At 41.0% G+C, this 57671-nt stretch carries 53 protein-coding genes and 5 tRNA genes (1 of these 58 running past the window's edge); 47 read left to right on the forward strand and 11 right to left on the reverse strand.

The genetic code is table 11. The features are described from left to right. Positions 1–107: 107 nt before the first annotated feature. The gene (locus ACFQ3S_RS15485) at positions 108–608 is read right to left on the reverse strand and encodes a hypothetical protein (RefSeq protein WP_377166082.1); all 501 of its coding nucleotides are present in this window, start codon (positions 606–608) and stop codon (positions 108–110) included. Between the two features lie 178 nt (positions 609–786). On the opposite strand from ACFQ3S_RS15485, the gene ggt reads away from it, so the two are divergent. The 4 genes from ggt (at position 787) to ACFQ3S_RS15505 (ending at position 4599) form a co-directional block, all read left to right on the forward strand. Next, a complete protein-coding gene (gene ggt, locus ACFQ3S_RS15490; RefSeq protein WP_377166084.1) occupies positions 787–2484 on the forward strand; it encodes a gamma-glutamyltransferase in 1698 nt (565 codons plus the stop codon). Positions 2485–2628: 144 nt separating this feature from the next. After that, positions 2629–3012, forward strand: coding sequence for a MarR family winged helix-turn-helix transcriptional regulator (locus tag ACFQ3S_RS15495; protein WP_377166186.1), 384 nt, complete (start codon positions 2629–2631; stop codon positions 3010–3012). Between the two features lie 130 nt (positions 3013–3142). Next, entirely contained in the window at positions 3143–3649 is a 507-nt protein-coding gene (locus ACFQ3S_RS15500) for an FKBP-type peptidyl-prolyl cis-trans isomerase (protein ID WP_377166086.1), read from the forward strand. A gap of 5 nt (positions 3650–3654) precedes the next feature. Then, a complete protein-coding gene (locus ACFQ3S_RS15505; protein ID WP_377166088.1) occupies positions 3655–4599 on the forward strand; it encodes an FKBP-type peptidyl-prolyl cis-trans isomerase in 945 nt (314 codons plus the stop codon). 2 nt (positions 4600–4601) lie between these two features. Here ACFQ3S_RS15505 and ACFQ3S_RS15510 read toward each other — a convergent pair whose 3' ends face one another. From ACFQ3S_RS15510 to ACFQ3S_RS15545, 8 genes are all read right to left on the reverse strand, one after another. After that, the gene (locus ACFQ3S_RS15510) at positions 4602–5909 is read right to left on the reverse strand and encodes a cryptochrome/photolyase family protein (RefSeq protein ID WP_377166090.1); all 1308 of its coding nucleotides are present in this window, start codon (positions 5907–5909) and stop codon (positions 4602–4604) included. Then, positions 5902–6816, reverse strand: a complete 915-nt coding sequence (locus tag ACFQ3S_RS15515) for a TIGR01777 family oxidoreductase (RefSeq protein WP_377166092.1) — start codon at positions 6814–6816, stop codon at positions 5902–5904. Before ACFQ3S_RS15515 ends, ACFQ3S_RS15510 begins: the two co-directional genes overlap by 8 nt. A 33-nt stretch (positions 6817–6849) precedes the next feature. Next, complete coding sequence (locus ACFQ3S_RS15520) at positions 6850–7746, reverse strand: NAD(P)H-binding protein (protein WP_377166094.1); 897 nt, start codon at positions 7744–7746, stop codon at positions 6850–6852. 130 nt (positions 7747–7876) lie between these two features. After that, positions 7877–8443 carry a PH domain-containing protein gene (locus ACFQ3S_RS15525; protein WP_377166096.1) on the reverse strand — a complete coding sequence of 189 codons (567 nt, stop codon included), beginning with the start codon at positions 8441–8443 and terminating at the stop codon, positions 7877–7879. A 68-nt stretch (positions 8444–8511) separates the two neighbouring features. Then, positions 8512–9837, reverse strand: coding sequence for an ABC1 kinase family protein (locus tag ACFQ3S_RS15530; RefSeq protein ID WP_377166098.1), 1326 nt, complete (start codon positions 9835–9837; stop codon positions 8512–8514). Between the two features lie 2 nt (positions 9838–9839). After that, on the reverse strand, positions 9840–10526 hold the full coding sequence (locus tag ACFQ3S_RS15535; protein WP_377166100.1) for an HAD family hydrolase: 687 nt from the start codon (positions 10524–10526) through the stop codon (positions 9840–9842). A 69-nt stretch (positions 10527–10595) separates the two neighbouring features. Next, positions 10596–11249, reverse strand: a complete 654-nt coding sequence (locus tag ACFQ3S_RS15540; RefSeq protein WP_377166102.1) for a TetR family transcriptional regulator C-terminal domain-containing protein — start codon at positions 11247–11249, stop codon at positions 10596–10598. A 245-nt stretch (positions 11250–11494) separates the two neighbouring features. Beyond that, entirely contained in the window at positions 11495–12205 is a 711-nt protein-coding gene (locus ACFQ3S_RS15545; protein WP_377166104.1) for an SDR family NAD(P)-dependent oxidoreductase, read from the reverse strand. 63 nt (positions 12206–12268) lie between these two features. On the opposite strand from ACFQ3S_RS15545, the gene ACFQ3S_RS15550 reads away from it, so the two are divergent. The 6 genes from ACFQ3S_RS15550 to ACFQ3S_RS15575 all read left to right on the forward strand — a co-directional run bounded on the left by ACFQ3S_RS15550 (position 12269) and on the right by ACFQ3S_RS15575 (position 18099). Then, positions 12269–12415, forward strand: coding sequence for a DUF2256 domain-containing protein (locus ACFQ3S_RS15550; protein ID WP_377166106.1), 147 nt, complete (start codon positions 12269–12271; stop codon positions 12413–12415). Between the two features lie 39 nt (positions 12416–12454). Beyond that, entirely contained in the window at positions 12455–13741 is a 1287-nt protein-coding gene (locus ACFQ3S_RS15555; RefSeq protein ID WP_377166108.1) for a DASH family cryptochrome, read from the forward strand. A 261-nt stretch (positions 13742–14002) separates the two neighbouring features. Then, the gene (locus tag ACFQ3S_RS15560; protein ID WP_377166110.1) at positions 14003–15538 is read left to right on the forward strand and encodes a cryptochrome/photolyase family protein; all 1536 of its coding nucleotides are present in this window, start codon (positions 14003–14005) and stop codon (positions 15536–15538) included. Positions 15539–15766: 228 nt separating this feature from the next. Further along, on the forward strand, positions 15767–16840 hold the full coding sequence (locus ACFQ3S_RS15565; RefSeq protein WP_377166112.1) for an NADH:flavin oxidoreductase/NADH oxidase: 1074 nt from the start codon (positions 15767–15769) through the stop codon (positions 16838–16840). A gap of 47 nt (positions 16841–16887) precedes the next feature. Next, positions 16888–17316 (forward strand): OsmC family peroxiredoxin, encoded by a 429-nt coding sequence (locus ACFQ3S_RS15570; protein WP_377166114.1) that lies wholly within the window; start codon positions 16888–16890, stop codon positions 17314–17316. Positions 17317–17502: 186 nt separating this feature from the next. Next, a complete protein-coding gene (locus tag ACFQ3S_RS15575) occupies positions 17503–18099 on the forward strand; it encodes a DUF4230 domain-containing protein (protein WP_377166116.1) in 597 nt (198 codons plus the stop codon). Positions 18100–18280: 181 nt separating this feature from the next. On the opposite strand, the gene ACFQ3S_RS15580 is transcribed toward ACFQ3S_RS15575, so the two are convergent. Next, positions 18281–19378 carry an AI-2E family transporter gene (locus tag ACFQ3S_RS15580; protein WP_377166118.1) on the reverse strand — a complete coding sequence of 366 codons (1098 nt, stop codon included), beginning with the start codon at positions 19376–19378 and terminating at the stop codon, positions 18281–18283. A 171-nt stretch (positions 19379–19549) separates the two neighbouring features. Then, complete coding sequence (locus ACFQ3S_RS15585; protein ID WP_377166120.1) at positions 19550–21031, reverse strand: glycine--tRNA ligase; 1482 nt, start codon at positions 21029–21031, stop codon at positions 19550–19552. 155 nt (positions 21032–21186) lie between these two features. On the opposite strand from ACFQ3S_RS15585, the gene ACFQ3S_RS15590 reads away from it, so the two are divergent. From ACFQ3S_RS15590 to ACFQ3S_RS15770, 37 genes are all read left to right on the forward strand, one after another. Continuing rightward, positions 21187–21714, forward strand: coding sequence for an adenine phosphoribosyltransferase (locus tag ACFQ3S_RS15590; protein ID WP_377166122.1), 528 nt, complete (start codon positions 21187–21189; stop codon positions 21712–21714). A 192-nt stretch (positions 21715–21906) separates the two neighbouring features. After that, complete coding sequence (gene rpsU, locus ACFQ3S_RS15595) at positions 21907–22101, forward strand: 30S ribosomal protein S21 (protein WP_377166124.1); 195 nt, start codon at positions 21907–21909, stop codon at positions 22099–22101. Positions 22102–22158: 57 nt separating this feature from the next. Further along, positions 22159–23067 carry a tyrosine-type recombinase/integrase gene (locus ACFQ3S_RS15600; RefSeq protein WP_377166126.1) on the forward strand — a complete coding sequence of 303 codons (909 nt, stop codon included), beginning with the start codon at positions 22159–22161 and terminating at the stop codon, positions 23065–23067. Positions 23068–23081: 14 nt separating this feature from the next. Then, on the forward strand, positions 23082–23432 hold the full coding sequence (gene hpf, locus ACFQ3S_RS15605; RefSeq protein WP_377166128.1) for a ribosome hibernation-promoting factor, HPF/YfiA family: 351 nt from the start codon (positions 23082–23084) through the stop codon (positions 23430–23432). A 310-nt stretch (positions 23433–23742) separates the two neighbouring features. Continuing rightward, positions 23743–23815: transfer RNA gene (locus ACFQ3S_RS15610), tRNA-Thr, on the forward strand. A 33-nt stretch (positions 23816–23848) separates the two neighbouring features. Further along, positions 23849–23929, forward strand: a tRNA-Tyr gene (locus ACFQ3S_RS15615). Between the two features lie 75 nt (positions 23930–24004). Further along, positions 24005–24077: transfer RNA gene (locus ACFQ3S_RS15620), tRNA-Gly, on the forward strand. Positions 24078–24177: 100 nt separating this feature from the next. Further along, a tRNA-Thr gene (locus ACFQ3S_RS15625) sits at positions 24178–24249 on the forward strand. Positions 24250–24357: 108 nt separating this feature from the next. After that, the gene (gene tuf, locus ACFQ3S_RS15630; RefSeq protein ID WP_377166130.1) at positions 24358–25545 is read left to right on the forward strand and encodes an elongation factor Tu; all 1188 of its coding nucleotides are present in this window, start codon (positions 24358–24360) and stop codon (positions 25543–25545) included. Positions 25546–25650: 105 nt separating this feature from the next. Then, positions 25651–25721: transfer RNA gene (locus tag ACFQ3S_RS15635), tRNA-Trp, on the forward strand. 20 nt (positions 25722–25741) lie between these two features. Further along, complete coding sequence (gene secE / locus ACFQ3S_RS15640) at positions 25742–25936, forward strand: preprotein translocase subunit SecE (protein WP_377166132.1); 195 nt, start codon at positions 25742–25744, stop codon at positions 25934–25936. A 13-nt stretch (positions 25937–25949) separates the two neighbouring features. Next, on the forward strand, positions 25950–26492 hold the full coding sequence (nusG, locus tag ACFQ3S_RS15645) for a transcription termination/antitermination protein NusG (RefSeq protein ID WP_377166134.1): 543 nt from the start codon (positions 25950–25952) through the stop codon (positions 26490–26492). Between the two features lie 128 nt (positions 26493–26620). Then, positions 26621–27061, forward strand: coding sequence for a 50S ribosomal protein L11 (gene rplK, locus ACFQ3S_RS15650; protein ID WP_377166136.1), 441 nt, complete (start codon positions 26621–26623; stop codon positions 27059–27061). 88 nt (positions 27062–27149) lie between these two features. After that, positions 27150–27848, forward strand: a complete 699-nt coding sequence (rplA, locus tag ACFQ3S_RS15655; protein ID WP_377166138.1) for a 50S ribosomal protein L1 — start codon at positions 27150–27152, stop codon at positions 27846–27848. 2 nt (positions 27849–27850) lie between these two features. Next, positions 27851–28372 (forward strand): 50S ribosomal protein L10, encoded by a 522-nt coding sequence (gene rplJ, locus ACFQ3S_RS15660; RefSeq protein ID WP_377166140.1) that lies wholly within the window; start codon positions 27851–27853, stop codon positions 28370–28372. 60 nt (positions 28373–28432) lie between these two features. Beyond that, entirely contained in the window at positions 28433–28813 is a 381-nt protein-coding gene (gene rplL, locus ACFQ3S_RS15665; protein ID WP_377166142.1) for a 50S ribosomal protein L7/L12, read from the forward strand. A gap of 151 nt (positions 28814–28964) precedes the next feature. Next, positions 28965–32768 (forward strand): DNA-directed RNA polymerase subunit beta, encoded by a 3804-nt coding sequence (rpoB, locus tag ACFQ3S_RS15670; protein WP_377166144.1) that lies wholly within the window; start codon positions 28965–28967, stop codon positions 32766–32768. A 117-nt stretch (positions 32769–32885) separates the two neighbouring features. Next, the gene (rpoC, locus tag ACFQ3S_RS15675; protein WP_377166146.1) at positions 32886–37175 is read left to right on the forward strand and encodes a DNA-directed RNA polymerase subunit beta'; all 4290 of its coding nucleotides are present in this window, start codon (positions 32886–32888) and stop codon (positions 37173–37175) included. A gap of 106 nt (positions 37176–37281) precedes the next feature. Continuing rightward, positions 37282–38190 carry a hypothetical protein gene (locus ACFQ3S_RS15680; protein ID WP_377166148.1) on the forward strand — a complete coding sequence of 303 codons (909 nt, stop codon included), beginning with the start codon at positions 37282–37284 and terminating at the stop codon, positions 38188–38190. Positions 38191–38227: 37 nt separating this feature from the next. Beyond that, positions 38228–38539 carry a DUF3467 domain-containing protein gene (locus ACFQ3S_RS15685; RefSeq protein ID WP_377166150.1) on the forward strand — a complete coding sequence of 104 codons (312 nt, stop codon included), beginning with the start codon at positions 38228–38230 and terminating at the stop codon, positions 38537–38539. Positions 38540–38756: 217 nt separating this feature from the next. Continuing rightward, entirely contained in the window at positions 38757–39554 is a 798-nt protein-coding gene (locus tag ACFQ3S_RS15690) for a polysaccharide biosynthesis/export family protein (protein WP_377166152.1), read from the forward strand. A 29-nt stretch (positions 39555–39583) separates the two neighbouring features. Next, entirely contained in the window at positions 39584–41926 is a 2343-nt protein-coding gene (locus ACFQ3S_RS15695) for a GumC family protein (RefSeq protein ID WP_377166154.1), read from the forward strand. A gap of 51 nt (positions 41927–41977) precedes the next feature. Next, a complete protein-coding gene (locus ACFQ3S_RS15700; RefSeq protein WP_377166156.1) occupies positions 41978–43060 on the forward strand; it encodes a polysaccharide pyruvyl transferase family protein in 1083 nt (360 codons plus the stop codon). A 63-nt stretch (positions 43061–43123) separates the two neighbouring features. After that, positions 43124–44098, forward strand: coding sequence for a hypothetical protein (locus tag ACFQ3S_RS15705; protein WP_377166158.1), 975 nt, complete (start codon positions 43124–43126; stop codon positions 44096–44098). Positions 44099–44117: 19 nt separating this feature from the next. Then, complete coding sequence (locus tag ACFQ3S_RS15710) at positions 44118–44690, forward strand: acyltransferase (RefSeq protein WP_377166160.1); 573 nt, start codon at positions 44118–44120, stop codon at positions 44688–44690. Between the two features lies 1 nt (position 44691). Continuing rightward, the gene (locus ACFQ3S_RS15715) at positions 44692–45795 is read left to right on the forward strand and encodes a glycosyltransferase (RefSeq protein WP_377166162.1); all 1104 of its coding nucleotides are present in this window, start codon (positions 44692–44694) and stop codon (positions 45793–45795) included. A 4-nt stretch (positions 45796–45799) separates the two neighbouring features. Next, positions 45800–46645 (forward strand): hypothetical protein, encoded by an 846-nt coding sequence (locus tag ACFQ3S_RS15720; protein ID WP_377166164.1) that lies wholly within the window; start codon positions 45800–45802, stop codon positions 46643–46645. Beyond that, positions 46645–47670, forward strand: a complete 1026-nt coding sequence (locus tag ACFQ3S_RS15725) for a glycosyltransferase family 4 protein (protein ID WP_377166166.1) — start codon at positions 46645–46647, stop codon at positions 47668–47670. Before ACFQ3S_RS15720 ends, ACFQ3S_RS15725 begins: the two co-directional genes overlap by 1 nt. Before the next feature lie 3 nt (positions 47671–47673). Then, the gene (locus tag ACFQ3S_RS15730) at positions 47674–48915 is read left to right on the forward strand and encodes a glycosyltransferase family 4 protein (RefSeq protein WP_377166168.1); all 1242 of its coding nucleotides are present in this window, start codon (positions 47674–47676) and stop codon (positions 48913–48915) included. Between the two features lie 22 nt (positions 48916–48937). Continuing rightward, positions 48938–50002 (forward strand): acyltransferase family protein, encoded by a 1065-nt coding sequence (locus ACFQ3S_RS15735; RefSeq protein ID WP_377166170.1) that lies wholly within the window; start codon positions 48938–48940, stop codon positions 50000–50002. A 20-nt stretch (positions 50003–50022) separates the two neighbouring features. After that, entirely contained in the window at positions 50023–51189 is a 1167-nt protein-coding gene (locus ACFQ3S_RS15740) for a glycosyltransferase (protein ID WP_377166172.1), read from the forward strand. Between the two features lie 77 nt (positions 51190–51266). Further along, positions 51267–52640 (forward strand): hypothetical protein, encoded by a 1374-nt coding sequence (locus tag ACFQ3S_RS15745; RefSeq protein ID WP_377166174.1) that lies wholly within the window; start codon positions 51267–51269, stop codon positions 52638–52640. 6 nt (positions 52641–52646) lie between these two features. After that, complete coding sequence (locus ACFQ3S_RS15750) at positions 52647–53813, forward strand: glycosyltransferase (RefSeq protein ID WP_377166176.1); 1167 nt, start codon at positions 52647–52649, stop codon at positions 53811–53813. A gap of 16 nt (positions 53814–53829) precedes the next feature. Next, a complete protein-coding gene (locus tag ACFQ3S_RS15755) occupies positions 53830–54963 on the forward strand; it encodes an XrtY-associated glycosyltransferase XYAG1 (protein WP_377166178.1) in 1134 nt (377 codons plus the stop codon). 65 nt (positions 54964–55028) lie between these two features. Then, on the forward strand, positions 55029–55817 hold the full coding sequence (locus tag ACFQ3S_RS15760; protein WP_377166180.1) for a glycosyltransferase family 2 protein: 789 nt from the start codon (positions 55029–55031) through the stop codon (positions 55815–55817). Next, on the forward strand, positions 55818–56390 hold the full coding sequence (locus tag ACFQ3S_RS15765; protein ID WP_377166182.1) for a WcaF family extracellular polysaccharide biosynthesis acetyltransferase: 573 nt from the start codon (positions 55818–55820) through the stop codon (positions 56388–56390). Positions 56391–56546: 156 nt separating this feature from the next. Next, positions 56547–57671, forward strand: partial view of a WcaI family glycosyltransferase gene (locus ACFQ3S_RS15770; protein ID WP_377166184.1) — the 5' portion only. Its footprint extends 156 nt past the window's final position; only the first 1125 of its 1281 coding nucleotides appear in the window; its start codon is at positions 56547–56549; its stop codon lies off the right edge, out of view.

A 57671-nucleotide genomic window follows, 5' to 3' on the forward strand; every position in this document is an offset into this window, starting at 1 on the left:
CCTTTTTAGACTTACTAAAATCTATGCCTAAGCTTTCGTTCCCCCAACTTTTCGGACTGATCCCTTTTTTGGTAAAAGCGGGTTTATGCTATTAAAATATCAGATCCTTATTTAAAAATGTATTTTAAACCCAGGCCAGGTGCAAGGTCGAAAAATGGTCCGCGGGCAAGTTCCAAACGGGGGTTAAGGTCGAGGCTAATAGCTATCGGGCTTTCGGGTATGAGGTACTCTAACCCTACCACGCCATCGGCACCTAACAGGATGCTGCCGCTGTTATAAAACTCATCATCACCGCCATAACGTCTGTAATTGCCTTTTCCAACCGCACCTAAGTGAGCACCTGCGCCGTAATAAAACTTTAGTTCGGGTACGTTAAAGGCGGTTTGATGCAGTTCGTACAAACCGGTTAGCACCAGGCCATGGTTGCGGATGCCCAATACGCCTTCAAGGGCTGCACTTTCGTTTAAAAAGTACTTACCTGAGATGCCGTTTTCGTATCCGCCAAACTTTAAACCGAGAGCAGATTTATATAATTGTGCGTTAGCTTTTTGCTGAAACAGCATTAAAAATACGGTTGTAACGAGGAGTAGAGCTGTTTTTTTCATCATGTAGTTTTTTTGTAAATAACGGCAGTTTTAACATTTTATGCCGTTGTTAAGGTTAAAAATAAAGGTCGAACACTTTATACAACTGATTATCAATTGATAAATTTTAGGCTTTGACTGTGGTAAATCTCTGTAGTTTAACCGCTTTAAACTATTTTAGTAAATTATTACCGCTATATCCATGAACCATATCTTACTTAAAATGCTTATACCGGTTGCTGCGTTGGTAGCAGTTACCAATAACTCGTTTGCACAAAACACACACCAAAAATATTCAAAAGGCATGGTGGTATGTGCTTACCCCGATGCGGCACAAGCAGGTTTGTTTATCTTAAAAAAAGGCGGTAACGCCGTTGATGCCGCGGTTGCCGTGCAGTTTGCTTTGGCGGTTACCCTACCGCAGGCGGGTAACATTGGCGGTGGTGGCTTTATGGTGTACCGCACGGCGGGCGGCTTAACTAATACATTGGATTACAGGGAAAAAGCACCAGCCGCAGCTAGCGCCAATATGTATTTAGATGCCGGCGGAAATGTTATAACCGATAAAAGTTTATACACCCACCAGGCCGCCGGTGTGCCTGGTTCGGTTGATGGTATGGTACAGGCGCATCAAAAATACGGTAAACTGAAATGGGCCGATGTGTTGCAACCGGCCATTAACCTGGCCCGCAATGGATTTAAGGTAACCGAACGCCTGGCTAACGACCTGAACCGCAATATGGCTAAGTTTGATACCCTGAACGCGGGTGGTAAAAATTACTTTGCCAAACCCGCTGCTTGGAAGGCGGGTGATATACTGATACAGCAAGATATGGCCAAAACGCTTACCCTGATACGTGATAAAGGCCGTGCCGGGTTTTACTCAGGTATGATTGCTAATTATATTGTATCCGAAATGAAGCGAGGCAAGGGGATGATCACCCAGGCTGACCTCAACAATTATCACTCGGTATGGCGTAAGGCGGTTACCGGTAAATATAAGCAGTATAAGGTTATTACTATGCCGCCGCCGTCAAGCGGAGGTATAGCCTTGCTGCAGTTGCTTAAAAACGTGGAAAGTTACCCGTTAAGCCGCTGGGGCCATAACCAGGATTCAACGGTGCAGTTAATTACGGAGGCGGAGCGCAGGGTGTATGCTGATCGTTCCAAGTACCTGGGAGACCCTGACTTTTTTAAAGTACCGGTAGATAGTCTGCTTAAACCGGCATACATTACCGGGCGTATGAAAAGCTTTAACTGGAATGCCGCCACGCCCAGCAGCAGTATAAACCCCGGCAATTTTGTAGGTTACGAAAGCGACCAAACCACGCATTTTTCTATTGTTGATGCGCAGGGGAACGCGGTATCCATCACTACTACCTTAAATGGATCGTTTGGCGCTAAAATATTTGTGAAAGGTGCCGGCTTCTTGCTCAACAATGAAATGGACGATTTTAGCTCGAAACCGGGCGTACCCAACATGTACGGATTAGTTGGCGGTAAGGCCAACAGCATACAACCGGGTAAACGGATGCTTTCTTCTATGACGCCCAGTATCCTCGAAAAAGATGGCAAGCTGTTTATGGTGGTAGGTACGCCGGGCGGTTCCACTATTATAACCTCGGTATTTCAAACTATATTAAATGTAATAGAGTTTGGGCAGGATGCACAACAGGCAGTAACCTCTAAACGTTTCCATCATCAGTGGCTGCCCGATGAGGTTTATATAGAGGATAATAGTACGTTTAGCACCGCTACTATTAATAAATTACAGGCGAAAGGGTACAAGATTATTTCAAAAGGGGCTATAGGTAGGGTTGATGCTATAATAAGAACTCCCCAGGGATATTACATAGGCGGTGCCGATCCGAGAGGGGATGATACGAAGGCAGGTTGGTAAATGAGTGGTTAGAAATGCCATTATACATTTATTACTATCAACTTTTAATTTTAACTACCTTTGATAGGCATGCATAGCAATGTGAAAAATAAACACCACCAACACGAAACTATAGATTACCTGTTAAAGATAGTTTGGCAGAATATGGCTAACCGTTATAACCAGCTGGTGGCTAATTTTGGTATCACGCAATCCATTGGGTATGTGCTCATCAATATCGACGAAACTGATGGGACCACAGTTTCGCAGGTGGCTGCCCTGCTGGGGCTGAAATCTACGAGCTTATCGCGCATGTTAAGCCAGCTCGAAAAAATGGACCTCATTTACCGGCAAAGTAATGAGGGCGATAAACGATCGGTGAAAATATACTTAACCGAATTGGGTAAGGAAAAACGGCGTATGGCCAGGGTAATTGTAAAACAGTTTAATGCTTACCTTAACGAGCATATAAGTGATAAGGAGAAATTACTACTGACCGGCGCGCTCAAAAAAATTAATCAGCTTACAGTAGATTATAAGCCCGAATAATACGTTTAAGGTAAAATATGTATGTTTTACTTAAATCAAGCTTCACTTTAAGCAGTAATAGATGTTAAAAAATGTTAACCTGCCTTTTTTATTCTTTAAAAAGGTAAATTTGCCAATTACTAATAGGGTGATGAACAGGTTATTATTATTATGTTGGTGTGTACTGCTTTTTACGGCTTGTAATAAAGTGGAAGATCCGGCTATAATTAATACCGACCAAAACGTTATTGATAATGAAATTATAACAAAGTATTTGGCCGATAATAACTTAACTGCGCAAAAAGTAAAAAATGTTGCCGGCCGGCCCGATACTATTGATGTATATTATATAATTGAAAAGCCGGGGACCGTAAGTTCGTTATACAGCTTATCGAGCCGGGTTACGTTGGCTTATACCGGCAGGGCTTTAAGCTCGGCAACGCCATTTGCTCAAACAGGAGATATTCCTCCATCTTTTGTTTTAGGCGATGTATTCCGCGGGTGGCAGTTGGGTATCCCTCAGGTAAATAAGGGTGGAATTATCAGGCTTATCTTTGCCTCAAGATATGGCTACGGGCCTTATGCCCAACCCGTTTTGGGCTTATCACCCAACTCGATTTTAGATTTTAGGATAGAGGTTTTTGATGTAACGAACTAATTTAAATGAAACAAATTTATTTTGCACTTATTTTACTGTTAACCATGGGTATTGTTTCCTGTCGTAAAAGTGGGAACGACGTAGATATTAAAACCTACGACCAGCAACAGATAGACGCTTATATTAAGGCTAACAACCTTGCCAATATGAAGCGTGACGTAACCGACGGAGATACCAGCGGTATTTATTATGAAATCTTATCGCAAGGTTATGGTGCCGGTAACGAGCTTAATTACGAAACTCCGGCATCCTTAGTTTACAGTATAAAATCGTTAGATGGCAATTATGTGGTATCTGACACCATCTTGAATCACAGCTATAACTACGTGGGTACCACTACCCCCAAAGGGTTAATGATCGCCTTACATAACTTGGCTAAGTTTAAAGGTACCCGTGCTAAGTTCATAATACCTTCTCGTTTGGCTTACGGGCCAAGTGGAAGTGGTACCGGTCCTGGTCGCTTAACGGGAAACCAGAGTTTAGAATATTATGTTAATGTAATTAACAATCAAAATTTGTATGATGACCAGGTAATTACTAAATATTTAGCTGCAAATAATTTAGCGGGTTATACCAGGATTCCATCGGGAGAATATGAAGGGTTATATTATAAAGTTACCCAGCAAGGCACAGGTACAGATATTATAAAACCTACTTCTACAATAACCGTTCAATATACCGGTCGCCATTTAAATGGGCCTTATTTAAACCAAACTATTTTTGATCAGGCCAATACCGAAACAGGTGCTTCGTTCATATTAGAGGGTACCATACAAGGGTGGGTAGGTGGCTTACAGAAAGTTACTGCCGGTGGTAAGTTATCATTATTTATACCATCAAAGTTGGGATACGGCACTAATGCTCAAACCGATCAAAATACTGGATTAGTTAGCATACCTGCAAATAGTGTTTTACATTTTGAGCTTAATATTTTAACGGTAACTAACTAAAATTACTTCGCTACCGCTGCACGATACACTTTTAAAGCACGTTCTTTACCTGCTTTATTATCAATAATGGGTTCTGGATATTGGTCTGTACCATATTCCGGGACCCATTTTTTTACGTACTCTAATTTAGGATCGAACTTCGTTAACTGTGATTCCGGGTTAAAAATGCGAAAGTAGGGCATTACATCGGTACCCGAACCTGCCACCCATTGCCAGCTGCCCACGTTGGTAGATGCTTCATAATCTAAAAGTTTGCGCGCAAAGTAGCGCTCGCCCCAACGCCAGTCAATTAATAAGTGCTTAATTAACAAACTGGCCGTTACCATACGCACCCGGTTATGCATAAAACCGGTGGCGTTGAGTTCGCGCATGCCAGCATCAACCAGGGGGTGACCAGTTTTGCCTTGGCACCAGGCTTCAAATTCCTTTTCGTTGTTGCGCCATTTTATACGGTCATAAGCAGGGCGGTAAGCATGTTTTTCGGTTTCCGGAAAATGATCTAACGACATCATATAAAACTCGCGCCATATCAATTCGCCCAGCCAGGTTTGTTCCCGTTCGAATGAGTTTCGTGCCGCATCACGAATGCTGATGGTTCCAAAACGCAAATGCAACCCAATATGTGAAGTGCCTTTTTTAGCCGGGAAGTTGCGGTTCGCGGCATAATCGTCAATAATATGCTCGTACTCTGTTTCGGGGAACTGTATTTGACTTTCGGTAAAACCCATTTCGCCTAGTTCGATCCATTTTAGCGGATCGGTTTTGTACAGGTTTTTAAAATACTTTTCAGTAGGGTAGGCCTTCAGGTAAAAGTCGTTGACTTTTTTCATCCACTTCTTTTTATAGGGCGTAAAAACGGTGTAGGGTTTACCATCGTCTTTCACTACCTCATCGCGCTCAAATATGATCTGGTCTTTAAAGGTCTTGAATTCGATTCCTTTACTTTTCAGCATGTTGCCAATTTCACCGTCACGCTTTTTAGCGTAAGGTTCATAATCGTGGTTGGTGTAAACGGCGGCCACCTCATAGCCGGCTAAAATTTCTTTCCAGGCTTGTTCAGGCTTGTCATATTTAATCAGCAAACTGCTGTTATGCTTTTCTAACTCATCTTTCAGCTTATGCAGGGTGTTGTAAATGAAAGTTACCCGGGCATCGTCTTTATCTTCTAACCCGTTGAGTATATCCCGATCGAATATAAAGAGGCACAGTACGGGGTTAGGGCCTTTGAGGGCATGATAAAAACCGGCGTTGTCATGCAGCCGCAAATCGCGGCGGAACCAGAATAGGGTGATAGATGTTTTGTTAGCCATATATGTTTTTCAGGGCATCTGTAATGTTATCGTATTTAAAAATGTACCCGGCATCCTGTATTTTTTGTGCCGATACCCGTGTACTGCCTAAAACCACCAGGCTCATTTCGCCCAAAACTAATTTCAGGGCAAAGGCAGGTACGCTGGGTAACCATAAAGGTTTGTGTAATTGGCGCGCTACGGCTTGTGTAAGCTGTTTATTGGTAACCGGGCTGGGGGCAACCATGTTGTAAACATCGGGGGGTAACTGGCCATCGACAGCGTGCATGTACATATCTACCGCATCATCAATATGAATCCACGGAATGTATTGTTTGCCATTACCTAAGGTAGTTCCTACATAAAATTTTACGGGTAACGAGAGTGGAGGCAAGGCCCCACCTTTGGTAGTAAGTATTACACCCGTTCTGAATTTAGTGATGCGGAGATTAAATTGCAGCCCTTCATCAACCGCCTTTTCCCATTCTATGCAGCAGGTGCCTAAAAAGTCGTTTAGCGGTGTACTGTATTCATTCAGCCATTCATCGCCCCGGTTGCTGTAATAGCCCGTGGCCGATGCCGATATAACGTTTTTTACCTGGTGATTGGGCTGTTGCCGGAGCAGATCATATACTAATTTGATAGATTGTGTACGGCTATCAATCAATAGCTTTTTACGTTTTTTGGTCCAGCGTTTATCGGCAATGCCTGCGCCGGCCAGGTGAATAATGGTATCAACGCCGCTAATGCAACCGGCGTCTATCTCGCCCTTAGCTACATTCCATAAAAAGGTTTTTACCTTCGCATTTTTCCCCGCACTGCGGCTCAGGTGACTAACCGTAAACCCTTTGGCCAGTAAAGCTTGTGTTAACGGCCTGCCAATTAAGCCTGTACCGCCTGTAATTAAAACGTGATGATTTTGCTGCATTAACCAATAAACTAACGGTGACAAAATTAGTTTTTATATACCATTTACCGGCATAGTTTGCAGTAATGCTTCTTTTAAAGGTTGTAACTGCACAGGCACGATGCTTTGTATGGCATCATCGCGCGAAACCAGGTCGAACTTCAGGTTTTCGACCAGTGTTTTAGCATGTGAATAGCTGATTGGGGTAAGATAATTTAGCCAGTAAGATGATAACGCTGAAGACACCTGTGGAACGGTGACTATTTTTACTTTGCGCTGGCGGCATACCTCGCCATACATCAGCAGCATTTGTTTAAAGGTAAGCACATCGGGGCCGCTAATGTGGAACTCGCTGTTAAAGGTATTCTCGTTAAATAAGCAGCCAACTAAGTATTTTACCACATTGTCGGTAGAAATTGGTTGCTCCTGCGCTTTAGACCAGTTGGTGGCAATTATGATAGGCGATTTTTTAGTAAGCCCTTCCATGAGTTCGAGTGCAATACTGCCCGGACCAATAATCATGGTTGATTTTAAGATAGTAAGTGCCGCATTGGCCTTACGTAAAACGTCTTCTACATGTTGTCGCGATAAACCCGCCCGACCTAAATGATCATCAATTTCACTTAAAGATATAATTTGCTTGCAGTGGGTTTGATTAATTGCTTCAATAAAATTTTCTGCCGAAAGTGCTTCTAAACCTGCAAATCCTGATGTTTGCGGCAAGGCATTAACGAGATAATAAGCAGCGTCAATATCGGTTGGCAAAGGTTCCATGCTGCGACTGCGCAACAGGTCGCCGGCAATAGTAGTTACCTGGCTGGCGTAAACGCTTTGTTTTTCAAAAAGCTTTTTATCGCGTACTAAACAAACTACCTCATGGCCTTGCTTCAGCAGGGCCGGAATAAGCCTTGCTCCAATATAACCATTTGCGCCTGTTAGCAGTACCTTCATATACTCAAGAGCAACAATGGAAAGGGCGCGGGGTTTTTAAAAATTGAGGTATTTGTTAATATAAGCTTAAAATAAGTGGATGTTACGACATTAAATATTCTAAAGCCATATACGACATAAGTATTCATTTTTACTTTGACCTTGAGATAACCTGTGACTCAATTAACTGATAAACCGTTCTTACGTCGTCGATCATTTCAAATGCCGGAATTTGTTTATCGGGCGTATTCCAAGTACTCCTGAACACTATTCTACCAAATTCTGACGGGCCGAAAATGATAGTGCCGCGTTTATTATTTGCCTCCTTAATACTGGTGTCATACAGAGATTTGATATGAATAGAATTGGTTGTTTTGCTAAACACACCAGATCGGATAAGTATTCGATCATTGGTTACACCATAAGTGGTATTTACTCGCTGAACTATATCAACTATAAATCGACCAACGGTCATATAAAAGCCAACAACCAAGAACGGAAGCATAAAAAAATCAATGGAAAAATGATTTTTATCTAATATGTTGAAATTTGGAAATGATAACACTCCACCAAACCAAATGAATGAAAATGGTATGATCAGCCAGTCAGCTGATCTGAATAATAATCCTTTTCCCGGTTTTCCGGTCCATATTAATTTTTCACCGGCAAGTAGTTCCGGCTCTAATTCAGCAACTAAGGAATAGTTATTAATGAACATTATTGTGACTTGATTAAATGCACAACAATATATATACAATAATTATATAACCGAAATCTATAACTCCACTAATACTCCAACACCACATGTGGCTTATAAGTATCCGTTTTTACCTCGGATTTTAATTCATGTAGTATATTATACAAACCAAAATTGGTGCGGTTCACATAAATAAAATGCTTTACCCCGCGGGCTTGTTTAAACTCCGGCATTTTAGCAATCTGTTCGCCAAAGCCGTACAGTTCGTCAAAAAAAGCAGATTCGCCAAAGTTGAAAGTGCTGCTCATATAAGGCTTGGCAAACAGGCTGATCATTTGGTGATACATGCGGTAGTAAAACTCAATTTGCTGCGCACTGTCATTGGGCAATATCATTTCCAGCTTACGGAAAGCTTTAATGGTTTCCTCTTTATTATCTAAAAGGTTGGTGGAGGTAAGCGAGAAGAATGGATAGTAAAAATCTTCGGGCATTTCTTTAATGCAGCCAAAATCAATAACGCCTAATTTGCCATTGGGCAATATTAAAAAGTTACCCGGGTGCGGATCGGCATGTACGGCACGCAGTTCGTGTTGTTGAAAATTATAAAAATCCCACAGGGCCTGGCCTAACTGGTTGCGCAGCTCCTGCGAAGGATTGGTCAGTAAAAACTCTTTGAGGTGCATGCCCTCCAGCCAGCTCATAGTGATGATGCGTTTGCTGGATAGCTCGGGATAGTAAGTTGGAAAAACTACGTTATTGAGCAAGGCGCAAGCGTTAGAAAACTCAATAGACCGGCGTACTTCCAGTTCATAGTCGGTTTCTTCAACCAGGCGTTCTTCCACCTCGCGCATGTACACATCCAGTTCTTTTTCGCTCATGCCCAATAATCTGAATGCAAAGGGTTTAATGAGTTTCAGGTCGGATGAAATAGAATCGCCCACACCCGGGTACTGGATCTTTACCGCCAGTTTTTGACCGTTAAGCTCGGCCTGGTGTACCTGGCCTATTGATGCCGCGTTGGTAGAACGCACATTAAATTTATCGTAGATGAGTTCGGGTGTTTTGCCAAAGTATTTACGAAATGTTTGCACAATAAGCGGACCTGAAAGCGGGGGGGCGTTGTATTGCGATTGCGAGAATTTATCTACATAAGCGGTAGGCAAAATATTTTTGTCCATGCTTAACATTTGGGCAACCTTTAGGGCACTTCCTTTCAACTCGCTAAGCGATTCGTAAATGTCGGAGGCATTGTCCTCATTCAGTTTGCTGCGGTCCATATCGGGGTTAAACAACTTCTTAGAGTAGTGCTTAATGTAATTGCCACCTACCTTAAACCCGGTTTTAACAAACCTGGCCGACCGCTCCACCTTACTGGTTGGAATACTGTTTTGCTCTCTCGCTTTATCTTCGCTCATGTTTAATTTTTAGTAAATAGTGCAGCCAGTTTTTGTACTGTCAGTTCCGTATAATCAGGAATGACCAAATCAACCGGGTGCAATTCCTGTGCGGTGTGCGTAGTGGTAATACCAATCACTTTCATACCCGCAGCATTGGCTGCTTTTACTCCCGAAAGTGAGTCTTCAAATACTACGCAAGCTTCCGGTTTAACGCCTAAATCAAATGCTGCTTTCAAAAATATTTGCGGATGTGGTTTAGGTTTACTCACCCTGGGCCCATCAATAATAACGTCAAAGTATTGCCTCACAGGCAACAGGCTCATCATATAATCAATATTAATAACCGCTGCCGATGTGGCCACCGCCATTTTAACGCCACTGTCTTTTAATTCATTAAGCAAGCGTTCCAAGCCGTTAATAGGTGCTGCAAAGGGTGCAAACGCTTCCCGGTAATTGCGGCTCTTTTCTTCAAACATCTGCTGCATCTCCTCTTCGCTGAACTCACTGAAAAACTCACGCATAATAGGCATACCGGCTACGCCGCTCAGTTTTTCATAAAAAAGTTCAGGTGTCACTTCCAGCCGGCTATATTTCTCAAACAAATTTTTCCAGGCCTTAAAATGGTACTTGTTATTATCAACCAAAGTGCCGTCCATATCAAAAATTGCAGCGTAGCCTTTGATTGATTTCGAATTTCGAATGTTCAATTTCGAATTTTTATGTTGAAATAAGGAAAATTAAAAACAAGCAGGTTATAATAAACTTCCCCCACTCACCTAAAAACCCATCTTCTGTTTTAAACCGCCGTTTTTAGCTAAAAATTTACCGTAATCAAGCAGGTTATCAATAGGGGAACGTTCAAAAAGGTCGAAGGTTACATTAACCCCCTTTTCAATAGCCTCGTCGGTTTTTTCAAACCCGGCCGAATTATCGTTGATCCAGAATTTAAGCACAAAGCCCAACTGCATCCACAAAGCATCTTTGTATTTATTGGAGAAAAACTTACGGTCTGTTAGCTCGCCGGTTTCCAGTCCATCGCGCAAAATTTCTTCGGCAAAGCTTTCAAAAATGGTGTGCATATGGTGTAACACACGGGGAGACGACATACTGCGTGGCTGTTTCTTCAAACTGTAAATAGCAAAGCTGCGGCTGCCTTTTAATAATTCAAAAAAGCTGTAAAAGAAAGATAAAGCCCTTTCGCGCGCCGAATACTGTCCCCAAATATCCTGTACCTTAATTTCGGTAATGGTTCTGGTAGCAAACCCGGCCCAAATGTTCTGCTCTACAGCCTCAAACGATCCAAAGAAACGGTAGAACTCTTCCTCGGTCATTTCGTTATGCTTGGCAAACAAATAAACCGATTTGGGCTCGTGCCCTTCGGTCAATACATAATCTATATACGCGCTTTGAATACTCTCGGTAGTAGCCATGGTGTTACATTTATATTTGAGATAAAATTACGGTTAATTTGAACATCAAATGTCAACCGTAAGCAAGAAATTGGTGTTGAGAGTCAAGAGTACAAAGTTCAAGAGTACAGAGTCAGGAGTCAAAAATCCAGATTGAAAAGAACTAATTCAATGTTGTTCTTTTTCTATATTTTAAAGGTTCAGGACTCAAAAATTCAGACTTGCTATTCTGTATTCTTGATTCTATACTCTTGACTCTATCCCATCTATTTCAAACTCGACATTCCCCCATCTACCGAAATAATTTGTCCGGTTATCCAACTGCTTTCATCAGAGAGAAGGAATTTAGTGGCCGATGCAATATCATCCGGCTGACCGTACCTGCCCATAGGATGACGTTTATTAGAGGCCTCGCGTTTATCATCACTGCCCAGCAAACTGGCCGCCAGTGGCGTATCGGTTAACGACGGCGCCACGGCATTAACCCGGATATGTTGTGTGGCGAATTCGGCAGCTAATGCCAAGGTTAAACCGCTTACAGCTCCTTTGGCAGCGGCCACGCTGGCATGAAAGCTCAGGCCAACTTTAGCGGCTACCGTACTGAATAGTACTACCGACCCACTACCCGATGCCCGCAAAGCTTTTAAAGCTTGATGAATTACAGCCACGGCCCCCAAAACATTAATACGGTAATCATTTAAAAAGTCATCGGCTGTAAGGCGGGTAAAAGGTTTGAGGTTGATGCTTCCGGCTGCATAAACCAGGCCATGCAGTTTCTCTGGAAGTTTTATAGCCAGACTGCTAACGTCACCTAATACATCCAGTTCAATATGCTCAACTCCATCTGGCCATTCGTTGGATGATGTTCTGGAAATATTAATTACGTGGGCACCATCATTTACTAATTGTTTAACCAGCGCTAAGCCAATACCCGAACTGCCGCCAACAATTAAAATTTTCTTATCTTTAAAACTCATATTTTTGAACATTAATTACCACAGCTGCATTAACATGCACAACATAGGTTTGTTTAACCAATTATGCCTGCGCCTAAAAGAATATTAAAACAAAACTTGCCGCAAAAAATATGTGAAGTTTGCAAGCGACCCTTCAGCTGGCGTAAAAAGTGGGAAAAGTGTTGGGATGATGTCAAATATTGCAGCGACAAGTGTAGAAGAGATAAATAATTCACATTTTTGTTTATTAATTTGGATCAGTTATAAAGAATGAGCGATAGAACAATATTGGTTTGGTTTAGAAATGATTTGCGGATTCATGATAATGAAATATTGTTTGAAGCTACCCGTAAAGCTGATAAAGTACTGCCTGTATATTGCTTCGATCCTCATTATTTTTCATTGGATGCTGAAAAGCATATTTTAAAAACAGGCAATGTGCGCGCGCAGTTTTTGCTGGAAAGCATTGCCGATTTGCGTCAGAATCTCCGCAAATTAGGCGGAGAATTGCTGATTGTTCATGGTAATCCGGCAGAAATGATTCCTCAATTAGCCGAACTGTACCAGGTAAACGAAGTTTATCATCACCGGGAAGTAGCCATCGAAGAAACGACAATATCCGAAGAGGTGGAGTCGGCTTTATGGAAAATGAAGCTCAATTTAAAACACTTTATTGGTCATACCCTGTACCATAAAGAAGATCTGCCTTTTCCTATTAAAGATATACCCGATAGTTTTAATACATTTAAAAAGAAGGTGGAGCGCGACAGCAATGTGCGCCCTTGTATTGCCACACCCGAAAATATTGTAACTCCCCTAATTGCCGATCCCGGTGAGCTGCCTTCATTACAACAATTGGGATTAAGCCTGCCCATACCCGATACTCGTGCCGCCAATACGTTTAAAGGTGGCGAAACTGCTGCCTGGCAACAATTGGAGCAGTTTTTAATTAGTTATGGCTTATCTCATAATGGTAAAAATAACCGTAACAACGTATCGTCGAGGCTTTCGCCCTGGCTATCTTTTGGTTGTGTATCGCCCAGGCAGGTGTATTGGGAGGTGATGAACCATGATCAGGAAAGCAATAATCATCCATTGATGCTGGAATTGTTATGGCGCGATTATTTCCGCTTCATGTTTAAAAAGTATAGCCGTAAGTTTTTTGATCCTGAAGGTTTTAAAGATTCGGCACCCGAACTGGCCGATAACCAGGATGAGCTTTTTGACCAATGGAAAACCGGTACTACAGGTGAACCTTTTATAGATGCCAGTATGCACGAACTGAATGCTACCGGCTTTATTAATAATGTGAGCAGGCAGGCACTATCTTATTACCTTGTAAAAAACCTTAAAGTAGACTGGACACGTGGGGCCAAATGGTTCGAAGAAAAACTGATCGATTACTCGCCGGCCAGTAACTGGGGTAATTGGGCTTACATAGCCGGTGTAGGTAACGATTCGCGTGATAACCGCTATTTTAACCCTAAAACCCCCGCCGAACTTGACCCTAAAGGCGAGTATGTAAAGCTGTGGCTAACAGGGGAGAAGGTGGCTTAAAGTTGGTGTATGGTTAAATTGTTGATGGAGTTGAATAGTTGCAATGCCAGCAAACAATATCCAAATTTGTGATGCTGCCTTATTTCAGCACCTTATTTGCTTAGTTGTATTCAAAAATTGTAATAGCTTACCATTATAATAATATGCTGATATTTATTTGCTTCAAGGGTTAAAATAATAAGGCAATGAGCAGTATCAAAAAATTAGAGTTTATAGCAGTAGCATTTTAAAACCGCATGCGCGTAGCCTTGTTTAATTTATATGGCCAAAACCCTCCGTTTAATTCTGGGCGATCAGTTGAACAGTAACCATAGCTGGTACACAAAAACCAATGCCGACATTACTTATATTTTACTTGAGGTAATGCAGGAGCAGCAGTATGTAATGCATCACGTGCAAAAAATAATGGCTTTTTTCGCCGCTATGCGAAACTTTGCCCACCAGTTAGAAAAAAGAGGGCACCAGGTTATTTATGTTAAACTCAATGATAAGGATAATCAGCAGGATTTTGAACAGAATTTAAAACGCCTTATAGATCAACAGGAGATTGACCGGTTTGAATACCAACTGCCCGATGAGTACCGGCTGGATGAACAACTGAAGAGTATTTGCCTAAGCCTCAGCATAGAAACCGGTTTTGCCGACACTGAACACTTTTTAACAGGCCGCTCCGACGTGCAAAACTTTTTCGGTGATAAAAAGCGCTTCCTAATGGAAACCTTTTACCGTAATATGCGAAACAAGCTGCACATATTGATGAACGGCGAGGACCCTACAGGCAACCGCTGGAACTTTGATGCCGATAACCGTAAAAAGTACGATAATAAAGTGCCCTTGCAGGATGCCATAACTTTTGATCATGATGTATCGGTACTGAAAGGCATGATCGACAAAATGGGTGTGAAGTATTTCGGGAATATAGACGAAAAGCATTTGGAATGGCCGCTTTCCAGGCAAGAAGCCCTGAAATCCTTAGACTATTTTTGCCATCACTTGCTTCCCCATTTTGGTACTTATGAAGATGCCATGCTGCAAAACCATATCAGCTTGTTTCATTCGCGCCTGTCGTTTGTGCTGAATGTGAAAATGTTATCTCCGGTGGAGGTAATAACCAAGGTGTTGAACCACTATGAGCAAAACCAGGAGACGATCACTTTGGCGCAGGTGGAAGGCTACATTAGGCAGGTGATTGGCTGGCGCGAATTTATGAGGGGAATATACTGGGCGCACATGCCGGGTTACGAGGAGAAAAACTTTTTTAACCATACCACCGAAATGCCGCATTGGTTTTGGGGTGGCAATACCAAAATGAACTGTTTGAATAAGTGTATAGGCCAGTCACTCGACCATGCCTGGGCGCATCACATACAGCGCCTGATGGTGATAGGTAACTTTGCCCTGCTGGCCGGCATTAACCCCGATGAGGTGGATGCCTGGTACCTGGGTGTGTATATTGATGCCATACAATGGGTAGAAATTACCAATACCCGAGGCATGAGCCAGTTTGCCGATGGCGGCATTATTAGTTCCAAGCCCTATGTGGCTTCGGCCGCCTACATTAACAAAATGAGCGATTACTGTAAGCACTGTTACTACGATTATAAAAAAAAGGTAGGGGATAGGGCTTGCCCGTATAACAGCCTGTACTGGAACTTTTTTGACCGTAATGCCGATCAGTTAAAGAAAAACCCACGTATTGGGATGGCATATATGACTTTAAAAAAAATGAAGCCGGAAGAAAAGGCGTTACTCATGGAACAGGCAGAGAAGTATTTAGGTGATTTGAATGGGTTATAAAAACGTAGCATACGAGACAGGACTGTGGCGGGAAAATGGTTTGTTTATTTAAGTGTTGTCATTACAACAATGCACTATTGTTAATTAATTAAAAAAAAATCTCATACCTATATTTTCAAATTGTAAGAGAAGTGTAAATGTCCCGGGAAGATATCATCAAACTATCACTATCGCCACAATATCCAAACCTATATTTGTTAACACGGTTATTGCTCATACATTTGAAATATGATGAGCCACTTATTTTCGCCCTTAATTATAAAAAGTATTGAATTAAAGAACCGTATCACCGTTTCGCCCATGTGCGAGTACAGCAGTGAAGATGGTTTTGCCAACGATTGGCACCTGGTACACCTGGGCGCTTTTGCTACGGGTGGCGCTGCTTTAATTTTATCAGAAGCTGCGGCCGTATCGCCCGAGGGCCGGATCACTTATGCCGATCTGGGTATTTGGAAAGATGAACACATAGCCAGGTTAAAACAGATTACCACTTTTATAGAACAGCAAGGAGCCGTAGCCGGTATTCAGTTAGCGCATGCGGGCCGCAAGGCCAGTCATGATAAGCCCTGGCTGGGCGGTAAACAATTTCCGGCCCACCATGGTAATGGCTGGGTAACAGTTGGGCCGAGCGCTTTGCCGTTTGCCGATGGCGAAGAAGCACCTGTGGAATTAAATAAGGCTGGCATTGAAAATATAAAGGCCGATTTTAAAGCCGCCACCTTGCGTGCTATTGAAGCAGGTTTTAAAGTGGCCGAAATACATGCGGCACACGGTTATTTGCTACACCAGTTTTATTCTCCTTTAAGTAATCAACGCACCGATGAGTATGGAGGCTCGTTTGATAACCGGATCAGACTATTAATTGAAGTTATCGAAACCGTGCAGGAAGTGTGGCCAAAATACTACCCGCTGTTGGTGCGCATATCGGCAACCGACTGGACCCAAGGCGGCTGGACCATACAGGATTCGGTTAGGCTGTCTGCCATATTGAAAGAAAAAGGTATAGATTTGATAGACTGCTCATCGGGCGGTAATGTACCCAAAGCGGTAATCCCTAATAATCCGGGATACCAGGTGCCATTTGCCGAACAAGTAAAAAAAGAAACCGGTATATTAACCGGAGCTGTGGGACTAATAACCACTCCAGCGCAAGCCAACGAAATAATTGTAACCGGACAGGCCGATTTGGTGCTATTAGCCCGGGAGATGCTACGCGATCCGCATTTTGCTTTACGGGCGGCATCCCAGTTGGGCCATAACATTAGCTGGCCTGCACAATATGAACGTGCCCAATGGCGTTAAGCAATCAGCAATTCATTTATAAGCTTAAATAATCAACCCCCAAAAACATGAAACGTACAGCAACTGCACACTGGAACGGAACTTTAAAAGATGGTAGCGGCGAATTAACCACGCAAAGCACTACCTTAAACAAAACGCAATACTCTTTCAAAACCCGTTTTGAGTCGGGTGTAGGTACCAATCCCGAAGAATTACTGGCTGCCGCGCATGCAGGCTGTTTTACCATGGCTGTAGGTGCTGCCTTAACCCAGCAAGGTTTTGTGCCAGGTAATTTGGACACCGCGGCTATTTTAGACCTGGATATGGCCGCCCTGAGCGTTACCGGTATTCATTTAGAGTTAAAAGCCGGCACTATTGAAGGTGTAACCGAAGAGCAATTTAAAGCCGTTGCTGAAGACGCCAAAAAGAATTGCATCATTTCTAAGGCCTTGAGCGTACCATTTACCTTAAATGTAACTTACGGCGTAAAGGCGTAATCAAAATAGTTAAATCTGTCATTTCGATAGTCGGAAAGTTTTTTTGAGCCGGGTAATTACAAAACCTGTTATATATTACAACTAAATCCATATTTCGAAATGACAGTGCCAATTTAATAAGCGTAAAGAGCAGGTAAATAACACCTGCTCTTTTGTATTTTTAAACCAAACTCAATTATCATTATTATGTTCCGTTCGCGCGCTTCTTTAACATTGGTTATATCGTTAGTTACCGTGGCTTTTCTGGTGTTCCTTTTCTTTTATATGAAGCACCAGTTCAACTCCGTACGTACTGAGGTAAGCGAGGATGTAATGGTAGAAAAGATCACGAGTATGGGTAAACTTGAACTGGTAAAATACAGTATGAAAGATGTGCTGGAAAAAAAACAGGTACATACCATACTACCCGATGAGCGTGTGCTTTTTGTAGCAGTAGGGGAGGTAACAGCCTGTATAGACCTTACTCAGGTGCGTAAGCAGGATATCACCGGCGATAGTTCGGGCAATACGGTTACGGTACTGTTACCTCAGCCCGAAATTTGCTATACCAAACTGGACCATCAACGCTCCAAAGTTTATGATGTAAGTGGGGTAATATTACCCAGCACTACCCAGGCCATGATAGAGGATATTTATAAACTGGCCGAAAAGCGTTTGCTGGATAATGCCCGTGAAATGAAAATTATAGACAAAGCCCGCGAAAACGCTCAAACCATTTTTAAACCCCTGTTAGAAGGTGTATCGGGCAAAACAGTGGTGTTGAAGTTTAGAAACCCCTCCTAAATCCTCCTCAGGAGGGCAAATTTATAAGAAAGATTGCGTTACAATTAATATAGAATAATGAACTTCGAATGTCCAATATCGAATTTAACACTCAGTATTCTTAATTAAATATTGAGTATATATCGTTTGAAGACTTTATTTCTTGGCTCCCTCCCTCCCGAGGAGGGTTGGGGGAGAGGCTCTATCCTTGTTCGGCCGCCCGCTCTCGCTTGCGCAACCATATATGCCCAATGTTTCGAGTAGGTACGGTATCGCCCAATAATTTACCCCAGGGTTTCAGGTCTTCTATACGGTCGAAAACGATTTTAAGGACGGCTATAAACGGGATGGATAAAAACATACCCGATAACCCCCACAACGCATTACCCAATAAAACAGCAATAATGGATATTAATGCATTGATTTGCACTTTGGATGATACAATGCGTGGCACCAATATGTTATTATCTATAAACTGGATAAACATGTATGCCGCAATAACGCCTAACTGTGTGCTGTAACCATCGTGCGTAACAGTTGCCATTAAAACCGGCAATGCTATGGCTATTAAACCGCCGATGTAAGGCAGCATATTTAGCAGGGCACCTATTACACCTATTAATATGGCGTAGGGCACGCCTAAAATTAACAAGGCTGTAGAATTAAGTATGGCCACAATTAGGGTTTCGGTTAGTAAGCCTACAATGTAGCTTTGTATTGCCGATTTGGTTTCCTGTAATATTTCGGCAACCTGTAAAGAGTTCTCTTCAGAAAATACTTCGAATAGGAAATTTAAGATCAATGTCTTATAAAGCAGCATTAAAAACACGTAAACCGGAATTAGGAATACGATACTTAATGTGCCCAATACGGTGTTTATAGTTTGCCCAACCAATCCTTTGCTGTTGTTAACGGTGTCTTTAATAAATTTTCCCTGACGGTTGACATCCACTCCGAATTTGGTATTGATCAGGTTTTGCAGGTCGGTTACTATATGGCTGAACTTTGCTTTCAGAGTGGGTATAGTATCGCCAAAAGAGGCTATTTGCGAAGATAGGAAGTAAAATATACCAGCCACCACAATAGTAGCTATTAACATAGATACGATAATGGCAGCAACCTTAGGCAGTTTAGCCCTGATAAGCCTATTGCATAAACGATTTAATAACACCGCTATAAATGCCGCGAAGGCAAGCGGTACCAGTATATCGGCCAGGCTGCTCATTAGGTAAACAACTAATATTAGCCCAAATAATACAATGGTGGCTTGAAGGTAAAAAGGGTATTGCTTGGTATGCATATTTTAAAATTACATTTACATAAGCAATAAGTAAAATTAATGTTTTAAGAAACCCCTCCAAAATCTTCCCCGGGAGGGACTTAAAAAAAGCAAAGCCTGAATTTTGAGTGTGATTAAAGTTCAAGCTTTGTTATGTGTTTATCTCCCTCCCAGGGAGGGGCGGTGTGGGGCTTACTTCAGCACATTCTTCCAGCTCACCAGGTCTCCAATGATCTTATCTAACTGGTCGGCGGCTACACGTTCCTGTGCCATGGTATCGCGGTGACGGATGGTTACGGTATTATCTTCCAGTGTTTGATGATCTACCGTAATACAAAAAGGTGTACCAATGGCATCCTGGCGGCGGTAGCGCTTACCTATAGCATCTTTCTCCTCGTATTGCAGGTTGAAGTCCAATTTAAGGGTATCCATAATAGTCTGGGCTTTCTCGGGCAAGCCATCTTTCTTAGTCAATGGAAAAATGGCTGCTTTAATAGGGGCCAGGCAGGGGTGCAACCTTAATACGGTACGGCTATCTTGCTTATCTTCGGTACTTAGGTCTTCCTCCTCATAAGCGTTCATTAGCGTAAGCAAAAACATACGGTCGAGGCCTATAGAGGTTTCTATGACATAAGGAATATAGTTACCATAAGGCTTGTTGGTATCAGGATCAACTTCCGGGTCGAAGTATTGCATTTTTTTACCTGAGAACTGCTGGTGCTGGCTCAAATCAAAATCTGTACGGCTATGGATGCCTTCTACTTCTTTAAAGCCAAAAGGGAACTCAAATTCTATATCAACTGCTGCATTGGCGTAATGGGCCAGCTTGGTATGGTCATGATAGCGGTATTTGGCGGCATCGGTACCCAGGGTCAGGTGCCATCTTAAACGGGCTTGTTTCCAGTGCTCATACCATTGCATTTCGGTACCGGGGCGAACAAAAAACTGCATCTCCATTTGCTCAAACTCACGCATGCGTATAATAAACTGACGGGCAATTACCTCGTTACGGAAAGCTTTACCAATTTGCGCTATACCAAACGGAATTTTCATCCTGCCAGATTTTTGCACGTTGAGGTAGTTTACAAAGATACCCTGGGCGGTTTCGGGGCGCAGGTACACCTTGTCGGCATCATCGGCAATGGCACCCATTTGCGTGCTAAACATCAGGTTAAACTGACGCACTTCGGTCCAATTACGGGTACCGCTTACCGGGCAGGCAATTTCATGTTCTATAATCAGTTCACGTAATGCGTTCAGGTCATCGGCCTTTAAGGCATTGTCTAAGGCTAATTGTAATTGCTCGGCCTTGTCGGTTTTGCCGTCTTTATCGTAACGGTCTATCTTATCTTCCAGTAACTGGTCGGCACGGTAGCGTTTTTTCGAATCTTTATTGTCGATCATCGGGTCGCTGAAACCACCTACGTGGCCGCTGGCTTCCCAAATTTTAGGGTGCATAAATATGGCCGAGTCAATACCCACAATGTTCTCATTCAACTGCACCATACTTTTCCACCAGTAGGTTTTGATGTTATTTTTTAACTCGGCACCTTGCTGGCCATAATCATAAACGGCGCTCAGTCCGTCGTATATCTCACTGGATGGAAACACAAAGCCATACTCTTTGGCATGGGCAATCACATTTTTAAACAGTTCGTCGGTATTTTTACTCATAGCGGGTCAAAGATAAAATTTTTTTGATGTGCAGATGTGAAATGATGTGCAGATGTGCAAATGCGTAGATGTACCAATTAAGAATGAATGCCATGCCTTAATATTTGCACATCTGCACATCCTCGCATCTGCACATTAATATTATCTTTACCCCCATGATTGAGCAGAGAATCAAGAGCGCCATTCGCGATATCCCCGATTTCCCTAAACAGGGGATTACCTTTAAAGATATAACACCTATACTAAAAGATCCAATTTTGTGCGAAGCCATTGTTGATATTTTTGCGGCCAGGATGCAAGAATGGAAAATTGATGCCGTAGCTGGAGTGGAGAGCCGTGGGTTCTTGTTCGGGCTGCAACTGGCCGGTAAGTTAGGCGTACCCTTTGTGCCGGTGCGCAAAGCCGGTAAACTGCCTTTTACGGTTAAGCAGAAAGAGTACGATCTGGAATATGGATCAGCCACTATAGAAATACATACCGATGCCTTTGAACCCGGTCAGCATATATTAATACACGATGATCTGTTAGCTACCGGCGGTACAGTTACTGCTACCAGTAATTTAATTAAAGAAATGGGTGGCGTAATTGCCGGCTTTAGTTTTATAGTAGGACTTGGGTTTTTAAATGGCAAAGAGAAGATCACGCCATTTGCCGACAAGGTAGTGGTGCTGGCGGAGTATTAAAGAAGCCCCTCCCAAACCCTCCCCGGGAAGGAGAGATTAAAAGAATCCGGCATATTGAATAATTAAGCTCACTGCAAAATAGCAGTCTTAGTAACCCTTTAAATCCCTGATACATAATAATGAAAAAAGAAATTAAAAATTAAATCTTTTGTCTTACCTTTGCTCTCCCTGAAAGGAGGTATTTAGAAGGATATGATTATTATTAATGTAAAAGACGGCGAATCATTAGATAAAGCGCTGAAACGTTTCAAGAAGAAATTTGAAAAAACAGGTGTTTTACGCGAACTACGCAGTCGCCAGGCTTACGAAAAGAAGTCTGTTGCTCGTCGCCACGAAATCAAACATGCCATCTATATTCAAAACATGAATAAAGAAGAAACTGTATAATTATACAGTTCTTGTATTGATATATTAAAACTATTTGTACTTTGCCTTTTTGGCGTTGTGCAAATAGTTTTTATGTTTTTAGAGCAGTTTATAGCTTACATTAAATACGAAAAGCGGTATTCGCCGCATACCGTTACTGCTTATGAGTCTGATCTGGCTCAATTCTATACTTTCCTTAATTATCCCGAAGTAGTAATAGCCCATCCGGCCGAAATCACACATCACCACATTCGTAATTGGATGGTGGAACTCATGAACGCGAAGCTTACCAGCCGTTCCATTAACCGTAAGGTGGCTACATTGCGCAAGTACTTCAAATTTTTACTTCAAGGCGATATTATAAAGGCTACGCCGACCGCGCGCATACAAACTCCCAAAATATCCAAACAGCTGCCGGTTGTGGTAGAGGAGGAGAAGCTATCGCGCATGCTGGATAGCAATGAGATCTTCACACCAGATTTTAATGGCCGGCGCGATAAGCTTATTATAGAACTGCTGTTTGGTACGGGTATGCGTTTATCAGAGCTTTTGGGCATTACCGAAGCCGATATTAATACCTATGAAGGTACTGTTAAAGTACTGGGTAAGCGCAATAAAGAGCGCATAATTCCGCTTAATAAAGAGCTGAAGCTTTTACTGCAGGAATACCTGGTGTTAAAGAAAAGTGAAATTTTTGCTAACAAATCGTTAAAACTAATCGTTACAAGTAAAGGATCCGAAGCTTATGCCAAGATGATTTATTTGATTGTGCAGAAATATTTAAACTATATATCAACCCAGGATAAGAAAAGTCCGCATGTGCTTCGGCATACATTTGCAACCAGTTTATTAAACAAAGGGGCCAACCTTAATGCCATTAAAGACCTTTTAGGCCACGCCAGTTTGAGCGCCACGCAAGTGTACACCCACAACTCCGTTGAACGACTTAAATCTATTTATAAACAAGCCCATCCAAAGGCTAATTAACACAGGAGGAACAAATGAAAATTACTGTTCAAGCAATTCACTTTAGTGCAGACCAAAAATTAGTGGACTTTATACAGAAAAAGGCCGACAAGCTGGAACAATTCAGCGACAATATTATTAGCGGCGAAGTATATTTGAAGTTAGAGAACACCGGCGAGGAAGCCAACAAAATAACCGAAATTAAATTGATTGTACCCGGTAACCAGCTTTTTGCAAGCCACCAGTGCAAAACTTTTGAGGAAGGAACCGACCTGGCCATTGAAAGCTTACGCAAACAAATTCAAAAGCATAAGCAGAAACAAAACGCTATTACCGAACAAGCGCGTAAAGTGGATACCCTTGGTGTGCAAGAGGAAGATTATTGATAATCAACACAATAGAATAAACAAAATCAGCAGGTAAAAGACCTGCTGATTTTTTTTTTAGAATTATTTTGCACGGGAGTAAATTTTTGTACATTTGCATTCCCTTTTGGAAAGGTATTTAACACAAGGGGAATGGTTCTTTAACACATTAAAAAAATAAACCTCCTTAGCTCAGTTGGTACAGTCCCGAGACATCGGGATAATCAACAGGAATAAAGAAAGTTTAAAAAAATACGCCTCCTTAGCTCAGCTGGTAGAGTCCCGAGACATCGGGATAATCAGCAGGAATAAAGAAAGTTTAAAAAAATACGCCTCCTTAGCTCAGCTGGTAGAGCAACTGACTTGTAATCAGTAGGTCATTGGTTCGATCCCGATAGGAGGCTCAGTAGATTTTGAAATTCGAAATCCACTAATATGGGGGGATACCAGAGCGGTCAAATGGGACGGACTGTAAATCCGTTGCTTCGGCTACGAAGGTTCGAATCCTTCTCCCCCCACAATTTTAGTTGGCAGTTTTTAGTTATCAGTTTGCAGTTACTGCTAACAGGTAATTCAAAACTGTCATCTTTTATGCGGAAGTAGCTCAGTTGGTAGAGCGATAGCCTTCCAAGCTATAGGTCGCGAGTTCGAACCTCGTCTTCCGCTCAGGGTGGTTGTTAGGTAATTAAGTTATTGAGTATTTAGGTTGTATAACAACAATTACGAACTTAATAACAAAATAACTCAATAACCAGGAAAAGATTAAGCCGACGTAGCTCAGGGGTAGAGCACTTCCTTGGTAAGGAAGAGGCCAAGGGTTCAAATCCCTTCGTTGGCTCAGTGTAGTTAGAAGGTTTTTAGGTTGTTGGTTATTAATTACTAAATAACATATTAAAACATTAACTATATTTAAATAAGTAAATTAACCTACAAATATTTATAAATCATGGCAAAAGAAAAGTTTGACCGCAGCAAGCCGCACTTAAACATCGGTACTATCGGTCACGTTGACCACGGTAAAACAACCCTTACCGCAGCTATTACGAAAGTATTGGCTGACAAAGGTTTCTCAGAAGCTCGTTCATTTGATTCAATTGACTCGGCTCCTGAAGAAAAAGAACGTGGTATTACTATTAATACCGCTCACGTTGAGTACTCAACTGCTAACCGTCACTATGCTCACGTTGACTGTCCAGGTCACGCGGATTATGTGAAAAACATGGTTACAGGTGCGGCTCAAATGGATGGTGCGATCATTGTGGTTGCAGCAACAGACGGCCCGATGCCACAAACTCGTGAACACATTTTGTTAGCCCGCCAGGTAGGTGTGCCTTCATTAGTTGTGTTCATGAACAAAGTTGACATGGTTGATGACCCGGAATTGTTGGAATTAGTTGAAATGGAAGTTCGTGAATTATTATCATTCTACGATTTCCCTGGTGATGATATCCCTGTTATCCAAGGTTCTGCTTTGGGTGGTTTGAACAACGATCCAAAATGGGTTGAAAAAATTATGGAATTAATGGATGCTGTAGATAGCTACATTCCAATTCCACCACGTTTAACTGATCTTCCTTTCTTGATGCCTGTTGAGGATGTATTCTCGATTACTGGTCGTGGTACTGTTGCTACTGGTCGTATCGAGCGTGGTATCATCAACTCTGGTGAGCAAGTTGATATCTTAGGTATGGGTGCAGAAAACTTAAAATCAGTTGTTACTGGTGTTGAGATGTTCCGTAAAATCCTTGATAGAGGTGAAGCTGGTGATAACGTAGGTTTATTGTTACGTGGTATTGAAAAAGAAGCCATCCGTCGTGGTATGGTTATCTGCAAACCAGGTTCAGTAACTCCACACACTGATTTTAAAGCTGAGGTTTACGTATTGTCAAAAGCAGAAGGTGGTCGTCACACTCCGTTCTTTAACAAATACCGCCCACAGTTTTACTTCCGTACCACTGACGTAACCGGTGAAATTTCATTAGCAGAAGGCGTAGAAATGGTTATGCCAGGTGATAACGTTACTATTCAAGTAGCTTTAATCAACGCTATTGCAATGGAAAAAGGTTTACGTTTCGCTATCCGTGAGGGTGGTCGTACAGTAGGTGCCGGTCAGGTAACTGAAATCTTAAAATAATAACCATCTGCAAATCTGTATAAAAGCAGAAAAAAAGATAGGTTAATTTTATAAACAAAGTACTTAGCGCAATGCTAAGTACTTTGTTTTAAATGTTAAATACACACGGGAATAGTTCAACGGTAGAATAGAGGTCTCCAAAACCTTTGATCAGGGTTCGAATCCTTGTTCCCGTGCCTTTAAGAAATTTAAACACATGTCTGCAGTAGCCGAATATATTAAAGAATCATACATCGAATTAACCGAAAAGGTAACCTGGCCAACCTGGCGCGAATTGCAAAGCAGTGCGGTGCTGGTATTAGTTGCGGCCCTTATTATTGCTATGGTTATATTTGGTATGGATCAGATCATTGGCTTCGTACTCAGACAGTTCTACAGTTCACTTACCTAATTATACTATATACATGAGCGATCAGTTAAAATGGTATGTGGTAAGAGCCGTTAGTGGTAAAGAAAAAAAGGTAAAGCAATATCTTGATGCTGAAATTAGCCGCTTGGGAATAGCGCACCTTTTACCACAAGTACTCATTCCTACCGAAAAATATTACCAAATGCGCGACGGCAAAAAAATTGCCAAAGAGCGTAATTACTTCCCCGGATATGTAATGATCGAAGCTCAGCTTGATGGCGAGTTAGAACACGTAATTAAAGGTATCAACAGCGTAATTGGTTTCCTGGGTGATAAAGCCGGTAATGCAATTCCTTTGCGTCAATCAGAAGTTAACCGCATTTTAGGTAAGGTTGATGAAATGGCCGCTCAAGGCGAAACCGTAAACGTTCCTTATTATGTAGGCGAAAACGTTAAAGTTATGGACGGACCGTTCAACGGCTTTAGCGGTGTGATTGAAGAAGTGAACGAGGAAAAGAAGAAATTGAAGGTCATGGTAAAGATATTCGGACGCCGAACGCCGCTTGAATTGAACTACATGCAAGTAGAAAAAGAATAATAAAATTATATTAGGATCAGCCCGCAAAGTTCTTATCTTTGCGGGCTGAATTTTTTATATATACAGCTCTTAAATGTTACTTTGCTTCCAAAACTTACTAACATTAAGTACAATAAATTAAATTAAAAATGGCAAAAGAAGTCGGTGCGTTAGTAAAACTACAAGTTAAGGGTGGCGCTGCAAATCCATCACCTCCAATCGGGCCTGCGTTAGGTGCGAAAGGTGTGAACATCATGGAATTTTGCAAGCAATTCAATGCACGTACTCAGGACAAACCTGGTAAAGTGTTGCCGGTAGTAATTACTGTTTATGTCGACAAGTCATTTGATTTTATCATTAAAACTCCTCCCGTTGCCATCCAATTACTGGAAGCTGCAGGTTTAAAAGGTGGTTCGGCCGAGCCTAACCGTAAAAAAGTTGCCAACGTAAGTTGGGAACAGGTTGCTGGTATTGCTAAAGATAAAATGCCTGACTTAAACGCGTTTACAGAAGAATCAGCCATGAAAATGGTGGCTGGTACCGCTCGCAGCATGGGTATCACCGTTTCCGGTACAGCACCCTGGAACTAATTAAATTTCGAATAACGAATAAATAATTTCGAATTAAAAATTCGGAGTTCGGAATCAACAAAATTAACACACAAATCAGTTTAAGACAGTGGCTAGATTAACAAAAAATCAAAAAGCAGTACTCTCCAAAATTGAGGCCAACAAAACGTACACGTTACAAGACGCGACTAATTTAGTAAAGGACATTACCACTACTAAGTTTGATGCATCTGTTGATATTGATGTACGTTTAGGTGTTGACCCGCGTAAAGCCAATCAAATGGTACGTGGTATAGCAACTTTACCTCATGGAACCGGTAAAACTGTACGTGTTTTGGTGCTTTGTACTCCAGATAAGGAGCAAGAAGCTAAAGACGCAGGTGCAGATTACGTAGGTTTGGACGATTACATCGCTAAAATAGAAAGCGGATGGACTGACGTTGACATTATTATCACTATGCCGAGCGTTATGGCTAAGGTAGGTCGTTTGGGTCGTATTTTAGGCCCGCGTAACCTTATGCCTAACCCTAAATCGGGTACTGTAACTCCAGAAGTGGGTAAAGCAGTAACTGAGGTTAAAGCCGGTAAGATCGATTTTAAGGTTGACAAAACAGGTATCATTCACGCTTCAATAGGAAAAGTATCTTTCCCTGCTGATAAGATTTATGAAAATGCTTTGGAAGTATTACAAATCATTTCTAAATTAAAACCATCAGCAGCCAAAGGAACATACTTCAAGAGCATTCACGTCTCTTCAACTATGTCGCAAGGAATCCAGGTTGAAACTAAATCAGTAGCGGGGATCTAATCATGAATAAAGAAGAAAAATACGAATTGGTTGCGGCTCTAACCGAGCAAATTAATGAGTATGGTAATTTTTATATTACTGATACCGCTGATTTAACTGTTGCTAAAGTAAACAATATCCGCCGCAAGTGCTTTGAAAGCGACATCGTAATGCAAGTTGCTAAAAACAGCTTAATCGAGAAAGCTTTAGAAGCTGCAGAAGGTGATTTTTCACCGCTGTATGATGTACTGAAAGGTACTTCAACTATTTTATTCTCTAAATCGGCAAAAGCTCCGGCTAAGCTGATCAAGGAACTAAGAAGACAAGGTGACAAACCGGTGCTGAAAGCAGCATACGTTTACTCATCTGCATTTGTTGGAGACAATCAGCTCGATGCGTTAATGACGCTAAAATCGAAAGAAGAGTTGGTTGGCGAAATCATCGGATTATTGCAATCACCTGCTAAAAATGTACTTTCTGCCCTGCAATCAGGCGGAACTACTATCGCAGGCCTGGTAAAAACATTACAAGAAAGAGAAGGTTAATCGAACGCCTGTAAGGTTCGAATAAAACACAAAGTATTTAAAAGCTAAAATTAAAATAAAATGGCAGATTTAAAAGCGTTTGCTGAACAGTTGGTAAACTTAACAGTAAAAGAAGTTAACGAATTAGCTCAGATCCTGAAAGATGAGTATGGTATTGAGCCTGCTGCTGCAGCTGTAGCTGTTGCTGCACCTGCTGCTGGTGGCGATGCCCCTGCTGCTGCTGCAGAACAAACTGCTTTCGATGTAATATTGAAAGAAGCTGGTGGTGCTAAATTAGCAGTAGTTAAATTGGTGAAAGACTTAACTGGTTTAGGCTTGAAAGAAGCTAAAGACTTAGTTGATGGTGCACCAAAAGAAGTAAAAACTGGTGTAACTAAAGAAGAAGCTGAATCTTTAAAGAAAGCTTTAGAAGAAGCCGGAGCAGTAGTTGAAGTTAAGTAATTTAACTCAATAACGCCCTTTGCAACAAGACTCCGACCTGTATTTGGTCGGGGTCTATTGTTGTTTATAATGTTTTCATTTTTGTTTGAAGTTCAGGAACAACTTTAAATAAACCGGTAAGAGTTTAATTCATATTAAAATTATAAATCCCTTGGCAAACAAAAATAACCAAAGAGTTAACTTTGCAACCAGCAGGCATGTCTTAGACTATCCTGACTTTCTGGATGTACAGTTGAAATCTTTTCAGGAATTTTTCCAGCTGGAAACCACTTCAGACAACCGTCATAAAGAAGGCTTGTATAAAGTATTTGCCGAAAATTTTCCAATTTCCGATTCCCGTAACATTTTCGTGTTAGAGTTTCAGGATTATTTTATTGATCCACCACGTTACGATATTCAAGAATGTATTGATCGTGGTTTAACTTACAGTGTGCCTTTAAAAGCAAAGCTTCGCCTTTCATGTAACGATGAAGAGCACGAAGACTTTGAAACCATTGTTCAGGATGTGTACTTAGGTACTATCCCTTACATGACACCTAAAGGAACTTTCGTAATTAACGGTGCCGAGCGTGTAATCGTTTCGCAGCTGCACCGTTCACCTGGTGTGTTCTTTGGCCAAAGCCGCCACACCAACGGTACCAAATTATACTCTGCCCGTGTTATTCCTTTTAAAGGATCATGGATTGAGTTCGCTACAGACGTTAATAACGTAATGTATGCTTACATTGACCGTAAAAAGAAATTCCCGGTTACCACGTTGCTTCGTGCTATAGGTTACGATTCGGATAAAGACATTCTGGAATTATTTGAACTGGCCGACGAAGTAAAGGTAAGCAAATCGGGTCTCAAGAAATTTGTTGGCCGTAAGCTTGCTGCAAGAGTGCTTAAAAAATGGGTTGAAGATTTTGTGGACGAGGATACCGGTGAAGTGGTATCTATCGACCGTAATGAGATCATCCTGGAGCGCGAAACGGTACTGGATGATGATAATATTGATCAGATCATTGATGCTGGTGTTAAAACCGTTATCCTGAACAAGGAAGATGCGGCCACCAGCGGTGATTATACCATTATATACAATACCCTACAAAAAGATACTTCAAATTCTGAGAAAGAAGCGGTGGAGCACATATATCGCCAATTGCGTAACGCCGAACCACCTGATGAGGAAACTGCTCGTGGTATCATCGACCGTTTGTTCTTCTCAGATAAAAGATATGATTTGGGTGATGTGGGCCGCTACCGCATCAACCGTAAACTGAAACTGGATACATCAGATGAGATTAAAGTTTTAACCAAGCAAGATATTATTGCCATCGTTAAGTACCTGATCAAACTGATCAACTCTAAAGCTGAAGTGGATGATATTGACCACTTGTCTAACCGTCGTGTACGTACGGTGGGTGAGCAGTTGTACGCACAATTCGGTGTTGGTTTGGCCCGTATGGCCCGTACCATCCGCGAGCGTATGAACATCAGGGATAATGAGGTGTTTACACCAACCGACCTGATCAACGCGCGTACATTATCATCAGTTATTAACTCGTTCTTTGGTACCAACCAGTTATCCCAGTTCATGGATCAAACTAATCCATTGGCCGAGATCACACACAAACGCCGTCTTTCGGCGCTTGGCCCCGGTGGTTTATCTCGTGAGCGTGCCGGTTTCGAGGTACGTGACGTGCATTATACCCACTACGGTCGCTTGTGTACCATTGAAACACCAGAAGGACCGAACATTGGTTTGATCTCTTCGCTTTGTGTTCACGCCAAAATCAATAGCTTAGGCTTTATCGAAACTCCATACAAACGTGTGGATAACGGTACCGTGGTAATGGACGAGCCGGTTATTTACTTATCGGCAGAAGACGAAGATGGTAAAACTATTGGTCAGGCTAATGCCGTGTATGACGATAAAGGTGTGTTTGCTACGCCGCGTGTGAAAGCTCGTTTTGAGGGTGACTTCCCTATTATTGAGCCGGAGCGTTTGGATTACATGGACATTGCGCCTAACCAAATCACTTCGATTGCAGCTTCATTGATTCCGTTTTTGGAGCATGATGATGCTAACCGTGCGTTGATGGGTTCGAACATGCAACGCCAGGCCGTGCCGCTTTTACGCCCTGAGGCGCCAATTGTAGGTACTGGTTTGGAAGGCCGTGTAGCGAAAGACAGCCGTACCCTGGTTAACGCAGAAGGTAATGGTGTGGTTGAGTATGTTGACGCTAACGAAATTAAGATTAGATATGACCGTACAGAAGATGATCGTTTAGTATCATTTGATGAAGATACCAAATCTTACCGCCTGATTAAGTTTCAGAAAACTAACCAGAGTACAACCATGAACCTGAAGCCTATTGTAATTAAGGGCCAAAGAGTTGAAAAAGGACAAGTGCTTTGCGAAGGTTATGCAACGCAGAACGGTGAGTTAGCTTTAGGTCGTAACATGAAGGTTGCGTTCATGCCTTGGCAAGGATACAACTTTGAGGATGCAATCGTTATTTCGGAGCGTGTGGTATCGCAGGATATCTTTACCTCTTTACACGTTGAAGAATTCGAACTTGAAGTTCGTGATACTAAACGTGGTGAGGAAGAGTTAACACCGGATATCCCTAACGTATCGGAAGAAGCTACTAAAGATTTGGACGAAGATGGTATTATCCGTGTTGGTGCCGAGGTTAAAGAAGGCGACATCCTGATTGGTAAGATCACCCCTAAAGGTGAATCGGACCCTTCACCGGAAGAGAAATTATTACGTGCCATATTTGGTGACAAAGCTGGTGACGTAAAAGATGCTTCTTTGAAAACTCCACCATCAATTGCCGGTGTGGTTATCGATACCAAGTTGTTCTCACGTGCTAAAAAGACCACTAAGGCCGAAGAAAAAGCACAGTTAGAAAAACTGGAAAACAAGCATGATAAGGCCGTTAAAGACCTGAAGACTCGTTTGGTTGATAAGTTATTCGAGATTGTAAACGGTAAAACATCGCAAGGTGTACATAATGTTTACAAGGAGCTGCTGGTAGCTAAAGGTGTTAAGTTCACCCAAAAAATATTGGCTGAGTTACCTTACGAAAACATTAACCCAACCAAGTGGACAACTGACGATGATAAAAACGATCAGATTAAGTTGTTGCTGCATAACTATAACATCAAGATCAACGAGGAACTTGGCGCTTACCGTCGCGATAAATTTGCGATCAGTGTAGGTGATGAGCTTCCATCGGGTATTGTTCAGATGGCTAAAGTTTACATCGCTAAAAAGCGTAAGCTTAAAGTGGGTGATAAAATGGCCGGTCGTCACGGTAATAAAGGTATTGTTGCACGTATTGTACGTGATGAAGACATGCCTTTCCTGGAAGACGGAACACCGGTTGATATTGTGTTGAACCCGCTGGGTGTACCTTCGCGTATGAACTTAGGACAGATTTACGAAACTGTTTTGGGTTGGGCAGGTAAAGAACTTGGTGTAAAATTCGCTACTCCTATTTTTGATGGGGCAACCTATGCGGAAGTAGAAGGATGGATTGAGAAAGCAAACTTGCCGCCAACCGGACGTACTTACCTGTACAACGGCTTAACCGGCGACCGTTTTGACCAACCAACCACTGTAGGTATTATCTACATGTTGAAACTTGGTCACATGGTTGACGATAAGATGCACGCGCGTTCAATAGGACCATACTCATTAATTACACAACAACCATTGGGTGGTAAAGCCCAGTTTGGTGGTCAGCGTTTTGGTGAGATGGAGGTTTGGGCACTGGAGGCATTTGGTGCAGCTAACATATTACAAGAGATCCTTACTGTGAAATCTGATGATGTGATAGGCCGTGCTAAAACTTATGAAGCTATTGTTAAAGGTGAAAACTTACCTACACCATCTGTACCAGAATCATTCAACGTATTGGTTCATGAGTTAAGAGGTTTAGGTTTAGATATCACATTAGAATAATATATTGATTAGTGAGGGATTGGATGTTTGATCATCCAATCCTTTGTTAACTTTTACGTGCAAGAAGAGGAGCTGTGTTTAACGGTTAATCTCCACTAAATCATTTAAAAAACAAATATGTCTTATAAAAAAGATAATAAAATAAAAAGTAATTTCACTACCATCACCATCAGCTTAGCCTCTCCCGAGTCTATTTTAGAGCGTTCAAGTGGCGAAGTTTTAAAACCGGAAACCATTAACTACCGTACCTACAAACCCGAACGTGATGGTTTGTTTTGTGAGCGTATTTTTGGTCCGGTAAAAGATTACGAATGCCATTGCGGTAAATACAAACGTATCCGTTACAAGGGTATCGTATGCGACCGTTGCGGTGTGGAAGTAACCGAAAAGAAAGTACGTCGTGAACGTATGGGTCACATCAACCTGGTTGTTCCTGTCGCACATATTTGGTATTTCCGTTCGTTGCCAAACAAAATTGGCTACTTATTGGGCTTACCTACCAAAAAATTAGATTTAATTATTTACTACGAACGTTACGTAGTAATACAAGCCGGTATCAAAGAATCTGATGGTATTTCCAAAATGGATTTTCTTACAGAAGAAGAATACCTGGATGTTTTAGATACCCTTCCAAAGGAGAACCAGTATCTGGACGACAAAGATCCTCAGAAATTTTTGGCTAAAATGGGTGCAGAGGCTTTGGAAGAGTTGTTAAAACGTATAGATTTAGATCAGTTATCATACGATTTACGTCACCAGGCTGCTAACGAAACTTCTCAACAACGTAAAAACGAAGCTTTAAAACGCCTTCAGGTGGTTGAAGCTTTCCGCGATGCCAAAAACCGTATAGATAACAACCCGGAATGGATGATCGTTAAGATCGTTCCGGTTATACCACCGGAATTACGTCCATTAGTACCACTGGAAGGTGGTCGTTTCGCTACTTCCGATTTAAATGACCTTTACCGTCGTGTAATTATCCGTAACAACCGTTTAAAACGTTTGATCGAAATCAAAGCACCGGAAGTGATTCTACGTAATGAAAAACGCATGTTACAGGAAGCTGTAGATTCGTTATTTGATAATTCACGTAAAGTTAACGCGGTAAAAACCGAAGGTAATCGTGCCTTAAAATCTCTTTCGGATATCCTGAAAGGTAAACAAGGTCGTTTCCGTCAAAACTTATTAGGTAAACGTGTGGATTATTCAGCACGTTCGGTAATTGTTGTCGGTCCTAACCTTAAATTACACGAATGCGGTTTACCTAAAGATATGGCTGCCGAGCTGTTTAAACCATTTATCATTCGCAAGATGATTGAGCGTGGTGTGGTTAAAACAGTAAAATCTGCCAAAAAGATAGTTGATCGTAAGGATCCATTAGTTTGGGACATTTTAGAAAACGTATTGAAAGGGCACCCTGTGTTATTAAACCGTGCGCCAACGCTGCACAGGTTGGGTATCCAGGCTTTCCAGCCAAAATTAGTTGAAGGTAAAGCGATCCAATTGCACCCTTTGACCTGTACGGCTTTCAACGCGGATTTTGACGGTGACCAGATGGCTGTGCACGTACCTCTTGGTAACGCAGCAATTTTGGAAGCCCAGATATTGATGTTAGCATCACACAACATTTTGAATCCTGCCAACGGTACGCCAATTACTGTACCATCGCAGGATATGGTTTTGGGTCTTTATTATATTACTAAAGGCCGTAAAACAGATGAAGGCCGTGTGGTTAAAGGACAAGGTTTATCTTTCTATTCTGCCGAAGAGGTGATTATCGCTTACAACGAAAAGAAAATTGACCTGCATGCCTTTATTAAAGTAAAAGCAAATGTTAAAGAACGCGAAGGCGTTATTGTAAATAAACTGATTGATACTACGGTCGGTCGTGTGTTGTTTAATCAGCATGTACCCGAAGAAGTAGGTTATATCAACGAACTGTTAACCAAAAAATCACTGCGTGATATTATTGGTGAAGTAGTTAAAAATACTGGTATGGCACGTGCGGCCCAGTTCCTTGATGATATTAAGGAGTTAGGTTTCCGTATGGCATTTCAGGGTGGGTTATCGTTTAACTTGCAGGATGTTAACATCCCGGCACAAAAGGTTGACCTGATAGCACAGGCTTCGCGCGAAGTTGAAGAAGTAATGAGTAACTATAACATGGGTTTCATTACCAACAACGAGCGTTACAATCAAATTATTGATATTTGGACCCGTATTAACAACCGCTTAACCGCAAACGTTATGGAGATCCTATCGAACGATAACCAGGGCTTCAACTCAGTTTATATGATGTTGGATTCTGGTGCACGTGGTTCCAAAGAGCAGATCCGTCAGCTTGCAGGTATGCGTGGTTTAATGGCTAAACCTCAGAAATCAGGTTCAGGTGGCGAGATCATCGAAAACCCGATCTTATCGAACTTTAAAGAAGGCCTGTCGGTATTAGAGTACTTTATCTCTACCCACGGTGCCCGTAAAGGTTTGGCGGATACGGCATTGAAAACGGCTGATGCGGGTTACTTAACTCGTCGTTTACATGATGTTGCCCAGGATATGATTGTTGGTGAAACAGATTGCGGAACGTTAAGAGGTATTTACACCACTGCGTTGAAAGACAACGAAGATGTTGTTGAGCCATTATATGATCGTATTTTAGGTCGTACCTCACTGCATGATGTATTTGACCCGTTAACCAGCGAATTGTTGGTAAACGCCGGACATGATATTACTGAAGATATTGCCAAAAACATTGAAAACTCACCATTGGAAGGTATCGAAATTCGTTCGGTATTAACCTGCGAGAGCAAACGTGGTGTTTGTGCATTATGCTACGGACGTAACTTAGCCAGCGGTAAACGCGTGCAAAGGGGTGAGGCTGTGGGTGTAATTGCAGCACAATCAATTGGTGAGCCGGGTACACAGTTAACCCTGCGTACATTCCACGTGGGTGGTACCGCATCTAACATCGCGGCAGAGTCACAAATTAATGCCCGTTACGATGGTATCATCGAGTTTGAAAACGTACGTACCGTACCTTTCGAAACTGCGGAAGACGGTTCTGTTGAAGTAGTATTAGGCCGTTCTGGTGAATTCCGCATTGTGGAAGAAGGCAGTAACAAGGTTATTGTAACTAATAACATCCCATACGGTTCTTACCTGTATATTAAAGACGGCAGTAAGATCACTAAAGGCGATCGTATTTGTTCATGGGATCCATACAATGCCGTTATTATCTCTGAGTTTGCAGGTTCTGCCAAGTTTGATGCCGTATTAGAAGGTATTACCTTCCGTGAAGAATCAGATGAGCAAACCGGTCACCGTGAGAAAGTAATTATTGATACCCGTGATAAAACTAAGAATCCGGTTATACAGATAGCTGAAAAAGGCGGAGATATTATTAAAGGTTATAATATACCGGTAGGTGCCCACATCGCTATTGAAGAAGACGATAAGATACAAACTGGTCAGGTAATTGCTAAAATTCCTCGTTCAACCGGTAAAACACGGGATATTACGGGAGGTTTACCACGTGTAACTGAATTATTTGAGGCCCGTAACCCTTCTAATCCGGCCGTGGTAACTGAGATTGATGGCGTGGTAACCTTAGGCGGTGTAAAACGTGGTAATCGCGAGATCACTATTGAATCGAGAGATGGTCAAGTGAAAAAATACCTGGTCCCGTTGTCTAAACATATCCTGGTACAGGATAATGACTTTGTTAAAGCCGGTATGCCACTATCTGACGGTTCTATATCGCCAGCCGATATATTAGCAATTAAAGGTCCAGCCGCAGTACAGGAATACTTAGTAAATGGTATTCAAGAGGTATATCGTTTACAAGGTGTGAAGATCAATGATAAGCACTTTGAGGTTATTGTTCACCAGATGATGCAAAAAGTATCTATCGAAGATCCGGGAGATACCCGTTTCTTAGAGAAAGAAGCTGTTGACAGCTGGGATTTCATGATCGAGAATGATGACATCTTTGATAAGAAAGTGGTTATCGAGCCCGGCGACAGTGCTACATTGAAACCAGGTCAAATCGTATCACTGCGTCGTTTAAGAGATGAAAATTCAATCTTAAAACGTAAAGATGCCCGTTTGGTTGAAGTTAGAGATGCCATTGCTGCAACATCGAGCCCAATACTGCAAGGTATTACCCGTGCATCATTAGGTACTAAGTCGTTCATCTCGGCTGCATCGTTCCAGGAAACTACCAAGGTACTGAACGAAGCTGCCATTGCAGGTAAACGCGATTTAATGTTAGGTTTGAAAGAGAACGTTATTGTAGGTCACTTAATACCTTCTGGAACCGGTTTACGCGCTTATGATAACATCCGCGTAGGTTCTCAAGAAGAATTTGACCGCCTGATGGCTTCAAAAACTGAAGATGTAGAAGCATAAGTAATTAAAATAATTACATAAGGCCATCCTTTTAAAGGGTGGCCTTTTTTGTTGTATAGTACTTGTATATATATGATATATACTTATTTTTGAGAAAAATGTTTACATGTCACTAAAGCGTAGGATATACCTGGTTGCCAATAAAAAAAGCGAACAGCTGTGTGAAAATCTGATTTATTCCATTCGTCAATCTGGCTGTAAGCTTCCTATTAAGGTTATTCATTTTGGTGGAGATCAACTTCAATCAATATATATTCTTGAAAACGCTACATTGGCATTGGCCAGTGACTTTCCTGCTGACGGACAAAAATTGATTGATGAATTACGAAGCGTGTTAAGTGATTGCCCGCTTGGGTTTTTGTACCGTTTTTTAGCATGGTATGGGGAGTGGGACGAATTTATATATTCAGATAACGATGTAGTAGCCTTATGTAACTGGGAGTTGATGTTTGAGCATTTAAAAGAATATGAGTTTGTACACGCGGATGAAGAGTATAAAACCAAGGGTAAATATAATTTTATACAACCCGATGGTGTTGAGCATGCCTTTGGCCCCGAAGCATTAAACAGGGCGATAACTGCAGGGCATTTTGCCATTAAAAGAAACAATAAGCAAGTAAAAGATTTTTTTAGTGCCGTAGAATGGTTTTTGAAAAATCCCGGTATTCCTAAAAAGCATGACCAGGCATTGATGCATGTAGCCATAATATTGGGTAATTGGAAAACACTAAACCTTTGCACTCCACCGCAAAATTGGCTGAGTTCCTGGGCTGGAGACTATAAAAACCCCCTTCAAATTATACATGAGGTACAGAAAGGACGAACGATCAGTCATTTGCACTACTCGGATGGCCAGGTTACTGGTACCAAATCTATCGAAGATCTGATATATTCCTTTGATGATACAGAAACAAGGTTGAGAAAAATAGTTTATAACGGATTAAACAAAATTTCAGGATTATCATATATCAGAATAAAAAAGAATAAGATATTAAAGCGCCTGAAAAGTAAATAATTCTTTAAATAGGATTTACCCTTTGTAATTTAGCCACATGGAAGAAATAAATGAAAACCAATTAAATATAGAACTCACTGAAGATATTGCCGAAGGGATTTATACCAACTTAGCTGTAATTACACATTCTAATGCCGAATTTGTGATAGATTTTATTAGGGTGATGCCTGGTGTGCCAAAAGCAAAGGTTAAATCAAGGCTCATACTAACCCCGGAGCATGCCAAGCGATTATTATCGGCACTGGAAGATAATGTTGAAAAGTATGAAGCTGTAAATGGCCGTATTAAGATACAGCCGGAAAATGCCGGCTTTCCGTTAAATTTTGGTGGTACAATGGGGCAAGCCTAATTATTTTATTAATAATTCAATAAAAATAAATTATATTTAAAAATTCGTTAATTTTATGCACAAATAAATTCAATTTAAAAATTTGTTCTTTTAAGATATAGTTTTAAAATTTTACGAATGCATAGTTGAAATTTTAAAAAGATACAATACAGCAATGAATGCGGACGTAATTATTGTAGTTTTTATACAATAGATATATACAAATTTTCTCCTTTACATGAAAAAAAAAGATTTCCATATTTTTATACTTTTATTAAGCTGCTTATATCTATTCTCATCGTGCAGAAGCGTTAAACAATTAACACTATTTCAAAAAGTATCTGTAAACGAACCCGACACTATTGCAATCCCTAAAGCTAATTTTACAATAATTCAGCCCGGAGACATATTGTCTATTAACGTTACTTCATTAAGTTCGGCAGCAAGTACTTTTTTTAATCCTTACGGCAGCAGCGGATCCTCTGGGAGTTCAGTAAATGCAGCAGGTGCTATTAATACGCAGGAAGCCCCCGGCTATCTAGTAGACGAAAATGGAAATATAGAGCTACCCTTAATTGGAAGTTTGAAACTCTCAGGTTTATCAACTTTAAAGGCAAAGGCTGTAATCAGAGATAGTCTTACCAAATATTTAAAGGAGCCTACTCTTACTTTACGAGTTATAAATTATAAAATAACACTTTTGGGTGAAGTAAGTAAACCGGCCGTTTACACTATACCTAATGAGCGTGTAACCCTGCCCGAAGTTATAAGTTTAGGCGGAGATCTTACGGCATTTGGCAGGCGTGATAATGTTTTAATCATTCGCGATAATAATGGAAAAAAAGAGTTCGGGCATGTAAATCTTAATACACGCGAATTATATAAATCGCCATATTATTATTTGCGTTCAAACGATTTGGTATATGTAGAGCCATCTGCTGGAAAAGCGATACAGAACAATTCTTTTTTTAAAATATTTCCTCTTGTGGCAAGTATAATAACTTTATCATTAGCGCTGTTTACCCGAGTATTGTAATGGCGTGAGCCCGAAACCTATTGTAAATAATGAATACTGACGACGAATTATACGACTCATCTATCCAGGAAACTATCAGTGATAGTGAGGGTAATATTGGAGAAATAATTTTTGGCTATCTAAAGTACTGGAAATGGTTTTTGCTATCTCTGATGGTTTTTTCAATTATCGGGTACTTTTATGTAAAATCGCAGGTACCACAATACCGTAGCCAAACACAAATTTTAATTAAGGATACCAAGCAATCTACAGATAAGATCATATTAGATGAATTAGGCGTTACACCTCCTAATATCGTAGTAGAAAATGAGATCCTCATCATGAGGTCGAACACTTTAGTTGAAAAAGTAATTAAAGAGCTTGGTTTACAAACAGGGTATTACAGTAAAGGTCGTTTAAGTAAAAGAATACTTTACAAAAATGAACCTGCAAGTATTGATCTTCTTGTTGCATCCTCCAAAACATACACCAAAGACTGGTCTGTACAGGTGCTTGATAATCAAGGCGTTTTGTTTGAAGGAAAAAAAGTGCCTTTTAATAAACCTACGAGCACACCCGCCGGCGTAATTGTGGTTAAACCTGTTGATCTCAATTTTAAAGAACCTTATTTTGTAACATTTAATTCAATACCAAGCATTGCGCAACAATATATAAATAAATTAATAATTACCCCTACAAGTAAGCAAAGCAATATGCTGGTGCTTGCTGTTGAAGATGCCGTACCTGCACGGGCCGAAGATTTTTTAAATAAAGTTGTAGATGAATATATTGACGAAGCAATTAGCGATAAAAACAAGAATATAGCCAATACAATTGCATTTATTGATGAGCGTTTAAGAGTTCTTCAGGGTGAATTAGGGGCAGAAGAAAAAAATGTCCAGGAATTTAAGTCGAATAATAACATTACCGATCTTGGAAGCGAAGCTTCGATGATATTTGGAAAGGTTACTGGAAACGATACAAAAGTTACGGATATAGATCTGCAGCTTACCATGCTTAAACAAATAGAAGGTTATTTGGCTACACCAGATAATTTAGATATTGTGCAGCCGTCGATGTTAGGTATGACAGATAATACAGTTACCGCAATGGTAAACCAATTGGGCACCTTAAAGCTTCAAAAGCAAAGCTTATTAAGAACAATACCTGAAACTAACCCTATAGTAGGTGCTATTAATGATCAAATTGTATCACTTAAAAGTTCGTTAAGGCAGGCTATAAAAACCTTACGGAGTAGTTTGGTACTTAACCGTAGAGAGGTAGAAAAAGTTAACAGCAGGTTTGAGGCTGATTTAAAGCAGGTACCTGTAAGAGAGCGTCAGCTGATGGATGTTATGAGAAACAAGAACATCAAAGATGCCTTATTTAATTTTTTATTGCAAAAACGTGAAGAGACAGGTTTGTCACTTGCATCAAATACAGCCGATAGTAGGGTAATTAATCCGGCCCGAAGTTCTGGTACACCTATAAAACCGGTAGTATCTACACTTTATTTAATATTTATTTCCATTGGTTTGGGCTTGCCAGTAGGGGTAATCTTTATTAAAGATATGCTGAATAATAAAATACGACGTAAATCAGACATCAGCAAAAATACCCGGGTACCTATTATTGCGCAAATTTCACAATCTGATGATAATGGTGCTTTAACAATTATAACCAGGCCCCGCTCAATTGTTGCCGAGCAAATAAGGGCACTGCGTACAAACCTCGATTTTTTAGTTCCGGGTAATGGTTGTAAGGTTATTTTATTTACCTCAACGGTAAGTGGGGAAGGTAAGTCGTTTATTTCCTTAAACCTTGGCGCCAGTTTAGCCAGTACAGGTAAAAAGGTAATAATTTTAGAACTTGATTTAAGAAAGCCTAAACTACTGTCAACAATTGGTTTAGAGAAAAAAATAGGCTTATCTGATTATTTGATTGGTAAAGTTGATTACAAAGATGTTATACGGGAAATACCACAGCAGGAAAACTTTTACATGATTGAGAGTGGTACCATTCCGCCTAACCCTGCCGAAATTCTAATGAACTCGTACCTGTCAGCATTAATTACAGCATTAAAAGTAGATTACGATTATGTTTTAATTGATGCACCGCCAATAGGACTGGTAACAGATGCTCAAATATTAGGTAAGTATGCCGATGTAACCTTCTTTTTGGTAAGGCATAACTTTAGCCGTAAAGATCATATCAGCTTGCTGAACGAGATCTATATCAAAAGAATATTTAAGAACCTTAACGTAATTTTTAACTCAATAGATACTTCCGGACTTTCTTACGGTTACCGTTACGATTATAGTTATTACGGCGAACAAGAAACTAAAAACAAATCGTTGATTGATTCTATAGTGAATAAATTTAACAAGAAATAATTTTTACATTTTTTTGCAACCTTCCTTTATCGATCAGTAACCCTTATGTTTTTGTCAAAAGATCAAATCAAGCACATCTCCAGAAATGTACAACAAAGATTGTTTCCCATTCCGGTTGGTGTAATAGGAGGCTATCATGGTGGTAACCTTGGTGATATGGCTTTGGGTAAATCAGTAATAGACAGGTTAACAGCTAACCATATACGTTCTGGCTTGCAAACTATTTATAACTTGGAGAAATGGCCTTTAGCTAAAAAGGCTATCGTAGGAGGAGGAGCGGTAGGTTATGCCGATTCTTTGAGCCGGGTAGCTAAACGCTATAAAGGTAATTACCAGAACGTAGCATTGCTGGGTGTGGATTTTAATGAAACCTCCTATCCGCAAGATTGCCTTGATCTGATCAGGAATGCAGCTTTTGTAAGCGGCCGAAGCAAGGTGCAGGCTGATAAATTAAAAGAAATTACCGGTCGGGAAGTGGTATATAACCACCCGGATATTGCCTTTTCACTCATTAATGATTATTGTGAAATGCAGCGCAAAGCACAATCACCGACTAAAAAGAAAATGCTAGTAAATGTAGTGCCTTTGTATGCCGATATAAAAGATGGTGTAATAAGCAGCGTAGAGCGTTATCGTGCCGAACGGCCCGAACTGTACCAGAACTTCGACCTGATGCATCAATCGTACAAGCAGATAATACGCGACCTGGTAAACGAAGCTTTGCAGCAAGGACATGTGGTGGAGAGCATTGCTTTTACTCCGGCCGATAGAGATTATGCCATGCACATTTTAGAAGGCTTGCCTGTTAAGCACCATGCTTATCATTCGGAAGTTGATAAAATGATCAAGTATATGGCTACTGCCGACTGGATTGTAGCTACCCGTTTTCATGCTACCATATTTGCTTTAAAGTTGGGTGTTAAATTATCTCCCATTGCTTATGCCAGTAAAAACGAGCGAATGCTTGAAGAACTTGGGGTAGACCGCTCAACCTTCCTTTCAACCGGCGATTTGGCTGGTGGAAATACTAAAGCGCTTAGGCCCGTAAAGGTTGAAAGTGAAAAAATAAATTCGTGGGAAAAAAATACGGTGGAATTAATTGATCTGTGTATCAAACAGCTCTATCAAAAGTAAGATCATAAACTAAGTGCTGCTGCCCGGGGAAAATAGCGGTTGATAATAGTAATATTCATAAAAATGGCATCTGTTATTTGTACGCTTTTTGAAGGTCATTACCATTACGGTGTTGCTGCTATTGTAAACTCGTTATATAAGCAGGGATTCCGTGGCGATGTTTACGCCGGTTACAGGGGTAGTTTACCACACTGGGCAGGCAATGCAAAAAGCGCCAATTTTACCGATTGGCCGGGCAGTCATAGCTTTGCCGTTGTTGGCGATTTAACACTGCATTTTCTTCCAATAGTTGATACCGATTACCATTTAACCAACTATAAGCCCGATTTTATGCTGAAGCTTTGGGCTGGTGTAGCCAGTAATGCCGAAGGTATTGTGTACTTTGATCCGGATATTATAGTTACTTCAAAATGGGCTTTTTTTGAGGATTGGATTAGAAGCGGCGTGGCTTTGTGCGAGGATGTTAATTCGCCTTTGCCCAAGTTTCATCCGCGCAGGGTTGCCTGGCGTAACTACTTTCAACGGCATCATATTACACTGAACTTTAAGGAGCCTGTGTATGCTAATGGTGGCTTTGCAGGTGTTCATAAAAATGATATTTCGTTTTTAGAAATCTGGAGAAAAGTTCAGGAAGCAATGGCACATAGCATTGGTGGTTTAAGCAGGTCGGCTTTTAACAGTAAGGCTGATTTTATAAAACAACTGGAGCAGGGCATAACACCGTTTTCTAAAACAGATCAGGATGCCTTAAATGCAGCAGTAGAGGCCTGGGATGGTAATGTCAGTTTTATAGGACAGGAGAGCATGGCCTTTAAACCGGGGCCTCGTCAAATGTCGCATGCGTTAGGGTCGCCAAAGCCGTGGAAAGCCACACCCTTAAAAAGTATGTTTAAGGGTAAATCTCCACGTTTAACCGATCGCGATTATTGGACACATGCCAGCAGCCCTATAGCATCACAATCAAATAGCATAGTATATTGGCGTAAGCTGAGTATGGATATTGCTAATTTTATAGGTAAATTTTACAGTTCAAGATAGGTAATACACTAAAAACAACATGCTAAAAACGTTTCAGCATACATTATTTGTTTTACGGTTGCGCTATGCAAAGCGTCCGGTAAACTGGTTGCGTAAAGCATGGTATAAGCTGGGAGGTATGCAGGTTGGCCAATTAACAGTGTTGCCAAGAATATTTGTTACCTGGCCGCATCAGGTTGCTTTGGGCTACCATTGCAGATTAGAGAGTGGTATTATCTTTAAGTTCGACGGTATCTGGAAACCGGGACCGTCTATTCAAATAGCCGATGAAGTATTTATTGGTTTGGGCTGCGAGTTCAATATCCGCAAGGGAATCCAAATCGGTAGTCATGCCTTAATAGCTTCGGGCTGCCGTTTTATTGATCATGACCACGGCACGGCTTTAGGTACCTTAATGCTAAAACAGCATGGTGCCGAAAAAGAAATAAAATTAGGTAACGATGTGTGGTTAGGCTGTAATGTGGTGGTGCTTAAAGGTGTAGAAATTAGTGATGGTGCAATTGTAGCAGCCGGAGCCGTGGTAACCAAAAATGTACCGGCTAACGAAATATGGGCGGGTATACCGGCAAAAAAGATAGGACAAAGAACATAATATGAAAATTGCTATCATCTGCGGATCTTTACAGCCAGGACACGACGGTGTAGGAGATTACACGCGGAGGCTGGCAGGCGAACTAATTAGATTAGGGAATGAGGTAATAGCTATAGCCCTTAATGACCGGCATTTAAAAGCTATCACCAATGAAACGCAGAATGCCGATGGTAATAATTTACCGGTGCTACGCATTCCAGCCGCTGTTGCAGAACAAAAACGATATAGTTTGTTAGAAACACATTTACTGAATTTTAAACCTGAGTGGATAAGTTTGCAGTTTGTGCCTTATTCTTTTCATATTAAAGGGGTTCCGTTTAAGTTATTTAGTAAGCTTGCGGCTCTAAAAATTGAAGCGAAATGGCATGTGCTTTTTCATGAGGTCTGGCTCGATAAAACAGAACGCTTTAGCCAAAAAATAGTAAAGCTGTTGCAAAAGGCAGCTATATATGGAGGCCTTAAAATTTTAAAACCAAATGTGGTGAACACCACTATTAACTATAACCAACAACGCTTAAATGCAATTGGCGCATCATCTTCTGTATTAGGTTTGTTTGGTAATATAAGTCCGGGAACGGGTGCAAGCGCAGTGCCAAATGGTATTGTACATGGCGCTGCAAACATGTTATACTTTGGTGGCCCGCCACGCAGCGAATATTTAAACCAGGTAATTACCGGGTTGGTGGCTTTTTGCGAAAGCTCGGTTAAGCCAGTGAACGTGATATTGGTAAGCGGTAATTCGCCAGCTAAGGATGTATTTAAAAATATATTGATCGAGAAACTTTCACTTTATGGTGGACAGGTTAGAGATATGGGTTTTTTAGAAACTCCCGAACTAAGCAACTTACTCAACAATTGCTCGGTAGGCATTGTAAGATCGGAAGCATACTTTTTAGGTAAGAGCGGGTCGGCGGTTGCTATGCTGGAACATGGTTTACCTATTTGGTTACCCAAGTGGACAGACCAGTCACCGGTTGATTATGGTTTTAGAAAGCACCTGATACATGCCAGTTTAAAAGAAGCCGGAAATCAGGATCATGAAAATTATAGTGGATTGCTGCCATCAATAGCGCAACAATTTATAATACAATTAGTAAATAATTAGTAGCATGCAGCAACCTGTTTATACCTTACTATGCAAGCGTGATATACCTATGGCGCAAGCCACGTTACCTGGTATATTAAAAGCGCTCCAGCCTAAGCAGCAGCTCAATATATTTGATGATGGAACATTTACCCCCGATGATGTCGCGTTGCTGAGTGACCTATCGGCCAGTATTAGAATTGTGACCCTGGCGCAGCGTAATGAGGAGATTTTGGGTAAACTGGCTAATTACAAAAACTGCCTTAAATACCGCGGTGAATTTCCGCTGGCATTTAAAATGCTGGATATACCTCTGCTGGCCGCTAAAGACGCTACCCGCATCACCTTTACCGATTCGGATATTATATACCTGAAAGATTGTGAAGGATACTTTAACAGGGATGTAAATACCTATTTACGAACAGATGCCATTAAGCTATCGGTTAAGCTTAGTCAAGGCTTATTAAAATACCACTGGAAAATGCCACTCCGGTTCAATTCGGGTTACTTTTCTTTTGATTTGAAAGACTACGATCTGGATTTTGTGGATCACTACCTCGGCTTGCCCGATGTACGCCACATGCCCTGGTTGAGCGAGCAGACTTGCTGGTCTTTACTTTTTGGCAAGGCAGGTAAATCGTATTCGCCTAAAGAAAATGAGTTTGCATGCCGTGAAAACTTTACCGGGCCCAAGCCCGATACTTTAGCCATTCATTTAATAGGCAAGCTAAAAAGTAAAGTGAATGAGTGGAGCATAGAACTGGATGCTAACAAAACCGCACCCATAAAACCGGAATTTGAGCTATCGAGAAATATAAATATGTTGGATTGGGTGCAGAAAACGGCCCGGAGATTTTCGCCATTCAAATAATGAAGATACTTTTTATAACCCACAAATTTTACCCGGATATTGGTGGTATAGAAGTTAACTCCGAAGTTTTGGCGTTGGGTTTTCACAAGGCCGGGCACGAAGTTAGGATGATCACCTGGACAGCGAGCAGCGGCGAAAGGGAATTTCCTTTTACGGTGATCAGGCAGCCTAAAACCGCTGTTTTGTTTAAAGAGCACCGTTATGCCGATATCGTATTTGAAAATAATCCGTCTTTGCGTTTATCGTGGCCGGCTATGTTTTTTAATAAGCCTATTGTAGTTGCCTTGCGTACCTGGGTAAACCGAAACGAAGGCAGCATGGCCTGGCAGGATAAAATGAAGATGTACTGGCTTAAACGTTCATCAGCTGTAATTGCTATCAGCGAAGCGGTTAGAGAGCGTTGCTGGCCGCAGGCTACCGTTATTGGTAACCCGTACCGCGAAAACTTATTCAGGATACTGAGCAACGAGCCGCGTGAGAGCGATTTTGTGTTTATGGGACGCCTGGTACCCGATAAGGGAGCCGATATAGCCCTTAAAGCTTTACAGCAGCTATCGGCCAATAATAGTAAACCCTATAACCTTACTATTATAGGCAATGGCCCGGAGGAGGCAAATTTGAAAACCCTTGTGGAAACGTTGAAGCTACAGGATCAGGTAATATTTACCGGATCGCTTCGTGGAGAAGAGTTAGTAGAATGCCTGAATAAGCACAAATACCTGTTGGTACCATCAACCTGGGAAGAACCCTTTGGTAATGTTGCCCTGGAAGGTATGGCTTGCGGTTGCCTGCCTATTGTATCGGAGGGCGGAGGACTTCCCGACGCGGTTGGAAATGCAGGGTTAATTGTTGAACGTGGAAGTGTAAACGCGCTGGTTGAAGGTGCGCAAAAATTGTTTTCAGATCCCGATCTCGAACAGCAATTACGCCAGGCAGCAGCTAACCATTTGGCCAATCATCACCCCAATATTGTGTCACGAAGATATTTAGATATAGTTGAAAAAGCAGCTAAGGGATCAAAATAAAGTATGAAAGTAGTTATATCACAACTTACCGGTAATGCTAATGTAAAGGCTGCAGCCTATGGGTTTGCCCGTGCCCATCTGCTTGCTTATTACTATGTATCACTGGCAGTATTCCCGGGCAATGTATTAGATATCATCAGTAAGTTTGGTCCGTTATCAGAAATAAGGCGTCGTAAACACGATACTATTTTGCAACCTTACACCAAAATGTGGCCATGGGTAGAACTGGGGCGTATGATAGCTACTAAATCAGGAATATCATCATTAACGGTTCCGCCAACAGCACCTTTTTATATTAATACTATTGTAAATAAGTTTGATAGGTATGTGGCCTCGCAGCTTAAAACTGCGGTAAAAAAGGGCGCTACAGCAGTTTACGGTTACGAAGATACTGTTTTGTCTACCTTTTTAGAAGCTAAGAAATTGGGGATACCATGTTTGTACGACCTGCCTATAGGATACTGGCGCTCTGCCCACCGCTTGCTGGATGAAGAACGTGAGCGCTGGCCTGAATGGATCCCCACACTTACCGGCCTTAAAGATTCGGAAGAAAAGCTTGCACGGAAAGATGAAGAACTGCAATTAGCCGATCAGATCTTTGTTGCCAGTAATTTTACTGCCACAACCCTTAAAGAATATCCGGGTAAACTGGCTCCCATTAAAGTGATTCCTTACGGTTTCCCCGAAGTGGCCGTAAACCGGGAATATTCATCCCCCACAGCTAATAAACCGCTTAAACTGTTGTTTGTAGGTGGCTTATCGCAGCGCAAGGGAATAGCAGACCTGTTTGCCGCGGTTGATGCCATTGGGCCGCATGTGGAATTGACGGTAGTGGGCAGCAAAAAGAACGATGAATGTGTTCCGCTAAACCTTGCCTTAACTAAGCACCGCTGGATTCCAAGCTTATCGCACGATGGTATATTGAAGTTGATGCAGGAACATGATGTGTTGATCTTTGCTTCGCTTTTTGAAGGCTTTGGGCTGGTAATTACCGAAGCTATGTCTCAAGGCACGCCCGTTATTACCACCGACAGAACTATAGGCCCTAACTTTATTGAACATGGGAAAAATGGCTGGCTTGTTAAAGCCGGTTCTACAAGAGCCTTGCAGGATGCTATTCAGAACCTGCTCGACCATCGCAATACCATAGCCGATGTTGGCCGTGCCGCTATGGAAACAGCAAGTAAAAGATCGTGGGATGATTACGGAAACGAACTGGCGCAAGCCGTTATGCAAATAAGATAATAATAGAAAATATTTAAGATACATGAACCCTCACAACAGAAGCTTTGGCCTTGATTTTATGCGGGCATTTGCCATTTGCCTGGTATTAATAGCCCACTTTGCAAAAACGAATGAATTTTTTGGCTTTTGGGGAGTAGAGATTTTTTTTGGATTGAGCGGATTTTTGATAGGTCAAATTTTGTGGCGCAACTTTGCAGGTACTTCACAATGGACCACCTCGCATGTATTTAATTTTTGGTCGCGCAGATGGTGGCGCACCCTCCCTAACTACTATTTGTTTATCATCGTAAGTTTGGCATTCAGCTATTTTTATTATCATACTTTACCAGGCATAGGCAGTTTCAGCAAATACTTATGGTTCGGCCAAAATTTGTTAACCCGTAACCGGGATTTTTATGGTGTATCGTGGAGCTTATGTATCGAAGAATGGCTTTACCTGTTGTTTCCGGTGGTGTTGTTTACCTACAGCAGCCTTATTAAAAATAAGGCTGCATCTTTCATATTAACACTAATCACATTCTTTGTTGGCTGTGCAGCTATCCGTTATTATCTGATATCCATAGGTGATGGCGACTCTATACGTACAGTAACGTTAACACGGGTAGATGCCATTGCGTGCGGTATTGCCGTAGCTTACTTTTTTGTAATTAAGCCTTCGAGCCTTGTTAAAAAGCAAATTACCTTTGCCATTGGAGTTATATTTACGTTAATGCCTGTGATTATTGCATACGGTTTTCATTTAACTTTGGAAGAGCTGCGCCAGGATCCTATTTTGCTATTAGTAGTGCCTTTAGGAGCATCGTTAACCTTGCCGTTAATAAGTATATGGCAACCTCCTGTTCAAACACCGGCCTTCATTTTAAAAGGTATCGAAAACTTAAGCCTATGGTCTTATTCCATATATCTTAGCCACATCCCTATTCTTTTTACCGTTTACAGGATAATGGATCCGGTTCGTCATCATCTGTTCGGCAATCTGATGTCAAAAGTTCTTGGCCTCTTCATTACCATTATTGTATCGGCCTTATTGTTTAAATATTTTGAATGGCCTTTAACATTAAAGCGACCTAAAGAAATGAAGTCGTAAGTGCATATTCATCACGATTTATGAAAGAGATCATATTTATTAATTCGCATCCTATACAGTACTTTGCCCCCTTATATAAGTACCTGAACGAGCATGGTGTTAAAACCAAGGCCTGGTATGGTTCCGATGAATCTATTAAAGGTGGTATGGATAAACAATTTGGGGCCGAAGTAAAGTGGGATATTCCTCTGTTACAAGGCTATGAATATGAGTTTTTTAAAAATTACTCCTGGAAACCATCGCACTTTAACGGTTTTTTTGGGCTCATAAGTTTAGGGATGATCAAGCGACTTTTCAGCATGCCTAAATCGGTCATCATTGTACATGGCTGGCATTATTTTTCGCATTTAATAGTATTGCTTACAGGCAGTGCTTTAGGCCATACCATTTGTTTACGTTGTGAGATGCCGCAAAACCAAGAAATGCTCAAAACTGGCTGGAAACAATCGCTTAAAAAGCTTGGTTTAAAATACCTGCTGTTTCCACGTATAAATTACTTTTTAAACATTGGTACTCAAAATCGCTTGTTTTATAAAAGCTATGGTATTGATGATAAAAAGATAATTTTTTGTCCGTACTCCGTAGATAACGACCGCTTCGGGGCCGAACGGGCGAGTTACGCCCCGAAGTTGCAAGAGATCAGAACATCAATGGGAATTGCCGAAATAGATAAAGTGATTTTATATTCGGGTAAATATATTACCAAAAAAAGGCCATTAGATCTGCTGAAAGCTTATATAAAATTAAACAAACCCAATTGCTGGTTACTGATGGTTGGCGAGGGCGAACTCAGGGCCGATATGGAAGTACTGATTAAAGAACATGGATTAAATAAGGTAATACTGACGGGTTTTATAAACCAGTCTAAAATTTCGGAATTTTACGCCATTAGTGATGTATTTGTAATGTGCTCAACCATTGGCGAAACCTGGGGCTTATCAATAAATGAAGCTATGAATTTCGATTTACCGCTGGTAGTATCTGATCAAACGGGAAGTGCCGGTGATTTAGTTAAAGAGGGTGTTAATGGATATACATTTGAAACAGCAAACGTTGATGAATTGGCTGTTAAACTAAATAAACTGTTATACCAGCAGCAGTTAAGCTGGAGCATTACTTCGCAACAAATTGTAAATGAATACAGTTATGCTACCATAGCACGTAATATGGCACAAATAACCGGCTAATAACTAAAATGGTTATCTTTATAAAGTTATTGAGTACGTCTGGGTTAAGTAAGCATGGATATATATATTAAGAACAAATGTCTGCCTCAGAAATAAGTATAGATACAAGGGAAGCCCCCAGGTCTAAACAGCCTCAGTTTGTAGCTGCGAAAAAGGATCCTAATCTGCGCATGAAGCAGGTGATATGGGCTTACTTTTTATTGTTAATATTTGAAGGTGCGCTACGGAAATGGATTTTACCTTTTGCATCTGGCCCCATACTAATTATTCGTGACCCGGTAGCTATATACCTTATTGTACTGGCTAATCAACGGGGTTTAATAAAAGACATGTATGCCAAATTTATGATCATAATAGGCATTTTGAGCTTTTTTACAGCCATGACACTCGGCCACGGAAATTTTGGAGTTGCCTTATACGGCGCGCGTATCCTGGTTATTCATTTTCCGCTTATATTTATTATAGGCCGTGTTTTTACTATAGAAGACGTTATAAAGATTGGTAAGGTAACCGTATGGATATCACTGCCTATGATCGTATTGGTAGGACTACAGTTTTTTAGCCCGCAATCGGCCTTTGTAAACCGTGGTGTTGGCGGCGACGAAGGCGGTGCTGGTTTTAGCGGGGCTATGGGTTTCTTCCGTCCTCCTGGTACTTTCTCTTTTACTAATGGTAATACTTTATTTTTTAGCTTTTTAGCTCCATTTATAATGTATTTTTGGTTGTATCCCAAAAACATAAACCGTCTGCTCTTATTAGCATCTACATTCGCCTTGCTGGCATCTATTCCTACCTCTATCAGCCGCGCCTTGTTTTTTTCTATCATTGTAACAGCGGCATTTACAGTAATAGCGGTATCGCGAAAACCTGCTTATATTAAACGCGTACTTGGCGCAGGGGTGGGTATCGTGTTCGTATTTATGATATTAAGTCAAACCAGTATGTTTCAAACGGCAACCGGGGCTTTTATGGCTCGATTTGATGGTGCGAATGCTACAGAGGGTGGTGTAGAATCTGTATTGCTGGACAGGTATCTGGGGGGATTGTTAGGCGCGATAATTGGGGCTGCCGATCAGCCGTTTTTTGGTAATGGAATAGGTTTAGGTACCAACTTAGGTTCACAAGTATTTGGCTACACGTATGCTCCGGAAGGAGAGTGGGCTAAAATTGCCTGGGAACAGGGTTTAATACTGGGGTTTGGCGTAATCATTATACGGCTTGGCTTTTCTATACAAATGCTTAAGGAAAGTTATAACAAATTAGCCGCAGGGAATTTGCTGCCCTGGATTTTGTTGAGTGTGTTTCTGTTAAATATTCCACAGGCACAATGGAAACAACCTACATCACTTGGTTTTACTGTTATGATAGGTGGTTTACAATTGGCGGCGCTTCGTTTGCCGAGGCGGCCTAAAAAGGCTGCTGCTAAACCTATGGCCATATCTCAAACATAATTGGTAATGCGTATTGTATTTTTCACCCACCCACCTTTTTTAGGTTCGCAAAGTATGCCGCGTTTTGCAACAATGTTAAAACAAGGTATGCAGCAACGTGGTCATATTACCGAGGTTTTTACGCCGCAGGCATTCTTTTATAAATTACCATTACCTGCCAGCATTAAAAAATGGATGGGGTATATAGATCAGTATATTAGGTTTCCGGCACAGGTAGCCAAGCGTTTAAAAACCTATCCTGCCGATACACTTTTTGTATTTACCGATCAGGCTCTTGGGCCTTGGATACCGCTGGTTGCTAACCGGCCGCATGTAATTCATTGTCATGATTTTTTGGCACAGCGTTCGGGATTAGGACAAATACCCGAAAACCCTACGAGTGCTTCGGGTAAAAAATATCAGGAATACATTCGTAAAGGATACCAGCAAGGTAAAAATTTTATCTCCGTATCTAATAAAACGCGTCAGGATCTGCACGTGCTGATGGGTTATACACCGGTTTTTTCTAAAATGGTGTATAATGGGTTAAACCAAAGTTTTAACGTGGCCGATATTCAAATAGCGCGAAATGAGGTAAATAAAGATACTGGCATAGATGTATTACAAGGCTATTTATTGCATATAGGCGGTAACCAATGGTATAAAAACAGATCCGGGATTATACAAATTTACAACGAATGGCGCAACATGTCGCAAAGCGTATTGCCACTATTAATGATTGGAGCTAATCCTAATGCTAATTTGATGGAAGAGTTTGAGAGATCGCCATATAAAAATAATATACACTTCCTGATTGGCAAAAGCGATGCTTTTATAAAACAGGCTTATAATGGTGCCAGCGTTTTTTTGTTTCCCTCATTGGCCGAGGGTTTTGGATGGCCTATTGCCGAAGCCATGGCCTCGGGTTGCCCGGTTATTACAACTGATGATGCACCTATGACGGAGGTTGGTGCAAGTGCGGCTTTTTACATACCGCGTAAAGCGGCCGGTGCCGATGCCACAAAATGGGCAAAGAACGCCGCTCTCATTGTAAACAAAGTTATGAAATTATCACCTGCAGAGCGAAGGGAAGTGATCGAGAACGGTCTTAATAACGCAAGCAGGTTTGATGCATCAAAAGCGCTTACGCAAATTGAAGCTATTTACCTAAGTATTTTAAGTTCATTAAATTAGGAAATTCAAAAAATACATGAAAATTCTGCACATCGTACCTTCCTACAAACCGGCTTACGTATATGGCGGCCCTATTGAGTCGGTAGCGCGGTTGTGCGAAGGCTTGGTTGCAGCCGGCCATACGGTACATGTATATACCACTACTGCTAACGGACCGACTGAACTGGATGTAGTGCCAGGCAAAACCGTTGATGTTGATGGGGTACAGGTTACTTATTTTAAGCGTATTACCAAAGATCCTACCCATATATCGCCTGCCTTATGGACGCATTTGTATAAGGCAGCTAATGATTATGATGTGATCCACATCCATTCGTGGTGGAATATTTTAGTAATGGTGGCCGCTAAAATTTGCTTGTTAAAAGGAACTAAAGTAATTATTGCCCCACGCGGAATGCTAAGTCATTACATTTTTAATTCGGGCAGTAGTAAGGCTAAAAAGCTGATGCATAATTTTTTTGGGCGTAGTTTATTGAAAAAATGTTATTTTCATGCTACCGCTGAAGCAGAGTACAGGGAGTGTCGTGAGTTGATTCCGGCATGGGAGGGATTTATTCAGCCTAATATTATCTCTCTGCCCGATATACCTGTTCAACATCATCCTAACGAGGTTTTTACACTCATATTTCTATCGCGTGTGCATCCTAAAAAGGGGTTGGACCTTTTATTTAGAGCAATTAGTCGGCTTAACTTTAACGTGCTGCTCAAAATAGCTGGCGATGGCGATGAAACTTACATGACCAGCTTAAAACAGTTGGCATCCGATTTATCTATTGCAGACAAGATAGAATGGCTGGGCTGGAAAAAGCGTGAAGAGAAGTTTACAGAATTAATGCAGGCCGATCTATTTGTATTGGTATCGCTTAACGAAAACTTTGCCAATGTAGTTATCGAATCTTTACATGTGGGAACGGCTGTGCTGATATCTGAAGACGTGGCCCTGGCCGATTTTGTAACCAAGCAAAACGCGGGTTGGATAAGCACACTTGATGTAAACAACATAGCAGAGCTTTTAACCGACGCAAAGGCTCAAACCGGCAAACTTGCTCAGATCCGTGCAAATGGCAGGCAAATAATAGAAGATAATTTTTCAGAAAAAATCCTGATCGATAGTTATGTAGCAAGCTATGAGCATATAATTGGTAAATAATTATCCACGTTTTAATATATCAATAAAGTTACAATAGTAAATCTGTTATATTTGGGACAACATATATGGAAAGCATGAATGCCAGCCTGCTGCAGGCGGTTATTTTAACCAAAAACGAAGAGCCTAATTTAAACAGGGTTTTAGACCGGTTAAAATGGATAGGTAAAATAGTAATTATTGACAGCTACAGTACTGATGCTACGTTGGCTATAGCCAATTCTTATCCGAATGTATTGTTGAAGCAACGTGTTTTTGATACTCATGCCAACCAGTGGAATTACGGTTTATCGCTGGCCGATGCCCAATGGATACTAAGCCTTGATGCCGATTATGTGCTTACTGATGCGTTTTGTGAAGAAATTAAGCAGTTTATACAAGCCGACGATCAATCAGCTTACGAATGTGACTTTACATTTTTAGTATTCGGCAAACCTCTTCGTAAAGATAATACCACGCCTCGCCCTGTGCTGTTTAAAAAAGCCGACTGCATTTATTATGATGACGGCCATACACAACGCTTAAAAGTGAACGGTACCACGGGAAAATTTAAGCAGCCCATTTTACATGATGACCGTAAATCGTTAAGTCGCTGGTTAAGTAACCAGGATAATTATTCGATAAAGGAGTGTAATAAGCTACTCACAGCAGATGAAAGTAAAATTGGTTTCAGTGCTAAAATTCGTAAAAACAAGGTTTTAGCACCATTCATGGTGTTCTTTTATTCATTATTTGTAAAGGGTTTAATATTTGATGGTTGGATTGGCTGGCACTATACCTTGCAGCGTACTATGGTTGAAATGCTATTGGCCTTACGCCTTATAGAAGAGGAGAAATTAAAAGATAAGATTAATTAAATGAGCGTAGATACTACTCCGGTTTCGCGGGTTAAATTAGGTGATTTTAAAGCGGCCGGCTTTGATAGGGGGGCAGGAAGTTTAAAAGAAATTTTATGGTACCTAACAAAAGTGGTGTTTTTTTTAAGCGCGTTACCTTATCCTAACCTTTTGAAGATAAAGCTATTAAATTTGTTTGGTGCCAGGGTGGGTAAAGGTGTTGTTATTAAACCACGCGTAAATATTCACTTTCCATGGAAACTGGAAATAGGTAATGATGTATGGATAGGTGAGGAAGCTTATATTTTAAATTTCGAGAAAGTTATTTTGGGAAATAATGTATGTATTTCACAAAGAGCATTTTTATGTGGCGGCAATCATGATTATAAAGATCCGGCAATGTCATACCGCAATGAACCAATTACTGTACAAGATGGAGCTTGGGTAGGAGCGTGCTCTTTTATAGGGCCAGGAGTAACTATAGGATATGATACTGTAATTTCAGCATCAAGTGTAGTAACAGGAAATTTGGATAGTAATATTATAGTTAAAGGTAACCCTGCTATATTTGTTAAAAACAGATGGAAGATTTAGAACAATTATTTTAATTTTAAATTAAAATAATTGTATCATTATGGGTTAATTTTTATTGAAGTTGCAAATAATGGTTTGTAATTTTAATTTTGTTTTAAAATTTATATATATTCACATCTATTCTATAAAAGTGTCATCAATTAAGTATTAACCTTAATGAAAACCCAAGATATTCTATTAATAAGCCATAATTTTTCGCCAGAGCCAACCGGCATTGGTAAATATAACGGTGAAATGATGGAATGGTTAGCAAAGAAAGGTTGTAATTGCACTGTTGTAACAACATTTCCTTACTACCCTCATTGGAAGGTGCAACAACCATATAATAATAGATGGTATAAGAAAGAGGTAATTGAATACGCAGAGGCAGGCTCTGCAATCACCATATATAGGTGTCCTTCTTACATTCCTGCTAAGCCAACTGGTAAAAGGCGTATGGTGCAAGATGTATCGTTTTGGTTTTTTAAATCCTGGATAATTTTTAAGCTGTTGCTATCATCTAAAAAGTTTGATTTGATAATTACAGTTGCACCACCATTTCATTTAGCTTATTTAGGTTTAATGATTAAAAATTACAGTGGTGGTAAGCTTTTATACCATATTCAAGATCTGCAAATTGAAGCTGCTCAAGACCTGAATATGCTGTCCAGTAATAAATTACTGGATAAGTTATATAATATCGAGCGTAATATTCTATCAAAAGCCGATTATATTAGTACCATCTCAGAAGGTATGATGGAAAAGGTTAGGGCTAAAGTGGATAAAAATGTTTTGTTTTTCCCCAATTGGGCAGATACTTCTTATTTTTTTCCAATTCCTAACAGGGAAATTATAAAATCCAGGTGGGGTTACAAGGCCGAGGATCTGATCATATTATATTCAGGTGCTATCGGCGAAAAACAAGGTTTAGAAAATATTATTTACGCGGCAGATCTACTACGTAATCAAATAAATATTAAATTTATTATTTGTGGATCTGGTCCGTACAAAGAAAAGCTTATTACAATGGCCCAGGAACATGGCTTAAGTAATATTAGCTTTTTACCAGTACAGGACAAGGATAAATTTAATGAATTTTTAAATTTGGCCGACCTGCATTTGGTTTTGCAAAAAGCTAATGCCAGTGATTTGGTAATGCCATCAAAATTAACTACGATATTAGCTGTTGGCGGAGCATGTATTATAACATGTTCGCCGGGTACATCTTTATATAACGTAGTTAACAAGCATGATGTGGGATATATTATAGAGCCTGATAATTATAGGATTTTATCAGAAACT

It is taken from the genome of Mucilaginibacter terrae (assembly GCF_042679325.1).
In the GTDB taxonomy this organism is placed as follows: Bacteria; Bacteroidota; Bacteroidia; order Sphingobacteriales; family Sphingobacteriaceae; genus Mucilaginibacter; species Mucilaginibacter terrae.

Excerpts from the sequence above, each read along its gene's own strand:
- rpoC (WP_377166146.1), top strand. The coding sequence starts at position 32,886 with ATGTCTTATAAAAAAGATAATAAAATAAAAAGTAATTTCACTACCATC.
- ACFQ3S_RS15760 (WP_377166180.1), top strand. The coding sequence starts at position 55,029 with ATGGAAAGCATGAATGCCAGCCTGCTGCAGGCGGTTATTTTAACCAAA.
- ACFQ3S_RS15705 (WP_377166158.1), top strand. The coding sequence starts at position 43,124 with ATGGCATCTGTTATTTGTACGCTTTTTGAAGGTCATTACCATTACGGT.
- ACFQ3S_RS15765 (WP_377166182.1), top strand. The coding sequence starts at position 55,818 with ATGAGCGTAGATACTACTCCGGTTTCGCGGGTTAAATTAGGTGATTTT.
- ACFQ3S_RS15560 (WP_377166110.1), top strand. The coding sequence starts at position 14,003 with ATGGCCAAAACCCTCCGTTTAATTCTGGGCGATCAGTTGAACAGTAAC.
- ACFQ3S_RS15500 (WP_377166086.1), top strand. The coding sequence starts at position 3,143 with ATGAACAGGTTATTATTATTATGTTGGTGTGTACTGCTTTTTACGGCT.
- ACFQ3S_RS15520 (WP_377166094.1), bottom strand. The coding sequence starts at position 7,746 with ATGAAGGTACTGCTAACAGGCGCAAATGGTTATATTGGAGCAAGGCTT.
- ACFQ3S_RS15505 (WP_377166088.1), top strand. The coding sequence starts at position 3,655 with ATGAAACAAATTTATTTTGCACTTATTTTACTGTTAACCATGGGTATT.
- ACFQ3S_RS15590 (WP_377166122.1), top strand. The coding sequence starts at position 21,187 with ATGATTGAGCAGAGAATCAAGAGCGCCATTCGCGATATCCCCGATTTC.
- nusG (WP_377166134.1), top strand. The coding sequence starts at position 25,950 with ATGAGCGATCAGTTAAAATGGTATGTGGTAAGAGCCGTTAGTGGTAAA.
- ACFQ3S_RS15525 (WP_377166096.1), bottom strand. The coding sequence starts at position 8,443 with ATGTTCATTAATAACTATTCCTTAGTTGCTGAATTAGAGCCGGAACTA.
- ACFQ3S_RS15585 (WP_377166120.1), bottom strand. The coding sequence starts at position 21,031 with ATGAGTAAAAATACCGACGAACTGTTTAAAAATGTGATTGCCCATGCC.
- ACFQ3S_RS15570 (WP_377166114.1), top strand. The coding sequence starts at position 16,888 with ATGAAACGTACAGCAACTGCACACTGGAACGGAACTTTAAAAGATGGT.
- ACFQ3S_RS15510 (WP_377166090.1), bottom strand. The coding sequence starts at position 5,909 with ATGGCTAACAAAACATCTATCACCCTATTCTGGTTCCGCCGCGATTTG.
- ACFQ3S_RS15710 (WP_377166160.1), top strand. The coding sequence starts at position 44,118 with ATGCTAAAAACGTTTCAGCATACATTATTTGTTTTACGGTTGCGCTAT.
- secE (WP_377166132.1), top strand. The coding sequence starts at position 25,742 with ATGTCTGCAGTAGCCGAATATATTAAAGAATCATACATCGAATTAACC.
- ACFQ3S_RS15735 (WP_377166170.1), top strand. The coding sequence starts at position 48,938 with ATGAACCCTCACAACAGAAGCTTTGGCCTTGATTTTATGCGGGCATTT.
- ACFQ3S_RS15565 (WP_377166112.1), top strand. The coding sequence starts at position 15,767 with ATGATGAGCCACTTATTTTCGCCCTTAATTATAAAAAGTATTGAATTA.
- hpf (WP_377166128.1), top strand. The coding sequence starts at position 23,082 with ATGAAAATTACTGTTCAAGCAATTCACTTTAGTGCAGACCAAAAATTA.
- ACFQ3S_RS15580 (WP_377166118.1), bottom strand. The coding sequence starts at position 19,378 with ATGCATACCAAGCAATACCCTTTTTACCTTCAAGCCACCATTGTATTA.
- ACFQ3S_RS15725 (WP_377166166.1), top strand. The coding sequence starts at position 46,645 with ATGAAGATACTTTTTATAACCCACAAATTTTACCCGGATATTGGTGGT.
- rplJ (WP_377166140.1), top strand. The coding sequence starts at position 27,851 with ATGAATAAAGAAGAAAAATACGAATTGGTTGCGGCTCTAACCGAGCAA.
- ACFQ3S_RS15545 (WP_377166104.1), bottom strand. The coding sequence starts at position 12,205 with ATGAGTTTTAAAGATAAGAAAATTTTAATTGTTGGCGGCAGTTCGGGT.
- ACFQ3S_RS15690 (WP_377166152.1), top strand. The coding sequence starts at position 38,757 with ATGAAAAAAAAAGATTTCCATATTTTTATACTTTTATTAAGCTGCTTA.
- ACFQ3S_RS15750 (WP_377166176.1), top strand. The coding sequence starts at position 52,647 with ATGCGTATTGTATTTTTCACCCACCCACCTTTTTTAGGTTCGCAAAGT.
- ACFQ3S_RS15730 (WP_377166168.1), top strand. The coding sequence starts at position 47,674 with ATGAAAGTAGTTATATCACAACTTACCGGTAATGCTAATGTAAAGGCT.
- ACFQ3S_RS15550 (WP_377166106.1), top strand. The coding sequence starts at position 12,269 with ATGCCTGCGCCTAAAAGAATATTAAAACAAAACTTGCCGCAAAAAATA.
- ggt (WP_377166084.1), top strand. The coding sequence starts at position 787 with ATGAACCATATCTTACTTAAAATGCTTATACCGGTTGCTGCGTTGGTA.
- ACFQ3S_RS15715 (WP_377166162.1), top strand. The coding sequence starts at position 44,692 with ATGAAAATTGCTATCATCTGCGGATCTTTACAGCCAGGACACGACGGT.
- ACFQ3S_RS15720 (WP_377166164.1), top strand. The coding sequence starts at position 45,800 with ATGCAGCAACCTGTTTATACCTTACTATGCAAGCGTGATATACCTATG.
- ACFQ3S_RS15485 (WP_377166082.1), bottom strand. The coding sequence starts at position 608 with ATGATGAAAAAAACAGCTCTACTCCTCGTTACAACCGTATTTTTAATG.
- rpsU (WP_377166124.1), top strand. The coding sequence starts at position 21,907 with ATGATTATTATTAATGTAAAAGACGGCGAATCATTAGATAAAGCGCTG.
- ACFQ3S_RS15540 (WP_377166102.1), bottom strand. The coding sequence starts at position 11,249 with ATGGCTACTACCGAGAGTATTCAAAGCGCGTATATAGATTATGTATTG.
- ACFQ3S_RS15695 (WP_377166154.1), top strand. The coding sequence starts at position 39,584 with ATGAATACTGACGACGAATTATACGACTCATCTATCCAGGAAACTATC.
- ACFQ3S_RS15745 (WP_377166174.1), top strand. The coding sequence starts at position 51,267 with ATGTCTGCCTCAGAAATAAGTATAGATACAAGGGAAGCCCCCAGGTCT.
- ACFQ3S_RS15575 (WP_377166116.1), top strand. The coding sequence starts at position 17,503 with ATGTTCCGTTCGCGCGCTTCTTTAACATTGGTTATATCGTTAGTTACC.
- rplL (WP_377166142.1), top strand. The coding sequence starts at position 28,433 with ATGGCAGATTTAAAAGCGTTTGCTGAACAGTTGGTAAACTTAACAGTA.
- ACFQ3S_RS15555 (WP_377166108.1), top strand. The coding sequence starts at position 12,455 with ATGAGCGATAGAACAATATTGGTTTGGTTTAGAAATGATTTGCGGATT.
- ACFQ3S_RS15685 (WP_377166150.1), top strand. The coding sequence starts at position 38,228 with ATGGAAGAAATAAATGAAAACCAATTAAATATAGAACTCACTGAAGAT.
- ACFQ3S_RS15755 (WP_377166178.1), top strand. The coding sequence starts at position 53,830 with ATGAAAATTCTGCACATCGTACCTTCCTACAAACCGGCTTACGTATAT.
- ACFQ3S_RS15495 (WP_377166186.1), top strand. The coding sequence starts at position 2,629 with ATGGCTAACCGTTATAACCAGCTGGTGGCTAATTTTGGTATCACGCAA.
- rplK (WP_377166136.1), top strand. The coding sequence starts at position 26,621 with ATGGCAAAAGAAGTCGGTGCGTTAGTAAAACTACAAGTTAAGGGTGGC.
- ACFQ3S_RS15680 (WP_377166148.1), top strand. The coding sequence starts at position 37,282 with ATGTCACTAAAGCGTAGGATATACCTGGTTGCCAATAAAAAAAGCGAA.
- ACFQ3S_RS15740 (WP_377166172.1), top strand. The coding sequence starts at position 50,023 with ATGAAAGAGATCATATTTATTAATTCGCATCCTATACAGTACTTTGCC.
- tuf (WP_377166130.1), top strand. The coding sequence starts at position 24,358 with ATGGCAAAAGAAAAGTTTGACCGCAGCAAGCCGCACTTAAACATCGGT.
- ACFQ3S_RS15530 (WP_377166098.1), bottom strand. The coding sequence starts at position 9,837 with ATGAGCGAAGATAAAGCGAGAGAGCAAAACAGTATTCCAACCAGTAAG.
- ACFQ3S_RS15515 (WP_377166092.1), bottom strand. The coding sequence starts at position 6,816 with ATGCAGCAAAATCATCACGTTTTAATTACAGGCGGTACAGGCTTAATT.